The following is a 40,592-nucleotide window of genomic DNA, read 5'->3' as shown; positions in this document are numbered from 1 at the left end:
AACTGTTTTTCAACAAGTTTCTATCTGCATCACCGCCGATGGATGTGCATTATAGACCATTACATTCCCTTTGCAAGCGAAAATTAAAAATTAATGACTCGAGCGTTTGCTTTTAAACCACTATACGAATTAAGCCATTGTTTTATATTGATAATTATTTTAATTTTTTATTTTTGGCTTAAATAAGCCAGTATCATGTTCGATAATCCGCATTTAAGTTGTTGTTCTGAGATAAGAAAATTGTCCTGACTTACATATCGCATCATCGTAAAAAGCGTACTATTAATAATTACAAAGGATTTATGCTGTACTTTTCGAAGACCTTTGCCCTATCACTAACATATAAAAATTGGCTTAACGCTTTATCAGAATCAAGGTAAGGCAAAAACCTTAGCGAGTATGCGTCAATAATTTTTAAAACCTAAAAATAAAAATGGAAGCCTGTTAATTAGACTTCCATTTTCAAATATTAAGGAACTTATTGAGCTGATGAACTGTGCATTTCAGCGTGATTCATTTGCTCGTGTGACTCCATCATCTGCTTCTTTTTCTGACTTGGCATGTAGTCAGGTTCATTGTTGATTGCTAGGTAAAATACAATCATAAACAATAAGCTCAAGATAGAGGCCACAATAAGTAACTTCCATCCCCACCAAGATTGTTCAGGTGATAATTTATTAGTCATTTCATTTCTCTCTTTCAATTAATATTTTCAGTTCATTTAATTCGCTAAGCTTCTTAAAACTTCATGCTCATACGAACCCAATAATTTCTTCCGATATTGTTAAACTGCTCTTCACTCGCAAATCCAAAGCCTGCACTACCCGCTTTGTTTAAGTGTTCGGTATAGGTCTTATCTAATACGTTATCGATACCAACAGAGACATCGATATCTTTACGAAGGTTGTAACTTCCGTTTAGAGAAAGAGTCGAAAAACCTTTACTTGGTTTTAAGTCATATCCCACGATATTACCCTGATGTAGACTCACGCGGTTTTGCTCAGCAACCGCTCGCCATAATAATCCTAAATTATATTTATCAGCCACATAGCGAATATTTAGGCGACCTTCTAAAGGTGAAATTTGAGGTAGTGGTTTGTCATCTGTGGTATTTTTACCCCATGCATACATAGCACTCAAATCTGCCTGAATACGGTCAGTGAATTGGTATCCAATACCCGCTTCCGCACCCGCAATGGTTGCATCGACATTCTTGGCACCCGCAGTAATATCATGGCTCATATCATGCCCACCCATTCCAGTACTTGGGTGATGGTGATAACTCATTAAAATGTAGTCATCTACTAAACCTGCATAAGCAGAAGCCCATGTGTTTAAAGCGCCATGTTGTTGCTGAAAGCCCAGATCTAACTGTAGTGTTTTCTCAGGATTCACACCATTAAAAGTATTGGTTGAGCCCGCATTACCATGTTTAGGCGAGAAAAGTTCCCAATAATCAGGCATACGCTCTACATAACCTAAACCAATATAGCTTTTTAGGTCATGCTCAGGATGTTGATTTTCCCAACGAACAAATGCACTCGGTAAAGTCTTTTCAAGTTTAGTATTAAAGCCTTTTGCTTGAGAATCAGCACGCTCATCTTTAACCGTGACTCGATCTAAACGTGCACCTGCAACCATTTTGTTGAAGTCATTCCATTGATAGCCGAGTTCGCCAAAAGCACCATATGATTGAAAACGCATATCTTGGCGATATGGAATATTCATAGAAGGCATTGTTGGCGATGACATGCTACTGCCATGTTTATTAAATTGAGAATCAATGCCTGTGATCAAACTCCATTTGTTCCATTCAGAAGTCATTGCCAAACGTGCGTTTAATGTACGGCGTGTCACTTGCATGGCCATTGCATTTGGCATCAGCATGGTCATACCACCATGATTCATTTCAACTAATGGCGGTGTACGCAAGCTAAAGTTATCCATAATATGGTCGTTATAGCTGTAGTTCACCTGCCCTTCCATTTTCTTAATGACATCAGTGATATTTTTCTTTTCGAAACGTAGCCCTAAGCTTTCACGCGCAAACTGAGAACCATCCATTGAACGTCCAGCATAAAGCGATTCACCATCAGATTTTCCACCAGTGAGTTCGACCCACGTGTTTTCATCTGGAGTAAAGCCCAGCGCTACATCAGCATTCCACTTTTTCCATGCTGACGGCACAGTATTTCCATCACCATCTTGATAACTATTCGACTCTGAACGGTTAGCATTTAAACGGATATATTTCCTTTCATCGCCCGCTGCTGCTTCAACATTATGGTCAATACGTCCATATGAACCTAGTAAAACACTTGCTTGTCCACGATAAGGTTTTTCAGAGGTGAGTTTCTCAGGCTGACGTTCAAAAAGGACTGTTGCAGCAGAACCTGTATTGGCATATTGAACCGTTTGCGGGCCTTTAATAACAGAAATACGATCATAACTTTCTGGTGAAATATAAGAAGTTGGAGCATCCATACGGTTTGGACAAGCACCTAAGTTCTCAGTTCCATCCGTTAGAATTTTGATGCGTGAACCAAACATACCTCGGAATGTCACATCACCATTGGTTCCACCGCTTTGTATGGAGTTAAACCCCATAATACTTTGTAGGTAGTCTGCACCATCTGTAGCAGGCACTGGCTGAATGGGCTGTTTCGGGTCTGCATGTACAATCAGACCATTTGCATCGTTGCCTTGTTGTGCTGTAACAACAATAGGTGCTAATGAGTGAAGCACTTTGGTATCGGCATCATTTTTTTCTGAATCAGCAAAAACTAGACTCGAATGAGAGACAGCAAGCATCGCAACCCATAAAGGTTGTAGTAAAAATTTAGAATGTGGCATTTTTATACGCTCTAAAACATAAATAAAGTGATATCGAAGTCAGTTAAGACCCCAACAAAAAATTGCTTTTATTTATGCAAATAGAGGTGGTGCACGCCCTTGCGGGAGTAAAAAAAGTCGCTGTAGTGCAAAGTAGACATGTCTAAATGCTTGTTGATAAGCGACTAAGCGGACTTGTATGCGGACTAAAACTTCTTTTACGCCAAATTCAGGTGGCAAAACCAGATTGGCATAGACGGTACAATATTGACACTGGTGATTTGCATCATGATGATCATGTTGCTCAGAGGCTTGAGCCTGTTCAACAGGATGTTCATGATGTGAATGCATGGCATGTGACATGGTTTCCATTTGTGCTTTAGGTTTAAGCAAAGCGAGGGTAATAGTTTCACAGACCGGAGCAATTTGATACTGCTTCGGTAATAGCGGCTGTAGAAATACCGCAACCTGTAAAAATACTGCTGCACATGCAAGCAGTAAGCCACTACGAAAAACCAAAAATCACATCCACACTACATTAATGTTTCAAGAATAGAAATTTTTAACGTTTTACTGCAACTTTTTCACGCTCACGTTGACGAACAACTTTTTCGACTTTTTCTCGAGCACGCTGACGTTTAAGTGGCGACAAATAATCCACAAATAATTTGCCATTTAAGTGATCCATTTCATGTTGGATACAAACAGCGAGAAGTCCATCAGCTTCTAACTCAAATGCTTGACCTTCAAGGTTAATTGCCTCAATTTTCACACGTGACGGGCGCTCAACTTTGTCGTATATTTGTGGCACCGATAGGCAGCCTTCTTCGTACTGCTGCTTATCTTCTGTCAGTGGAGTTATTTTGGGGTTAATGAAAACCATAGGGTCATCTTTAGATTCAGACAAATCTATGACGATAAGCTGAATATGACGATCGACCTGAGAAGCTGCTAAACCAATACCCGGTGCCGCATACATGGTTTCAAGCATATCTGCTGCAAGTTGACGAATTTCATCAGTAACTTCTTCAACAGGCTTAGCAATGGTACGAAGACGGGGATCAGGAAAACTTAAAATAGGTAATAAGGCCATACTGACGTCCTCACTTATGCCATTGATTGAAAAACCAAATGAAGGAAATACTTCATCGAAAAATTGTGTGTTAGCCGCCTATTATAACGCATCTGCACGCATAATTTTTAGGAATTATCATAATGAAAAAGGTTTTTAACAGCATGGTTCAATTTCATGCTTTGGGGATAAAAAAGCATTTACTTGCTTTGGCACTTTTTACAGGGGTTGCATTCAGTACTGTAGCAGAGACTTATGCTGCTAGTCCGAACCATAATCCACCCTCTCTTAAAAGTAATGCACCACATGTCTACGTTGTAAAACGAGGAGATACGCTATGGGATATTTCCGGTCATTTTCTGAGTAAACCTTGGCGCTGGCCTGAAATTTGGGCAAACAATCAGCATGTCAAAAATCCGCACTGGATTTATCCAGGTGATCGATTACTGCTGTGTAGTTTAGATGGTCGCCCATTGGTTGGAAAAGATGAAGGAGATGGCTGTGCCGGCATTATTCGCCGTTACACAGGTCAAATGACAAATTTACAACCTCAAGTTCGTGTGGAGTCACTTAACAATAACGTACCTGTTATTCCTCTTGAACATATCAAACAGTGGTTAGAACACAGCACTATTCTACCTATCGATGCAATTCAACATACTCCTTATGTAGTCGGTACTGCCGATCAACGTGTACTGGCGGCAAAAGGTCAGACTATTTATGCGCGTGGACAAGGTTTAATTGATGGTCAACGTTATGCAGTTTATCGTGAAGGTGAACCTTATTATTTCACAGATAATAAAGGCAAAAAGCACAGTCTAGGTATTGAGTTACAACAAGTTGCCTCAGGGATTGCTATCTCTTCTGAAAAAGACATTACCACACTTGAGTTAACTGATAGCTACAATTCTGAAGTACGTCGTGGTGATCGGGTAATGCCAGAAGAAGAAGCAACATTGCCTACTTTATTTTATCCAGTAGATGCCACTCAGGTGACCGATGGCGGCAAAATTATTCGTGTAATGGGATCAATTGGTACTGCTGCCAAAAATAGTGTAGTGACTTTAGATCGAGGTATGGCACAAGGTATTCAAGTAGGACAAGTTTTTGATATTACGCAACAAGGTGAAACCATTCGAGATCCTAAAACCAAAGAACCAATACAGTTACCAGGACAACAAATTGGTAGTCTGATGGTCTTTAGAGCTTTTGATCAGTTGAGTTATGCCTACGTATTAGAAAGCGATTTACCAGTTAAAGTTGGTTCAAGCATTCAGCCACCCCGCTATAATGATTAATGCTGGATGTACCTTTTACAATGCTTACTCAACTTTCTTCACACCATTACCACACGCTTAAAGTGTGGTATTTGGTGCAACACTCTTTAGTCAGCTTTAAAAAGATTGTCGATTATTTTGGTAGCTGTGAAAAGGCGCTCCAACCTGCTGGATTATCTCAATGGCGCAATCTCGGGTTACATGCTAATCATTTAAAACGCGTAGCTGAGTTTCAAACCGCTCAAGGTCTAGCTCAGTTTGAAAAACTAATTCAACAGATCCATCAACATACTGACTTTATTTTAACGAAAGATGACTCAGGCTATCCCACTCAGTTATTACCTTATACAGACCATCCACCTATAATTTTTGGAAAAGGCCAAGCTCAAGCTTTATTGCAACCGCAAATTGCGATTGTCGGCAGTCGAAAACCAAGCCCGCATGGTCGCCAAGTTGCTTATGATTTTGCCTATTATTTAAGTGAAAAAGGTTTTTATGTGAGTAGTGGCTTAGCATATGGCATTGATGAAGCTGCTCACCAAGGAGCATCAGCACATCAACGTACGATTGCTGTGACAGGAACAGGTTTAGACAGTACCTACCCTGCTCAAAATAAAAAACTTGCAGAACATATTTTGGCTCAAAACGGCGCCATCATTACTGAGTTTTTGCCTGGAACACCTCCATTACAACAACATTTCCCACGTAGAAACCGAATTGTCAGCGGTTTGAGTTTAGGCGTGTTAGTGGTAGAAGCTACATTAAAAAGTGGTTCTCTCATCACTGCGAACAAAGCTGCCGAACAAGGTAAAACTGTATTTGCCATTCCTGGTCATATTTACAGTGAGTTTCATCAAGGTTGCCATCAACTTATTCGTGAGGGAGCAATTTTAGTCGATCATCCTGAACAAATTATTGAAGACCTTGCTTTACCCACTCAGTGGCAAAGTCAGCAACAGAACTCCACCGAGGAGGCTGTAGTTTCTAGCACTCCAGAAATTCCTGAGCATTTAATTAACCTTTATCAATCTTTAGACTGGGTCGGACAAAATATTGATCAGCTTGTTTTACATCACTCTCAGCCTGTTGCAGAACTCACCTCTTCACTGATGGAACTAGAACTACTTGGTTTATGTATGCAACAATCAGGATTGTATTTACGTTGTCGTTCTTAGTATTGGAGCGCACAATAGCAATTCTGTCTGATTGAAAGGAAGAGTATTACCATGATTACCACCTCAGTTACCGAAGCAGCCCAATGTTTACAACAAGGTCAAGTTTTGGCATATCCAACTGAGGCAGTTTGGGGGCTAGGTTGCGACCCTTTTAATGAGCAAGCTTTTCAAAAGATTCTTGAACTAAAGCAAAGGCCTATTGAAAAGGGTGTAATTTTATTAGCAGGTCATATTAACCAAGTTGAGCACCTACTAACTTCTCTACCTCAAACAACTCAACAAGAAATTATTGATTGTTGGACTAATCATCAACCTTCAGAAAGAGCAACAACTTGGCTATTACCTGCTGGTGAACATATTCCTTCATGGATTAAAGGTGAGCATCCACTTGTCGCTGTTCGAGTCACTACACATCCTTTATGTGTGGCATTATGCAATGCTTTTCATGGCTTTATTGTCTCGACTAGTGCGAACCCAAGTGGACAAGAACCTGCACACTCACTACAGGATGCCTGCCAATACTTTGGTTCACAATTAAACTATCTGAATGGTGACTTAGGCCAGAGCCAACAACCAAGCCGAATCATTAACGCTCTTACCAGAGAAATTATTCGCGCCTAATTTCAAACAAAAAAAAGCTCAGTTATATAGGGATAACTGAGCATAAAAAAGGATGGGTATATACCACATCCAGAGGGTTTGGATATCTGTGGAACGAAAGGTAATTTACAAAGAAAAGAGCGCCTTTCGTAGTGGCCGCTATTATGTGGTAAGAGGTTGAATGAGAGAAATATATTATTTCTCTAAAAAAAGCATGAAAAGTGTAGGGAATTTACGGTTTTTTGCCTATAAATTAAAATTATATTAATATTTTTACTCGGCTTTTTTAATATTTATATTACAACCTATTTCTATAAACTATTTATAAATCATATAGAAAAACTTTAACTAAGAAAAAATTGGCATATTTTTATGAGTTTTTTTCAAAATATGCCATAGTTTTTTTAGCAACTTTAGTTTTGTTCTTGCATTAATTCGCTCTTTTTAGGACTCACCTTCTTCTGAGCCATAATGATACCAATTAAAATAACAATCCCACCTAACGTATGATAAATGGTCCACTGCTCAGACAACCAGACGCTTGCAATAACTGCTGTAAAGACAGGTACCAAGTTCATAAAAATACTTGTTCTATTAGGACCGAGTTGTTGAACAGCTAACATCCAAACTAACGGCGCAATGAGTGAAGCAAATACACCTGCATAAATAGCACTTGGTGCATTTTGTACATTTAAAGCATCGAGTCCAAACCAAAGAATTAAAGGAATATGAAATATGACAGAAAATCCAATCTGAACATATAAGCTTGTCATAATTGGTAGAGGCAACTGCCATTTTTTAAGAAAGACACCATAAAATGCATAGAAGAATACGGCAATAATCATCAATGCATCACCAAGGTGTCCGCCACCACTTAAAAGCTTATTAATATTTCCTTGGGACATGACATATAACAAACCTGCAAAAGATAGAATACTGCCAAAAACTGCAAAGCGATTAGGCACATCTTTTAAAATGGCAAGCGAAACAAAGATCGTAAAGATGGGAATAAATGCATTCACAATTCCCATATTGGTTGCACTAGTATAATGGGCAGCCGTATAAGCTAAGCCTTGATAAAGCACCATCCCAAATGCACTTAACACAGCAAGCTTAGGTAAATATGGTATTACTAGTCGTCTTTGTCTCCACACAGACATAAACATAAATGGAGTCAAAATAATAAAAGCAATTAACCACCGATAAAAACTAATACTTACCGGAGAGATATAATCCGAGACATAGCGGGTGACTACAATATTTAAAGACCAAATCAATACTGCCCAAATGGGAAAAATAAACGCCCATTTGTGATATTTCATGACCTGACTCATAGTAATACACCATCTACAAAAGAGATTTTATTTTGAAGAATGTCTTAATAAATTAAAATATCGTATTTCCGACATTGATATTGAACTTAAGACATTATCTTTTTTTAGAATAATCTCCAAGCTTTCATGGCATGTTCTACAACTTTATGTAATTGATCAGTACTGGCACCGTCTCTTGCCTGAATGGTAAGACCTTGAATGACAGTGGCATAAAAATCAGTCATATCTTGTAGGGGAGCATTAGATGGCAAATCACCCTGCTCAACACCTTGTTTGAGACGCTCCAATAATTTTTCTTTGGTTTTTATGCGCTTGTCTAATAGGTTCTGCTGCACATCTTGAGTTGCATCAGAACAATTCATGGCAGCAACCACCAACATACAACCAGCTGGTTTATTGGGTTGAACCAGTCGTTTTACGTTGTCATAAAGATATAACTCAAACGCAATTTTTGCAGTTTTTGCTTCTAAAAAGATGGTCTCAATAGGACAGGCTTCATGAGCCAAATAGTAATCAATACTTTTATAAAACAGCCCCGCCTTATCACCAAAGGCACTGTATAGGCTTGGTGCTGTAATTTCCAAAGCTTGCGTTAAATCACTAATAGACGTTGCTTCATAGCCATGCTCCCAAAAGAGCAACATTGCTTTTTGCAGAACCTCTTGTTCATCAAAGCATTTAGGACGTCCGCGCTTTTTTTTCAGCGTATCTTCTGCAACAGCTAAATTCGTTTCATGCCTATTTGTCATAAAGATCACATCTATTTTTATAACAATCGTTATTAAATTAATTGACGTTCGATTTTTTATCAACTATTTTATTTTCATAATGATCGTTAGTTAATTAATAAATTGTCTTTCTTTACTCCAAATTTAGCCAAGTAAGGATTTCCTATGGACCAATCGTCTATCTCTAAAGCGCGACCCACGACCTCCACTCAAGGAAGCTGGTTTGCCATTTTGGCCGTTTCTATCGCAGCATTTGCCTTAGTTACAAGTGAATTTTTACCCGTTGGTGTTTTAAATAGTGTCGCAACAGATTTAAATATTTCTGTAGGTACAGCAGGTCTGATTATTACGGTACCCGGCATTATGGCAGCAATTGCAGCCCCTCTATTGCCTGTATCTGTAAAACAACTTGATCGGCGTTATGTACTTATCTTGCTGACAGCTATTATGGTTATTGCCAATACCATTACCGCATTTGCTGAAAACTTTCATATTTTATTGTTAAGCCGCTTAATTTTAGGTATTTCAATTGGTGGTTTCTGGGCGACCGCCATTGCTCTAAGTGGAAAATTAGCTCCCTCACACCTTCCTATTGCTAAAGCAACTGCGGTCGTGATGGCAGGTGTGACTTTTGCTACAGTTCTAGGTGTACCGATTGGAACTTGGTTAAGCGAGTTTTATGGCTGGCGTAGTGCTTTTGGAATTACAGCAGGCATTGGCTTAGTTGTTTTAATCTTACAATTAATCTTTTTACCTAAACTTGTACCAGACTCGGCAATTCATATGAAAGATTTGCCAGCACTATTACGCACTCCTAAAGCACGTAGTGGCATGTTGATTGTTTTATTGATCGGACTCGCTCATTTTTGTGCCTATAGCTATTTAGCACCTTTCTTTAAAAATGTTGCCGGTTTTAACGGGACAACCATTAGTTCATTATTATTGCTCTATGGAATTGCAGGTATTTTCGGGAATGCTTTTGCCGGATATAGTGGCAACCTAAATGTCCGTTATACATTAGCTTTTGTGGGCACATGCTTTGCAATCGTATTTTTTGGATTTCCTCTTTTTGCCGTTCATGAGTTTGGTGCTATTGTCTTAACCGCGTTATGGGGATTTGCATTTGGCGCTTTCCCTACCTCAGCAAATATCTGGATGTTTGTCCACGCACCACATGCTGTTGAAAAAGGTATGCCGCTTTTTGTAGGTATGTTTCAGGTGATGATTGCGACAGGTTCATTATTAGGGGGATATGTGGTTGATCATTTCAATGAAAATACTTTAATTTATGGTGTATTAAGCTTCGTTGCCCTAGCATTAGTAAGTACATTTACCTTAGCGAAAGGTTTAAATAATCCTAAAGCTACTTGTGAAAATTAAAATATGAGTCAGAGCATATAGATGAACAATGAGGACCAACAATTTTCATTATTAAACAGTATAGAAGTTCATGAATTTCTATACCAAAAAGAAGATATTGTTCGTCCTCATGCATCTCTTTGGGGAGATTTTAATTTCAGTTTAAATGGCATATTAGAAATGGAGATTGAAGAACAGCTATATCTTTCTCCACCTAGCTATGGTCTTTGGATTCCACCTCAAACTGTTCATCAATCTACTCATATTGACCATGAAATTCACTATATCTGTATTCGACTACACCCTCGCCTCTGTTCTATTTTAGGTGATATCTGTAAATGTTTTAGTATTCAACCTTTCTTTCGAACCTTAGTTTTACAAATTCTAGAGCAGCAAAAACAAACTGGACAATCTGAATACTTAGAACATCTTTTACAAGTTCTATTCGATCAACTTAAACAAGCTCCTGCATATTCGCATTATTTACCGCAAACACGACATCCTATTTTATTGCCTATTTTAGAAAAACTTTCAGATCCATTACTTTTTGATCAGTCTTTACAGCAGTTGCTACAAAACTTTTCGGTCAGTGATCGTCACTTATTACGTTTGAGTCAACAAGAGCTTCAGCTTTCGTTGTCCGAATGGAGAAATCGGGCCAAAATTGTTTATGCCATTCATCAGATTCGCCAAGGGACGCCTATCAAGCGTTTAGCATACGATTTAGGTTATCAACATAGCTCAAGTTTTATTGAGTTTTTTAAACGTTACACTGGGCAAACACCTATCCAAATCAGAAATAACTAGAATTCAGTTTATCTTTAAAAACTTTTCCTTTTTTGAACACGAATATTATTGCGCTGCCCCTCAATAGCAGTTAAAACAAATGCGTTACTTGATATCAATTACAATCTTTAGGAAAGACTCATGACACAATCTGTATATCACATCCCAGTAAAAGCCATTTCAGGCGAAACGGTTGACCTCGAACAATACAAAGGGAAAGTTTTACTTATCGTAAATACTGCTTCTAAATGCGGTTTAACTCCACAATACGAAGGCTTAGAAAAACTTTATCAAGCAAAAAAAGACCAAGGTCTTGAAATTTTAGGTTTCCCAGCAAACAACTTTAAAGAACAAGAACCAGGTTCTGATGAAGAAATTCAACAGTTCTGTTCATTAAATTATGATGTTCATTTCCCTTTATTTTCTAAGGTTTCTGTAGTCGGCGAAGATAAGCATCCACTTTACCAAGCTTTGACAACGGCTCAACCAGAACGCACTGGTGAAGGTCCCTTCCGTGAGCGTTTAGAAGGCTTAGGTATTCCGACCAACCCTGCTCCAGAAGTTTTATGGAACTTCGAAAAGTTTTTAATTAATAAAAATGGTGAAGTCGTAGCTCGCTTTGCTCCGAACCTAACAGCAGACGATGAACAGATCGTTAAAGCAGTTGAAGCAGAGTTAGCAAAATAATATTTTAAAATGTGAGAAAGGGCGTTTTATACGCTCTTTTTTATCCTCTCCTCGAAATGTTGTTCGTTTGCAACAATACAATTTTTCTTCATATTTTATGCCTATAGTATCTATTTGCTTTATTTGATGTTGTTTTTAGTTATGAAAAAAGTTTTACAAGGTGCATTTCTTCCTTTTGTAATTTTTGCCTCAGGCATGCTTTTACTCGGGTGCGATCAGGCACAAGACAATGCTACCGAACAAGAAAAGACTGAAATAGCTGAACAGGCATCTAACCAAAACATTGAACAACAAGAGTCAGATATTGCCCCCAACAAAACCGAACTTAAAAGTGGCAATATTTTTTATATGGTCCGCGATGCTGCTAATTTACAGCTTAAAGCTGGCGACTACGTTGAACAACTTAAAGATACTCAGCTTGATGTTGAACAAGCCATCCAAGATAAAAATCAGAATGAACTAAAAACTACTGTCACCACTTTAAAACAGCAACTAGAAGGTTTAAATCAAGCACTTCTGACTTTAGATATCAAAAGTCAGGAAATTGAGAATATTCGCCAAAGTTTATTACATGCCAATCAACAAGCTCTTAGCATGCCATTACTCAATGGGAAATTAGATCAAATCAATTTTGACCAAATTGAAAAACAGCTTAATACCATTCAAATGGATATGGTGAAGCTTGCTGCCATGATTATGGCAGGAGATGAAAAGTCAGATTCAAAAACTGAATCTTAAAAATTAACTCATAAAAAAAAGCCACCTTACGGTGGCTTTTCCAATCTCAAACCGGCAATTATAGTGCGCGGTTTTTCATCTTACGGATAGTTTCAAGCTGACCTGAAATCTCTGATAGAGATGCCAATGCAGCTGCTGAGTCCAAATCACTCTTTTGGTTCGCAAGCAATTGTTCAGCATTTTTACGTGCTTCCAAAATTGCAGCTTCATCCAAATTGTCAGCACGGATTGCAGTATCTGCAAGAACCGTTACAACATGAGGTTGAACTTCTAAAACACCGCCAGATACATAGACGATTTCTTCTGTACCATTTTCCAACTGAACACGAATCGGGCCCGGTTGAAGCAAAGTTACAAGTGGAGCATGTCCTGGCAAAATACCAAGCTCACCACCAGCACCTTTCGCGATTAACATCGTTACTGCGCCAGAGTAAATAGACTCTTTAACACTTACGACATCACATTGCATAGTCGCCATGAGATGATCTCCTTAAATTAGAGTTTCTCAGCTTTAGCAATCACTTCGTCAATACCACCAACCATATAGAACGCTTGTTCTGGGATGTGATCGTATTCACCAGCTAATAGACCTTTAAAGCCACGAATAGTTTCTTTAAGCGGTACTAATTTACCAGGAGCACCAGTAAACACTTCAGCTACGTGGAATGGTTGAGAGAAGAAACGTTGGATTTTACGCGCACGGTAAACAACCAATTTGTCTTCTTCAGCTAACTCATCCATACCCAAGATTGCGATGATGTCTTTAAGCTCTTTATAACGTTGCAATACGTTTTGTACTGCACGCGCAATTTCATAGTGCTCTTGACCAACAACTAATGGGTCTAACTGACGTGAAGTTGAGTCAAGTGGATCGATCGCTGGATAGATACCAGAAGATGCGATGTCACGACTCAATACTACTGTTGCATCTAAGTGAGCAAATGTAGTTGCAGGAGATGGATCTGTTAAGTCATCGGCAGGTACATATACTGCTTGGATCGATGTGATCGAACCAGACTTAGTAGATGTAATACGCTCTTGAAGAACACCCATTTCTTCTGCAAGTGTAGGTTGGTAACCTACTGCAGATGGCATACGACCTAACAATGCTGATACTTCAGTACCCGCAAGTGTATAACGGTAGATGTTGTCGACGAATAATAATACGTCACGACCTTTACCATTTTCGTCTTTTTGATCACGGAAGTATTCAGCCATAGTCAAACCAGTTAACGCTACGCGTAAACGGTTACCTGGTGGCTCGTTCATCTGACCGTAGACCATTGCTACTTTGTCAAGAACGTTAGAATCTTTCATTTCGTGATAGAAGTCGTTACCTTCACGAGTACGTTCACCAACACCAGCAAACACAGATAAACCTGAGTGAGCTTTAGCGATGTTGTTGATCAACTCCATCATGTTAACGGTTTTACCAACACCAGCACCACCGAATAAACCAACTTTACCACCTTTTGCAAACGGGCAAAGTAAGTCAATTACTTTAATACCAGTTTCTAGAAGGTCTGTAGAAGCTGCTTGTTCAGCATAAGAAGGTGCCTGACGGTGAATCGGCAAACGCTCTTCAGTCGCTACAGGACCTGCTTCATCAATTGGGCGACCCAAAACGTCCATGATACGACCAAGCGTAGCTGGACCTACTGGAACAGAAATCGGTGCATTTGTGCTAGTTACATTAAGGCCACGTTTAAGACCTTCTGTAGAACCCATTGCGATGGTACGAACAACACCATCGCCAAGCTGTTGCTGAACTTCTAATGTAGTTTCAGTACCGTCAACTTGGAGAGCGTCATAGATCTTAGGAACGCTATTGCGCTCAAACTCGACGTCGATAACCGCGCCGATGATCTGAATGATACGACCGCTACTCATTGCTGTCTCCTCAATTCAAACTTAATAATGTTAAACGGCAGCGGCACCGCCAACGATCTCGGAAATTTCCTGAGTAATCGCGGCTTGACGCAGCTTGTTGTAAATGAGTTGTAGGTCTTTAATCAATTGTCCTGCGTTGTCTGTCGCTGCTTTCATCGCGACCATACGAGCTGACTGCTCACATGCAACGTTTTCAATCACACCTTGATAAACCATAGACTCGATATAGCGAACCAACAAACCATTTAACAATTCTTCTGCTTCTGGTTCGTAGATATAGTCCCAACCATAAGTACGGTTGAGATCATCGCCTTCTTCTGCCGGTGCTAAAGGAACAAGTTGTTCTACTTTAGGCTGCTGAGTCATTGCATTAACGAAGCCATTTGATACGAGATAGATACGATCTAATTCGCCTTTATCAAATGCATCAAGCATAACTTGGACTGAGCCAGTTAACTGTTCCAAACTCGGCGCATCGCCAAGTTGGGTAGTTGCACCGAGCACTTTACCGCCGTAATTCTTAAAAAACGAAACCGCTTTTTGACCAATTAAAGCAAATTCAACTTCAATTGACTGCTGTTGTTGTGCTTTGACATGCTGCACAACTTTCTTGAACAAGTTAATGTTCAAGCCACCTGCCAAACCACGATCTGAAGACACTACGATATAGCCAACACGCTTAACTGGGCGGTCAACCATATAACGGTGTTTGTATTCAGGGTTTGCTTGTACCAAGTGAGCAATTACACGGCGCATATTATCGGCATACGGACGGCCCTGAGCCATGCGCTCTTGCGCACGACGCATTTTAGAAGCAGCTACCATTTGCATCGCGCGAGTAATCTTTTGCGTGCTCTTGATACTAGCTACTTTGGCGCGAATTTCTTTTAAATTTGCCATACGCTTAACCTAGTATTCGAAAGCTCTTTCGAGCTTCCGAAGGTTGATCCGTGAACCAAACTTAACTAAAACTAAACTTAGTAAGTTTGAGTCGCTTTAAAGCTTTCAATACCTGCTTTGATTGCTGCTTCGATGTCTTTGTTGTAATCACCAGTTTCATCGATTTGTTTCATCAACGGAGCATATTCTGAGCGGAAGTAAGAAATTAACGCAGCATCAAAGTCTACGATTTTCTTAACTTCTACGTCAGCCATGTAGCCTTCGTTAGATGCATAAACAGAAACAGCTTGGTCAGCAATTGAGTAAGGAGCATATTGTTTTTGCTTCATTAACTCAGTTACACGTTGACCATGTTCAAGTTGCTTACGAGTTGCTTCGTCAAGGTCAGAAGCGAACTGAGCAAACGCAGCCAATTCACGGTATTGTGCTAAAGCGGTACGGATACCACCAGACAATTTTTTGATGATCTTAGTTTGAGCAGAACCACCAACACGAGATACAGAGATACCCGCGTTCACAGCAGGACGAATACCTGCGTTGAATAATGATGTTTCTAAGAAGATCTGACCGTCAGTAATCGAAATTACGTTCGTTGGTACGAATGCAGATACGTCACCTGCTTGAGTTTCAATAATTGGCAATGCAGTTAAAGAACCAGTTTGACCAGTTACTGCGCCATTAGTGAATTTCTCAACGTAGTCAGCAGATACACGAGAAGCACGTTCAAGAAGACGTGAGTGAAGATAGAATACGTCACCTGGATACGCTTCACGACCTGGTGGACGACGTAAAAGTAATGAAATTTGACGGTAAGCAACAGCTTGCTTAGACAAATCATCATAAATAATAAGAGCGTCTTCACCGCGGTCACGGAAGTATTCACCCATTGTACAGCCAGAGTACGGAGCTAAGTACTGCATAGCAGCAGGATCAGCAGCCGCAGCAGCGACAACAGTTGTATACGCCATAGCGCCAGTTTCTTCTAGCTTACGTACAACGTTTGCAATTGTTGATTGCTTTTGACCAATCGCAACGTATACACATTTAATGCCAGAGTTTTTCTGAGCGATAATCGCATCGATCGCCATCGCTGTTTTACCAGTTTGACGGTCACCGATGATCAACTCACGTTGGCCACGGCCAACAGGAATCATTGTATCAACTGATTTATAACCAGTTTGAACAGGCTCATCTACAGATTGACGCCAAATTACGCCTGGTGCTACTTTTTCAACAGCATCAGTTAATTTCGCATCAATTGGGCCTTTACCATCAATTGGGTTACCCAAAGCGTCGACAACACGGCCAAGAAGTTCAGGACCAACTGGAACTTCTAATACACGACCTGTACAACGAGCTTTTTGACCTTCTTGAAGGCTTAGGTAGTTACCTAAAACAACGGCACCCACTGAATCCTGTTCTAGGTTCAGTGCCATACCAAATAAGCCGCCGTCGAATTCGATCATTTCACCGTACATTGCATCAGCAAGACCGTGAATGCGCACGATACCGTCGGATACCATAACAATGGTACCTTCGTTTTTAGCGGTCGCGCTGGTGTCCAGATCTCCGATACGCTGTTTAATGAGCGCACTGATCTCGGATGGATTCAGTTGTTGCATTGCGCTATTCCTCAATCTTTTATTAGTTCAGTCTTCATCATTTGCATTATGCAAGAAGACGAGTACGCATTTTTTCAAGCTTGTTAAGCGCAGAATCATCTATCACTTGATCGCCTGCACGAATTACAACACCTGCAATAAGCTCAGGTTTAACTTCAACTGAAACAGTTACTGTACTGTTAAAACGCTTTTCTAAAGCAGATTTCAACAGTTGCTCTTGTTCAGCAGTTAACGGGAAAGCCGATTCAATCACGACATCCACATTGTTGTTATTCTGTGATTTAAGCTGTTCATATTCTGCTTCAATTTCAGGTAACAGCATTAAACGATCGTTATCTGCAAGAAGTGTCAAAAAGTTAGACACTGCTTGAGATTGATCTTCACCTAAAACTTTAGCAAAAAGCTTCACTTGCTCCGCAGGAGTAAGTTCAGGGCGATTTAAATAAGCGGAAAATGCTTCGTCTTGCACCGCAGCACTGAGCACTTGTAACGCATTCGACCAATTGTCTGTTGCACCTTGCTCAGAAGCATAAGAAAATGCTGCTTTGGCATACGGACGTGCCAACGTCAAGAGTTCAGCCATAATTCGCCTCGCTTAAAGTTTAGCAGCCAGCTGAGACAGCATGGCGTTATGAGCTTCTGCATCAACTTGCTGGTTCAGGATTTTTTCTGCACCAGTTACTGCCAAAGCAGCTACTTGTTGACGTAATTCTTCGCGAGCAGAATTGATTTCTTGATCAACAGCTTCTTTAGCCTGTTGACGAATACGCTCACCTTCAGCCGCAGCTTGAGTACGAGCTTCTTCGATCAATTGCGCTGCACGACGGTTCGCTTGTTCGATCAATTGAGCCGCTTGTGCTTTAGCTGCATCAAGTTCTTGCTTAACTTGCGCTTGTGCATCGGCAAGGTCAGCTTTCGCTTTTTCTGCTGCATTTAAGCCATCAGCGATTTTACGCTGACGCTCACTAATCGCATTGATTAGTGGTGGCCAAACAAACTTCATGCAGAATGCAACAAAGAATGCAAACGCAATCGCTTGACCAATCAATGTGAGGTTGATATTCATTGCAATTCCTCAAATAGTGGATTTAGGAATTAAGATGATTAACCTACAAATGGATTAGCGAAGATGAAGAACAAGCCAATACCAACACCGATCATAGGCACAGCATCAAGAAGACCCGCGATTAAGAACATACGAGTTTGAAGTTGTGGAGCCAATTCTGGTTGACGAGCAACAGCTTCTAAAAAGCGACCACCCAAAAGACCAAAACCAATCGCAGTACCCAAAGCACCGAAAGCGATCAAGATAGCAGATGCAATTGCAACTAGACCTAAAGTGAGTTCCATGAAAAATTCCTCAGAGGTTAGGTTATTACCAAATTAAATTAAAAAAATTCAGCCCAACCATCATTTGATAGTTAGGCAATACCATTAATGTTTTTCGCTTGCCATGCTCAAGTAAACGATGGTAAGCATCATAAAGATGAATGCCTGCAACGTGATTACAAGAATGTGGAAGATCGCCCAAGGCACAGACAACGCCCATTGAATCCAGAACGGCAATAAAGCAATCAGGATAAAGATCAACTCGCCGGCATACATGTTACCGAATAGTCGGAGAGCTAATGAAATCGGACGAGCAAGGAATGTTACCAATTCCAAAATCAAGTTCACTGGAATAAGCAACGCTTTTGCAACTGGATTACTTGGGTTAAATGGGTTAAGTGCCAACTCGCCAACGAAACCACCAACACCCTTTTCGCGGATGCTGTAGAACAAGATAAGTACAAATACAGATAAAGACATACCTAAAGTAATGTTTGGATCTGTAGATGGAACGATCTTGAAGTAAACGTGGTGAGGGTCCATACCAAATACGTTTGCACCTACAAACGCTGCAACTTGAGGAATCCAGTCAACTGGAATCAAGTCCATTAAGTTCATGAGGAAAATCCACACGAAAATAGTGAGTGCAAGCGGAGCGATTAAACGTGATTTGCCATGAAAAGTATCACGGACACTTGAGTCAACAAACTCAATGATCATTTCGATTGCTGACTGGAATTTAGTTGGAACACCTGCATTTGCAGCTTTCGCAACGATCCAGAACATCAAACAGAAAATCACACCAAGGCCAATTGACCAACCCATTGAATCCAAGTGAATTGCAGTGAACCCCATCGAATGAGCTTCTTCAGCAGTCTCAGCCAATTTCCATGTACCGTCTGGCATTTTGCCATAGGTCATATTGGTCAAGTGATGCTTGATATACTCTGTCGAAGTGAGGGCATGTTCTTCAGCAGCCATAAATCACACCTGGTCAATGTCAATTACTAAAAAGAAGGGAAACGAACATCGGCGTACTGTCGATATCTCGCCACCCTCCAAAAAATCTTCAATTCTTCTTGTTTCTACACCCGTTTTTGTAGACGTGACACCCAAAATGGAGCAACCCACGACATTGCCTGAACGAGAATAAAACCAAACAGCAATGCTAACGGTGATAAAGGTTTAACATTGCTCAAAATCAAAATAAATCCAACGATCATGATTGCAAATTTGCCTAACATGCCCCTATACATGTTAGACAGCACTTGTTTTGATGCTCGTGCACCTGCTGTTCTGAAGGATTGCCACGAAAAATAACTCGTCGCAAGCCAGCAGACCAACGCACCAAGTGCCGCACTTAATGCTGCTGTCATGTCTTTTATGCTCCACGCCACAAGTGCGGAAACAGGGATCATACATGCTTGTAAGAAGACCAAAGCTTTTGCTAATCGTCGGTCAATCAAGCGACTAGTTTGGCTCATTATTTATCCACTCACAGCATAAATGCTTGACAAGTTTAGCTGATGATCGCTTTTAATCGCAGGCATTATAGAGTTACACCCCTGAACATGCAATCTTTTCCCGACTTTAGTCGGGGTTTTTCATGACAGGTGGTGCTGACGCTACAGTCAACCTTTGTTTACTTTTTATCTTACTTTTGCGTACTTAATACACATTTATCTGTTTTTATAGCCAGTTTCTTCCATGCAGTGACGAAATCATCCTCATTATTCATGCTCTCGTCTACTGGCTGAAAAGTAATGTTACCTAATTTTTGGTATTGACCCTTAGTGGTAAAACTCTCTGCCAACAAACACATCTGATTTTTTGGTCGACTATCATTAAGATACTTAATTTGAGCTGCTGTTGGTGCAACATGAGGGTCATCTGTTAAAGCACCAGCGAATTTTAAGTTTAGTGAACGCTCTAAATATTGATAGGCATCATGATATGCCCAATACGGTTTGCCATTACTTGAACTATCGTAAGCTTGTGCTGCCTGCAACATTTTACGAGCAAACACATTGGCATTATTCCAGTACTTTGCCTTATTTTCAGGATGTTGCTGAGAGCGCAAAGCCGCAATAAAGAAACCAATTCGAACCGCATTGTTAGGTTCTAACCATACATGTGTATCTACTGTATTAGGTAAAGCTACACCACGTGTACTACGCTGGGGCAAAACAGAAACGATACCAGTATCCAATAGAGCAATTGCCTTCTTATTATTACCTAATAACTTATTTAAAGGCGCTTCATGCGCTTTACCCAACCAAATCACCAAAGACGCGTCATTAATTGCTTTACGGTGTGCTGGGGTTAATTGTACGTCATGCCCAGTTTGTCCCTTTAATAAGAGTTGTGGTTCTTCAACTCCTTGAGTAACTTCTTTTGCAATCAGATAAATCGGGTGTGTAGAAACCACCAAACCCTGACTCCACCCTAACGTACTCAAAAGTGAGAACATACTGAAAACAAAAAAACGGAACATGACAGACCATCAATTTAAATTAGCTCGAAGCATGTTATAATATAACAAAGTTACAAAAATACCTAAGATTAATCGAATGAAGCATCGCTTCATGCTAATATTCCGTTAAAAATTCGAGGTTACCCCTATGAGTTCCTGCTCGCATGAACATCATGATTCTTTGCATGGTGTGCATGATCACCATAATGTCGCAAGTCGTTTAGCTGAAGCAGAAAGTTTATGTTCTGCCACTGGCGCACGTCTTACACCTCTGCGCAAAGAAGTTCTGGAACTCATTTTAAATGCATCAGGTCCAATGGGTGCCTATGATTTATTGGCGCGTATAAAAAGTCAAACTGATCGCCCTGCTGCACCTCCGACTGTATATAGAACTTTAGATTTCTTATTAGAAAAAGGCCTCATTCACCGCCTAACTTCTATTAATGCGTATATTCCTTGCTGCCACCCGCGTGAAGGCCATCAAGCAGCATTCCTGATTTGTACCGAATGCCATATGGTTAAAGAAGCTTCCTCTCAAGGCCTCACACACCAACTTGACCAGCTTGCAGCTTCAGATGACTTCGTGGCTCAACACAGCATTATTGAAATTTCGGGGAAATGCCAACAGTGCCGCACAACTCCTTAAATCCTGTATTAATTCAGCTTGAGCAGGTTTCTGTTCATCGTGATGATCGGGATATATTAAAAAAAGTTGATTTTGCCTTACATGAAAATGAAATTGTGTCTTTAATTGGCCCCAATGGCGCTGGCAAATCAACACTGATAAAGGTTCTACTCGGTATTCTCCAGCCGAGTAGTGGGCGTGTTATCAATCATAAAAAACTTAAAATGGCTTATGTGCCACAAAAGTTTAATCCTTCACACAGTCTCCCTTTACGTGTTCAGGACCTTCTTGATTTAGAGAAATGCAGCTCTGCCCTGCGTCACGAAATTATTCAAGACACAGGTATTTCAAAGTTACAACAATCAAAAGTACAACAACTTTCAGGTGGAGAACGCCAAAGAGTACTATTGGCTCGTGCACTGCTTCGTCAGCCAGATATTTTAGTTCTTGATGAACCCATGCAAGGTCTAGATATTCAGTCAGAAGCGGAACTTTATGATTATGTTCGTAGTCTGCCAGAACGATATGGTTGTGCGATCTTAATTGTCTCTCATGACTTACAATGGGTTATGCAAGGAACACACCGCGTAGTGTGTTTAAATAAACATATTTGCTGTAGTGGGCTACCCGAGAATATTCAGCAACACCCTGAATATCAGGCAATATTTGGAACTCAAAGGGTTTTCTACCAACATCATCATGACCATTGTGCTCACGGTGATGCTGCACACCCCTGCCCTCATAATGACCGTCCTCACATTCACCCAGAACCGGAAGCTTAAGCCATGATGGAATGGTTACAATTATTGTTACCCGCATGGATTATGGGAACTCTGCTGGTATTTTTGACTGCACCACTGGGGTGTCTGATGCTTTGGAGACGCATGTCTTTTTTTGCTGACACAATGGCGCACGGAACACTACTTGGGGTAGCTATTGCGGGAGCTTTAAGTCTTCCATTATGGCTTGGAGTTGCAGGTACAGCGGTTTTACTGGTAGGCGTTTTATGGGCTTTACATGACAACCGTTTACCCAATGATGCTCTGCTAGCCTTATGTTCAGCAACATTACTCTGTAGCGGTTTACTATTTATTCAACATGTTCCAAGTTTAAGACCCGAGCTTTTAAGTTATTTGTTTGGTGACTTATTGAGTATTGATTGGCCAGATCTTCCTGTTTTCACTTTAATTATTGCGATATCGCTCGTAATTCTTTATCGGTTTTGGCAGCCACAAATACAGTTTGCAATTGATCCAGATATCGCAATTAGTGAAGGGGTGAATGCAAACTGGCAACGACTTATTTTTATGCTGTTATTAGCTTTATTTACAGTTTTAGCTTTGCGTGCTGTAGGTTCTTTGCTAATGGGTGCATTACTCGTAATACCAGCCTTAAGCGCTCGCCTACTAGCAAACTCACCAAAGCAAATGGTTATTTGGGCATTCGTGTTAGCCCAGCTCGGTGTTAGTGTCGGTTTATGGTCAAGTGCAGCACTCAATATCTCTACAGGTCTTAGTATTGTTTTATGTATGGCATTAAGTTTTGCTGTTATTTTTATAACTCAAAAAGTAAAAAATCAAACACAGGCGGCTTAACTTAGGACGCCTGATGAACAGTGCTCAATAATAAAGCCGCACAGCTAAACATTACAGCAAAGCCCCGATTTAAATATTTTTGCTGTCTAGGGGATCGAAGTAATCTTAAAACCTTGGATGCCAGCCCCGTATATCCAGCCATTACAATCAAATCGATCGTAATCATAGTGGCTGCCATAATTAGATATTGTATCCATTGAGGCTTACTCAAATCTAAAAACTGCGGCAAAACTGCCAATAAAAATACGATCGCTTTAGGATTACTAATATTGACTACAAAACCATTTAATAGCAGAGCTAAAGCAGATTTATCTCTTTTTTCTTGTTGAATTTCTATATCTTTTACAGGTGCTGTCCACTGCAAATAGGCTAAATATAATAAATAGGCTACGCCAAACCACTTAACGGCCTGAAAAGCTAAAGGAGTCGTTGCAAATAAGACCCCGACACCTGCTGCCACCACCATAATTTGAAGCACCAAGGCAACTTGTAAACCAATTGCATTCCAGTAACCATGTCTAAAGCCATAATTTAGGCCACTCGACATTGAGGCAATAGCTCCCGCACCCGGAGAAACACTAATGACCCAACAGGCCAACATATAGGCAAACCAAACTTGCAAAGACATAGTAAAAATAGACAATAAAAGTGGAATTATACTGTTTTATAAAACTATATTGATGAGAATTCAAACAATAAAATCAAGAAATAGACTACTAACCGCTCTTCGCATCAGGCACAATAATTAAAGCTCATACTAAATTATAATTGAGGAGATACCTTCCAATGACTGCTCAATCTGTCATTTTGCCGTTGCCATCAGATCATGCTCGTTTTATTGTTCTTCGTTTAAAAGACTTATCAATTGATGAATTAAAAGAACAACTTGAAGCGTTGTTTGAAACACGCGACCGTCTCATTACTCAGCATTCAGACGCGCAAATTAAAACAGCAGTCGCTTTTGGTCCAGAACTTTGGAAACAACTTTACAGTCAATCTCCTGCTGGCTTTAAACAACTTGAACCAGAAAACGGCGCATTCAATATGCCAGTCGTACCAGCTGATGTCCTCATCCATATTGCTAGTATGCGTTCTGATATTTGTTTTGCATTAAGCCAAGCATTTTTTGAAGGTATTAAAGATAAAGTTGAAGTTCTTGATGAGCGTGTTTGCTTCCGCTATTTTGATGGCCGAGATATTACAGGCTTTATAGACGGTACAGAAAACCCTCAATTTCCAGATGACCGTGCAGAAACAGCTCTATTGCCAGAAAGCGCGGGAGTTTTTGCTGATGGCAGTTTCATTTTCGCGCAACGTTATGCACATGACTTAGAAAAATGGAAAAAACTAAAAGTTGATGCTCAAGAAAATGTCATGGGTCGTACTAAGCTTGAGTCAATTGAACTAGATGATGACGTTAAACCAGAAAATGCTCATGTCGCACGTACTGTTGTCGAAGATGATGAAGGCGAAGAAATGGAAATCTTGCGTCATAGTCTGCCTTATGGCGACGGCAGAGGTGATCAGGGTTTATTTTTCATTGCGTACACCAAGGACCTAAATATTATTGATGCCATGTTAAAACGTATGTTTGGTACAAGTGGAGACGGTATCCATGATCGCTTATTGCATTTCGTGACACCATTAGACGGTGCATATTACTTCGCACCTAGTGAAGAATTGCTAGAAGAAGTTTTAGAAGACTAAAATAAAAAAGAGGAGCTTAAGCTCCTCTTTTTACGTTCTCAACCTTAGAAAGGAATACGCTTATATTTGCGGTATTCAGGTTTCCAGAATGATTGATCAATTTTTTGCTGTAGCAAATCATCACTAATCGTTACTGCCACGCCATCGGCCATTGCAGCTTTGGCAACTTCAAATGCAATCACTTTAGAGACTTGCTGAATTTCACCTAAAGGTGGCAATAAATCAGCTTGCGGATCTTTCAGTAATGGCGAGCAATTCGCTAAAGCACTACTTGAAGCCATTAACATATTTTCAGTAACGCGTTTAGCACCCGATGCCACCACCCCTAAGCCAATGCCCGGGAAAATGTACGAGTTATTACACTGAGAAATATTATAAAGCTTGCCGTGATGATTCACAGGAGCAAACGGGCTACCTGTTGCAATTAATGCTCTACCTTCAGTCCATTCCACAATATCAGCCGGTACTGCTTCAACACGTGAAGTTGGGTTAGACAATGGCATGACTATTGGGCGTTCACAATTCGCTGCCATGGTCTTAATAATCTCTTCTGTGAAGAGACCTGGTTGACCAGAAACACCAATTAACACTGTAGGCTTAGCATTTTTAACAACATCAAGGAGTGAAATCACTTCTTCAATATTGCCCCATTGATCAACCACTTCAGCTTTTTGCGCCAATTTGCGTTGGAAGTCCAATAAGTTTGGCTGATTTTCGGTAATCAAACCAAAACGATCCACCATATAAACGCGTGCACGGGCTTCAGAATCAGTCAGACCTTCAGCAACCATTTGTGCAACAATTTGCTCTGCAATACCACATCCCGCAGAGCCCGCACCTAAGAAAGCAATTGTTTGATCTTTTAATTGCTTGCCTGCTGCACGACTAGCAGCAATCAAACTACCTACAGATACCGCTGCTGTTCCTTGAATATCATCGTTAAAACAACAAATTTTATCGCGATATTTTTCTAGAAGTGGCATCGCATTTTTTTGTGCGAAATCTTCAAACTGAATTAATGCTTTTGGCCAACGACGCTTTACAGCTTCAATCACCATATCGACAAATGCATAATATTCATCACCACTAATACGTGGCTGACGCCAACCCATATAGATCGGATCATTTAGTAATTGTGGATTATTCGTCCCCACATCAATTGTGATTGGTAATGTATAGGCTGGGCTAATTCCACCACAAGCGGTGTAAAGTGAAAGTTTCCCAATAGGAATACCCATACCACCAATGCCTTGGTCGCCAAGACCTAAGATACGCTCACCATCAGTAATCACGATCACTTTTACATTATTTTTATTTACGTTTTGCAAAATATCATCAATTACATCTCGATCTGGATATGAAATAAAAACACCACGATGACGACGGTAGATATCTGAGAAACGCTGACATGCTTCACCCACTGTTGGGGTATAAATAATCGGCATCATTTCTTCAAGATGATTTTCGATTAAATGATAGAACAAGGTTTCGTTGGTATCTTGGATATTACGCAAATAGATATGTCGATTGATATCATCAGTAAAAGCGCAATATTGCTGATAAGAGCGCTGGCTCTGCTCTTCAATAGTTTCAATAATATGGGGGAGTAAACCGTGTAAGTTAAAGTTACTTCTTTCTTCTTCAGTGAAAGCCGAACCTTTATTTAAAAGTGGTAACTCTAAAAGTGTAAAACCTGCATATGGGATATAAAGGGGATGTTTACTTGGGTGTCCTGATATCATTGCCTATCTCATTTTCCAGCTTAGAGTAGAGAAAAACACGTTTTGTATGGTCTCTAAAACTCTTTGTGCGTATAAGCTTAAGCCTAATTCGATCAAAATAGATATTTTAAACCGTGATGTTAAAATTGAACACTATTTAGTTAAAACATGTTTAAAAATAAATGATAAAAATCAGCGCATTAATGTTTTTATAATTTTAAAAATTTCTTTTATTTTCTCAATTTTAAAAGCAATAATTATATGATTTAGCGGCAATAGGTATTTCCTCAGAAAATAGCATTAAATTAAACACATAATTTACTCACAAAAACTGCCCAAAAGGCTTGTAATTCTTTATTTTCAGAATAATAAGGGGATTCATCAACCAACATTCATTTAAAAAATAATCATCAGTAATTTGCATAAAGAATTATTGGAATATTAAATCCCCTCCCCTAAGTCATCGGAAATTTGCTATATTTGACGTTTTTCTGCGACATCTATTTTCGATTGATATGAATACGGCAATACAAGCAGCTCTCGACCATGCAGTGCAAACTCTTCAACAAGAAGGGGTGCTTCCTTCCGACTGGAAAAACACAAGCAACTTAACACGCACCAAAGACCGAAGCCATGGCGACTTTGCTTCTAATATTGCTATGATCGGCTCGAAAGCTGCTGGTATGAAACCACGCGATTTAGCTGAGAAAGTTCTAGCTGCATTACCAGAAGTGGCAGATATCAGTAAAGCTGAAATCGCAGGACCCGGATTTATTAACTTCTTTTTAAATGCAGACCAGCGTTTTGCTATTCTTGATCAAATTCAAGCACAAAAAGAAATTTTTGGTCGTAGCCAAGCAAATGCAGCGAAAAAGATTCAAGTCGAATTTGTTTCTGCAAACCCAACGTCTAGCCTACACGTAGGTCATGGACGTGGTGCGGCATACGGTATGACTGTTGCTAATTTACTTGAAGCCACGGGTGCTAAAGTTGACCGCGAGTACTACGTGAATGATGCTGGCCGTCAAATGGATATTTTGGCGACTTCTACTTATTTACGTTATTTGGAACTACTTGGACAAAACCTTGTATTCCCTAAAAATGCTTATCAAGGCGATTACGTTAAAGAAATCGCACAAGGCATCATTGATAAAGATGGTGATGCTTACGTTCGTGAAGTTGCGAATGTTTATAAAGATGTACCAGAAGATGTACAATATGCTGAAGAGCTAGATAGCGAAGGCAACAAAGTTGTGTTATCTGGTGATAAAGAAAAGCATATTGATGGCCTTATTGCCAACTCACAACAATTATTGGGTGAAGGCTACCGCGTATTTCATCAAGCTGCCCTTCACGCCATTTTAGATGATATTAAAGATGACCTTGCTGATTTTGGTGTAACGTTCAATCAATGGTTCAGTGAAGCATCACTTAGTGCAAAAATTGATGAAGCTTTAGAAACGTTAGATCAACGTGGCTTCCTTTATGAAAAAGATGGCAACATCTGGTTCAAGTCAACTGAATTTGGTGATGAAAAAGACCGTGTTGTTAAGCGTCGTAACGGCCAAACGACTTACTTTGCATCTGACATTGCATACCACTTAAATAAACTACAACGTGGTTATACGGACTTAATCGATATTTGGGGCTCTGACCACCATGGCTATATTTCTCGCGTAAAAGCGGCGATTGATGCAATGGGTTACGACTCTAAGAAATTGACTGTTCTTTTAGTTCAGTTCGTAAGTTTATGGCGTGGTGGCGAGATGGTTCAAATGTCTTCTCGTTCTGGCCAGTTCGTAACTTTACGTGACTTGCGTAAAGAAGTGGGCAATGACGCAGCTCGTTTCTACTACGTAATGCGCAAGAGCGAACAACACATCGACTTTGACCTTGACCTTGCTGTTTCACAAAGTAAAGACAATGCTGTGTACTATATTCAATATGCACACGCACGTATTTGTCGTATGTTAGAAAAAGCAGCAAGCACAGATTTACAATTCGATGTAAACGCTGCTCGTCCACATGCAGCTCGCTTGTCTCTTGATGCAGAAACTGAGATTCTTGCTAAACTGGCAGCATACCCAGACGCGGTATTACGTGCTGCAAATGCATATGAACCTCATCAGGTTGGTAACTACTTAAAAGAGTTAGCTGCCCTGTTCCATGGTTGGTACAATGAACATAAAGTATTAAGCGATGATGCAGAGCTTACACAAGCCCGTTTATTGCTTTCAATCAATGTACAACAAGTGCTTCGTAATGGTTTAGAATTACTTGGTGTATCTGCACCAGAATCTATGTAATAAATATATTGCATGACAGCAAAACAAAGGTCATGCAATATATAGTAAGCGGTGGTTTGTATAATTAAGATAGCGAATACAGACCACTGTTTTTAGCATCGTAAGACGAGAATCAAACTCGAATTAAAAAACAATCAAAATACAGAGGAATAATCCACGTGTTTGGCAAAACGCAACGCGGTGTATCTGAAAGACCTAACAAGCCTAAAAAGCCCCTAATTCCCAAATGGTTAGGGACACTTGTCGCTATTTTGGCGGTCTTATGTATCGCTGTAATGCTTATGCTTTGGAAACCTTGGCAACCTGTTCCTGCGAAAAATCAGATTACTTCTGAACATTATCAAGAAGAAGATACTAATAAAGATTATCGCTTCTACGACCTCTTGCCTCAACAACAGGTTACCCCTATTCCTGAACAAGCGATCCCTGAAAGCAAAAATCAAGGCACTGCTATGATCGTTGAGGCACCAAGTACCACTCAACCAGCTGCCTCTGAAAGTGTAGGAATTGACCCGAATCAGTCAGCTACAACTCCTCAGCAACCTACCTATATTTTACAAGTTCGTAGTTATAACGATCCTGATCAGGCTGATGCCCGCCGTGCAGAAATCATTTTAAATGGCTTATCTGCTGATGTAGTCAAAAGTACTGAAAACGGACAAACATGGTATCGTGTTATTTCCGGACCATATGACACTCAAGACGCTGCTTTGGCTGCGCAGCAAACCTTACAACACAGCGGTATTGATTCTATTGTGATCAAACGCAAGTAAAGTGAAAATAAAAAAAGGAACAAATATTTGTTCCTTTTCTTTTAAATATCAGCACAATTCCTTTCATTGGAACCAATTCCCTTTTTTTTCGCTTTTTGAAACGCTACCCTTCGCCGAATACGATGTAAAAAAGCCTGAATATGAGGATACTTACCTTGCAAACGCGTTTGCAAAGCCTCTAAAGGGAAACTCATTTGAATATCAGCAAAGGAAAAGTCACCTGCAAAATATTCATGCTCTGCCAAATAGTTTTCTAAAAAACTAATATGATCTTTCATACGCGGGCGAACAAAATTTGCTTTCACCCCTTCTGTGATTTTTTTTGCTACTGGCTGAATTAACCATGGCACATGCTTATTTACATTATTCATGACCAAAGTCATGACCAGTAGTGGCATAAGCGAACCTTCAGCATAGTGCATCCAGTAAATATATTGCTGTAAATCTTGAGGTTGTGTAGGTTTAAATTGTTGCTTTTGATCATAATGCTGCTGCAGATATTCTAAAATCACAGCAGATTCTGCGATGACTTGCTCATCATCAGTCAAAATTGGAGCTTTACCTAATGGATGAATACATTTCAATGTTTCTGGAGCAGAGTAATTAGGTAAGCGTTGATAGTAGTGAATATCATAATCCAAGCCTAACTCTTCTAAAGCCCATAAAATTCGAAATGAACGCGAACATTCCAGGTGGTGTACACTAATCATATTATTGCCTGCTTTTATTTTTCTTTTTAAATAAAAAACAGCATGTGAACATGCTGCTTTATTCCATTTGTGGGATGGATATAAAATCATCCACCTCAACAAAATAGCATTTTTAGGCTGTAACAAGCACAGTATGAATGTCTAAACTACGTAACAAAGTTTTAGTGACTGGGGTTTTACCGCATACTGCTAAGATTTTTTGTTGAAGCTCTTCGTTTGGCAAGTCTTTAAAAACAATACGACGTTCTATGTGTTCTTCATGCTCTCTATTGGTATGAAAATCAATTTCAACCGAAAACTCACCAAAATCATAACCCTTATGCTTTGCATACATTCTTAAAGTAATGAGCGTACACGCTGCTAAACTTCCAGTAAGCAAATCATATGGTGCTGGGCCTTGATCTTGCCCTTCTAACTTCTCTGGCTCATCACAAAAATATTGGTGGCGACCACTGGTAATTTCGCCCTTCCATTGTTCAGTAAGGGGCTTTGCTTTACTGCTTGCGATTACTGCTGTCATTTTGATGCTCTCATTTGATCTGGAAGAACAGGGGCTTCTAAACGTGCACCAACATAATCTGGAATCTCACCAAAACGTGCATCATGGTTAATCCATTGCTCACGGGCTTCTTTTAAATCATCCATTGTACGTGCAACAAAATTCCACCACAGTAAAATTGGAGTTTCAAACGGTTCACCACCAACTAACAGCACACGGTTCCCTTTCTTTACTTCAATTTCGATCTCACTAAGACCCGTATCTAATACCACCATGTTGTCAGCCGTTAACTCATGGCCATTCACATGGGCAACACCATCTAATGCCATAAAACCATATTCAAACTCAGGATTTAATGGAATGCGGGTTTTAGTATCTTCAGTAGCAATTAAGTCAACACCCACTAATGGCGTATGTACCGAGACTGGAGAAGTAGTTGCCAAATATTCACCCACAAGCACGGTAAATTCTAGACCGTCTTTCTCAACCACAGGCAGTTCAGGATAATGTTCAAATTTCGGATCCATGTTGCGCTTATCATCTGGTAAAGCAATCCAGAGCTGAGCAGCATGCATTTGAGTTTCTGTATCAGGTGCAACTTCTGTATGCGAAATTCCGTGTCCCGCTGTCATCAAATTAACTTGCTTAGGACGAATTAGTTGTTTTGAGCCTAAGCTATCGGTATGCATCATGGTGCCTTCAATCATCCACGTGAAGGTTTGCAAACCAATGTGAGGATGAGGACCAACATCTAAACCATCACCCGCAGGGAAGGTCACTGGGCCGGCATGATCTAAGAAACACCACGCACCAATCATTCGTTTTTGTCGGCTAGGTAAAGCCCGCTTAATGACTGTCCCCTGTCCAATTTCAGCAGAGCGAATTGGAAACTCCTGAATAAACTGATTGGCAAATTTCTCGCAATCCTTTGAATCAGAAATATCGTAATCATTATTATTGCTCATGATATTACTCTCTTTTACCTATGCTTTTGCAATGAGTTGTTATATTGATCTTAACAATACATTCATTATTCAATATAGTCTTTTAGTAATACACAGGGTGCTATGAATGAGACAATCCATTTTTTAATTATAGAAAAATAAAAGCTGCACTGAGCAGCTTAAGTTGATTGAGTTTTAACGAGCTGTTTTAGGTTTTTCATGAATTGTCCGAATTGTGGGAGAAACTCTTGAAATAGTGGATGGTCTCGATTTTCTAACATGACTTCACTAAATAACTTCAAGCCAACACCAAAAGATTTTGTTGTTTCATCATCAAAAAAATCTGCTTTTTTTAAGCGCTCAACAATTTCAAAAATATCGTCATGATTTCCCGTATAGAATTCAAGACGTTCAGTATAGGTAGAGGCCTCTCCTTTCGCATTTTTTAAGTGTTGAACCGTGACATGATATTGATGTTGTTTCATATAAAAATTCTCTCTTAAAAATTAATAACTTTGAATAATTTCAATTTGCTTAAGGTCGACTTATAGGCGCCCAATCGCAACCGCAGCTTGGTCAATTTTTTCGGCAATTTGAAAAATCTGCTCTTGTTGAAAACCAGCAGAGTTCAACTTCAAACGTAAGGCTGTTTTTAGGTTTTCCATTGCACGATGAATTTCGATTAATTCATCATTACTGTGGATTTCTCGTCTTAAGCGTAGTTTTTCTAATAGCTCGTTCAATTTGTCTTGTTGTTCAGTTAAGTAAGCTTTCCCAAATTCCGTGATTTGATATTGCTTACGTTCTACGTCTAGCAAATTAATTAAATTCATTTCTTCAAGGCTAGTTAACGTCGGATAAATTGTTCCTGCACTTGGCGTATAGCCATCGCCTACCAAATCACTTATTTCTTTAATGATTTCATAGCCATGCTTTGGGCTTTTCTGAATGAGATGAAGTACTAAAAGTTTCATACGTCCAGCTTCAAAAAGTCTGCCACGGCGCCCCAAGCGGTGATGTTCATTGTGTTCAATATGATGATGTTCTGATTGTTGTTTCATCTTTAAAAATTCTCGAATCTGTTTAATTTATATGCATTAAGATATATCTTAATATATCTTTTATCAAGTAAAAGTAATAAGAGTTGATCTATTGCTTTGATAGTTATCAAAATTAATTTTGAGCTTTAAAAGCTAAGTAATAAAAAAGGACGCTAATGCGTCCTTTTCTTTAACAATAAACAGCAGAAAATTATTCCCACTCAATTGTTGCTGGTGGTTTAGATGACACGTCATATACAACACGTGATACATCTTTAATTTCATTCATAATACGCGTTGAGATTTTATCAACCAATTCGTATGGTAAATGTGCAAAACGAGCTGTCATAAAGTCAACCGTTTCAACTGCACGAAGCGCAATTACCCATGCATAACGACGACCGTCACCTACTACGCCAACTGACTTAACTGGTTGGAACACAGCAAATGCTTGAGCAGTTTTATCATACCAACCGCTGTCGCGAAGCTCTTGCATGAAGATGTCATCAGCAAGACGAAGAATATCTGCATATTCTTTTTTCACTTCACCCAAAATACGAACACCTAAACCAGGGCCCGGGAATGGATGACGGTAAATCATGCTATGTGGCAAGCCAAGTGTAGTACCTAATTTACGAACTTCGTCTTTGAACAAGTCGCGTAAAGGTTCTACCAATTCAAATGCTAAATCTTCTGGTAAACCACCCACGTTATGGTGTGATTTAATTACATGTGCTTTACCTTGTTTGCTTGCAGCAGATTCGATTACGTCTGGGTAAATCGTACCTTGTGCCAAGAATTTCACACCATCAAGTTTACGTGCTTCTTCAGCAAATACTTCAATAAACTCACGGCCAATGATTTTACGTTTTTTCTCTGGATCAACTTCACCAGCCAATGCAGTTAAGAAACGTTGTTCAGCATCTGCACGAATAACACGGATACCCATGTTTTCAGCAAACATTTGCATCACTTGATCGCCTTCGTTTAAGCGAAGTAAACCATTATCAACAAATACACATGTTAACTGGTCGCCAATTGCTTTATGTAAAAGAGCAGCAACGACAGATGAGTCAACACCACCAGAAAGGCCTAAAAGAACTTTTTCATTACCGATTTGTTCACGTAATTGTTCTACACGTAAATCAATGATGTGTTCAGGTGTCCAAAGACCACCGCATCCACAAATTTTATGAACGAAGTTCGCAAGTAACTCTTCACCTTTTGCCGTGTGTGTTACTTCTGGGTGGAATTGCACGCCATAGAAACGACGTGCTTCATCACTTACAGCAGCAACTGGACAACTTGGTGTGCTTGCAGTAATCGTAAAGCCTTCTGGAATTTGGCTAACTTTATCGCCATGACTCATCCAAACATGAAGTTGGTTTTCACGGTCTTGTAAGTTGCCAATCAGTTGGTCGCGTTTAACAATATCAACTTCGGCATAACCAAACTCATGCACAGTACCAGGCTCAACTTTACCGCCTAACTGTTCAGACATAGTTTGCAAGCCATAGCAAATACCCAATACTGGAACGCCTAACTCAAACACCACTTGTGGTGCACGAGGGCTGCCTTCTTCATGCACACTCTCAGGTCCACCTGACAAAATAATGCCATTTGGCTTAAAAGCGCGAATGTCTTCTTCAGACATATCAAAAGCATACATTTCAGAGTAAACACCAGCTTCACGCACACGACGTGCAATGAGCTGACTATATTGAGAGCCGAAATCCAAAATCAGGATACGATCTTCAGTAATTTGAGTATTGGTAGTCATGACAAACCACTAAATGGCAAAAGAATTAAGCGCGCCATTTTAACATTTTTCGCGCTTCGACGCACCGCAAATCATTATATATCTTATTTTTTTCATATCAGAATCATTTCTATAATTGAATTGTTTGATATAAATCAAAATTTACTTATATTTATCAACTGTATGGGTTACGCTTAAAAACTCCATGTGTATTGATAAATTCATCACATTCTATCCAACATCGTCTTGGATTTGATGTTAAGATGACCCGATAAAACAGGCATTACCATGGAAAGGTAAATACCATAAGCGATATTTGTCTGTGCTTAAACAATTATCCATTTTTATGGCTTGTTGCCCCCTATCAAAATCAATAGAAATCTAAGGAACAACAATGCTTCAAACTATGATTGCAGATTTCCAGCAACATTTTTGGTTGTATGTCTCTATTCCTTTTATGAGTGGTTTAATTGGCTATATCACCAAGGTGGTTGCCATCCAGATGATGTTTTCACCACTTGAATTTAAAGGTATTAAACCATTTTTGGGTTGGCAAGGCATTGTGCCTCGCAAAGCCGAGAAAATGGCAACCATTGCTGTTGAGCTCATGACAGCAAAGCTGATTAAACCTGAAGAAATTTTTGCACGCCTAGATCCTAAACGTATTGCCAAAGAAATAGAAAAACCTCTACTTGCAGCGGCTGAAGATATTACCCGTGACGTTGCTCAAGAGTATCAGCCCGGTTTATGGGAAGGCATGCCAGAATTTGCTCGCCAAAGACTCATCCGTCGTGTGCAATCCAAAGCACCCGAAATCGTTGAACACATCATGAGCGAAGTACAGCGTGATGTGAATCGATACTTTGATATTAAACATCTTGTTATCAGCAACTTGCTTAAAGATAAACGTTTACTCAACAATATTTTTAAACGTGTAGGGAAACAAGAATTTAAATTTTTCAGTAATGTAGGTTTTGTATTTGGTTTCGGTATCGGTGTGATTCAGATGCTGTGCTGGATTGTCACTCAAGGAAAATATCCTTGGATGCTACCTTTGTTTGGTGGTTTTGTGGGTTTCTTCAGTGACTGGATTGCACTACAAATGATGTTTAGACCACTTTATCCTAAAAAGATATTGGGTTACACATGGCAAGGTCTGTTCATTAAACGTCAAAATGAAGTTGCAGCTGACTATGCAGCTTTAATTTCTAAACAGCTTTTAACTTCACGTCACATGATGGAAGAGTTATTTTCGGGTACACATTCAGCGCGTGTTATTGATCTGGTTAACCGCCATGTCAAACAAGAAATTGATATGCAAGCTGGGGTTATTCGTCCGTTAGTTGTATATGCAATTGGCGGAGAAAAATATCAGAATATGAAATCACAAGTTGCTGAACGTATTATGCAACAGCTTCCAGAGACGATGAAATATGTAGAGTCTTATGCAGAAGATGCAATGAATATTCGTAGTACACTCATTGAACGTATGCAAAAATTAACACCTTCTGAATTTGAAGGGATGTTACGTCCTGCATTTAAAGAAGATGAGTGGGCCTTGATTGCAGTCGGCGCAGTTCTTGGATTCGTGGTTGGGGAGTTGCAAATCCAATTTATGCTTTAATTTTTTAAAATAAAGAAGTAAAAAACCGGATGAATTGCTCATCCGGGTTTATTTTGTCTTAAATCTTATTTTTCAATTGCATGATCTAAACTAATACGGCCAGCACCATGAAGCATCAAGAAGAATAAACCACCTGCCATTGCTAAGTTTTTCATAAAATGGATGCCATTATTGTATTGTGTAGCTGCATCAGCCCCACCTTGGTGGAACAAGAATGCAGTTAAAATACTAAAGATACCAAGACCAAAAGCTGCAAAGCGTGCTTGGAAACCAAACAATAAAGCTAAACCACCACCAAACTCAACCAAGATAACTAATGGAAGAATTCCACCCGGAACCCCCATTGATTCCATATATCCAGCAGTTGCTGCATAACCAGTAATTTTCCCCCAACCTGCAACAAGGAAGATATAGGCGATAAGAAGACGAGCAACAAGGCTAATAAAACTGTCCGCGCCTGATTGCGTTACGATATTTTTGACCACTACATTTGGATTAAACATTTTGCCACCTTTATTTAAATGCTTATTTATTGATGAGCTCATTCTAGGTTTGGGACATTGATAATTAAATACTCAAAATCCATATATATCGTTGCACAAACAGGATGATCAATTTGTATATTTTTGATGTTTTATACTGACTTTCTATAGGCTCACTGCTAGGATTTGAGCACGGTTTACCACTTAATCATCTCATGGAACTTATTGATTTTATTCTACACGTTGATCAGCATCTCGCCGAGTTTATTACAAACTACGGGACGTGGATTTATGGCATTTTATTTTTAATTATCTTTGTCGAAACCGGTTTAGTGGTTATGCCGTTTTTACCCGGAGATAGTTTACTATTTGCAGCTGGTGCTTTAGCAGCATCTACAGGTGCGATGGATCCATGGTTATTGGGGGCTCTACTCTTCATTGCTGCCGTTTTAGGTGACACAGTGAACTACCATATTGGACGTTTTATCGGTCCACGTGTGTTTGAAATGAATTCCCGATTCATTAATAAGCAGCATTTAATTAAAACTCAAGAATTCTTTGCTCGCCATGGTGGAAAAACAATTATTTTTGCCCGTTTCATTCCATTTGCCCGCACCTTTGCCCCTTTTGTTGCTGGCGCTGGCAGCATGAACTATAAGTTTTTCTTAACTTATAATGTGATTGGCGCATTTTGTTGGGTCGCTTCTTTTGTAGCGTTGGGCTATCTATTTGGAAATATGCCAATCGTTAAAGATAACTTCACTCATCTTATTTTTGGCATCATTATTATTAGCGTTTTACCGGGTATCATCGGCTTTATTCGTGAAAAACTAAAAAACCGAAAAGCCAAGATTTGAGATTGGTTTAAAAGAAGCGGAATACCACTGGAAGCATACATAAAATAAGCAACATAGCCGATCCTTTATATAAATGATCGGCTTTTATTTTCTGTACTGGGCCCGTCAATAATGCACGCCCAAAAAACATCCAGAAACTTGCAGCTGGAATGAGCGTCAATGTAAAAATACCAAATACAATTAGACAATTTTCAGGCGAATTCCATGTTTCGGCTGGAAAAATACCTGCGGCAAAAAGTAAGGATTTCGGATTTTTTAAGGTTGAGAAGAATAATTGACGTGGGCGAATATTACGGTGAGTTTGACTAAATTGTTGTAAATGGGTAGTTTTCCATAATCGGAATGCCATCCAGAACACATATGCCACACTTGTAATATGCAAAATGAGCAATAGAGCAGGCCAAACTGGAGCTGCCAAATGAATAAATACAGCCCAGAAGCTAATGCCATAAGCATAGCCTAACCATTCCATTGGAATAAGCCAAAAAGCTTTAGATAAACCTTGAGAATGAGCTGCGGTTGCAAGTAAAGCATTTGTCGGCCCCGGAATGAGCAAAACAGCCAACATTGCTAATACAAAAAACCAACTCTCAATCATAAAGTTTCCATAATATCCAAGATGGGGCCACCTTAAACGAAACAGGCAAAATATAGCAAGTTTATGAGGCTTATTGATTACAGAAAATACAGGATTTTTGAAGCTTAAAAACTAATAACTAATTTATTTATATTGATTTTATTATGAAACATTTTGCTAAACTTTATCCATCACAACATGCCTTAATTAGCATATTGTGATGCAAAGTTGACTATTAATTGGTCTTTTTACGAACAATAATTGGACAATTCTTAAACTGAGCAGCCTGAACAATTGCTTCTTGTTGGCCTAAAACACGTGAAAGTTCGGTGTTTTTCGTTGAAGAAGATTGCCCCATATTTACAGAAATAGATGGACCGAATCCCCAACCACCTCGTCCCCAGCCACCGCCGAGTCCAAGACCAACACCCATACCTGTACTTTTTGGAGTTTGCACTCCATTGTCGATATATTGCTGAATACGGTTATATTCACTTTGTAGCTGTTGGCAACTCAAAGATTGATATTGTGTCGGAGACACATAAGTCGGTTTTACCGTTGTAGCACAAGCGCCAAGAAGTAAAGTGGCTGCCACTAAAGGCGCAATATATAAGCCTTTCATCATTTTTCTCTTATCGTTTTGGCTCAATCTCACCAAACAATGTCTCATACGCTTGAGTCAATTTATGTTCGGGTGCCAAATGGGCCAAAGGTAAATTTTTCTGATGCGATTCTTTCATCAAAATCGAAGGGGGTAACATGCTATTGAGTACAGGCAACCCTTCATCTTTTAACTGCTGAACCACTTCCCGAGGTAATTTTGCTTGGGATTGGAATTGATTCACCACAATTCCTTCAATTTCCAAGCGATCATTATGATCATCTTGCGTTTCGAGAACATTTTCAATCAATGTTTGTAACGCACGCTTTGAAAAAACATCACAGTCGAAAGGTATAAGTACTTTATCTGCCGCAATCAGAGCAGAGAGAGTAAAAAAGTTAAATGCTGGTGGTGTGTCTATATAGATACGGTCATATCGCCCGACTAAGTTTTGGATCGAATCACGTAATTTATAAATTTTATGTTTACTTTCAAGCGCATGTTCAAGCGCACCCAGTGTCGGACTTGCTGGAAGCACATCTAATTTTGCAAAAGGAGTTGAATGAACAAAACTGTCGAGATCTTTATTTCTTGGAGCTTTTAAAATTGAACCTAATGCATTACCGATTAGACCTTTTTGTTGATTGTTGCCCAACACATCATCAAAGAAATTTTCTATATTTGGCTCTAAAGTTGATTTTTCAGCAGAATAGGTTGCTTCATCACCTAAAAGATACTGACTAGAATTGGCTTGAGGATCAAGATCGATCACCAATGTTCTTAAGCCATGTTTGGCACTAATGGCAGCCAAATTTACGGTAATACTTGATTTCCCTACACCGCCTTTTTGGTTAAACACCACACGAGTTAACATGTTTCCCTCTGCATATTATTTTACTGTACGCAGTTTAACCTAGAGCTTAATCAAAAAGGCAAAGAATGTAGAACAATTAAGCAAAAACAGGTTTCACAATCACTAAGATAATAATAGCAATAAATGCAATCGCACTAATAACTAAACCTGCACGGCGCTGTGCCAATAAAAGAGTGTCATCTTTTTTAAAGGCTTTCATCAGGGAAGATAACAACACTAAAAATAGAATAATTTTAGCGTAAAACCACGGTTGTACTTGAAAGTCTTTCATGACTAACAAAATTGCACCCGTAATGAAAACCACGGTAAACGACAAATGTTGTAAGGCAACTAATACTTTACGCCCTGCTGGATTGGGTTGTTCACCTTGAACACCTATAAACAGAGTTGAAGCGCGTAAAACAAAGACCATAAGTGCGGCAGCTACCGCAGTCATATGAATAATTTTAGTGAGTAAATGTGCATCCATGAAATTAACCCTTAGCTTTTAGGTGCATGTGCACATTCTGGGCTAGCAGGTGCTTGACCTTGCCACTCACTTGGCAAATAAGCATGAATCGCTAAAGCATGAATTTGGCCTGGATTCATTAAATCAGAAGCTAACGCGTATACTTTTTGATGACGTTGAACCAAACGCAATCCATTAAACTCTTCGCTCACTATAATCACTTTAAAATGAGATTCTTTACCTGGAAAATAACCACCGTGCCCAGCAGACTCATTAATAACTTCCAAATGGCTAGGTGCAAGTGTTTGTAACCGTTCAATCAACTGTTGTTCAAGGCTCATAGCTTTTCCTTTTACGATTATGCGTATATTTGAACCTAGTATACCTTGTCTACACACAAACAAAAGTTGCTCTTGTATGCTTTGACTTCAAACAAAATGTCTATTTATTCGGCAACTTAACAATAGAAATACCACTAAATGCTCATTTCTGTTTTTATTTTATGCAATCAGCATAATTATTTGCATAAAGTTGTTGACCCTTGTTTTGCTTAATGTATTATAAGCGGCACGCGGGAATAGCTCAGTTGGTAGAGCATAACCTTGCCAAGGTTGGGGTCGCGAGTTCGAGTCTCGTTTCCCGCTCCAA

The 40,592-nt window shown here is 39.6% G+C and carries 45 protein-coding genes, 1 tRNA gene and 1 pseudogene; 16 read left to right on the top strand and 31 right to left on the bottom strand.

The window, feature by feature from the left end:
- Nucleotides 1-167: 167 nt before the first annotated feature.
- From KTI79_RS17780 to def, 5 genes and pseudogenes are all read right to left on the bottom strand, one after another.
- A pseudogene (locus KTI79_RS17780) lies at nt 168-314 on the bottom strand (TetR/AcrR family transcriptional regulator); the annotation flags it as partial.
- A 164-nt stretch (nt 315-478) separates the two neighbouring features.
- Nucleotides 479-685 (bottom strand): hypothetical protein, encoded by a 207-nt coding sequence (locus tag KTI79_RS17775; protein ID WP_017387367.1) that lies wholly within the window; start codon nt 683-685, stop codon nt 479-481.
- Between the two features lie 53 nt (nt 686-738).
- On the bottom strand, nt 739-2,853 hold the full coding sequence (locus tag KTI79_RS17770; protein ID WP_086266216.1) for a TonB-dependent copper receptor: 2,115 nt from the start codon (nt 2,851-2,853) through the stop codon (nt 739-741).
- A 72-nt stretch (nt 2,854-2,925) separates the two neighbouring features.
- A complete protein-coding gene (locus KTI79_RS17765) occupies nt 2,926-3,351 on the bottom strand; it encodes a DUF2946 family protein (protein ID WP_005804747.1) in 426 nt (141 codons plus the stop codon).
- A gap of 43 nt (nt 3,352-3,394) precedes the next feature.
- Complete coding sequence (def, locus tag KTI79_RS17760) at nt 3,395-3,925, bottom strand: peptide deformylase (protein ID WP_002114101.1); 531 nt, start codon at nt 3,923-3,925, stop codon at nt 3,395-3,397.
- Between the two features lie 122 nt (nt 3,926-4,047).
- Here def and KTI79_RS17755 point away from each other — a divergent pair, with 122 nt between their 5' ends.
- From KTI79_RS17755 to KTI79_RS17745, 3 genes are read left to right on the top strand one after another with little or no spacing between them, the layout of a single operon-like run.
- Nucleotides 4,048-5,202 (top strand): LysM peptidoglycan-binding domain-containing protein, encoded by a 1,155-nt coding sequence (locus tag KTI79_RS17755; protein ID WP_086266217.1) that lies wholly within the window; start codon nt 4,048-4,050, stop codon nt 5,200-5,202.
- 20 nt (nt 5,203-5,222) lie between these two features.
- Complete coding sequence (gene dprA / locus KTI79_RS17750; RefSeq protein ID WP_032063701.1) at nt 5,223-6,356, top strand: DNA-processing protein DprA; 1,134 nt, start codon at nt 5,223-5,225, stop codon at nt 6,354-6,356.
- A 51-nt stretch (nt 6,357-6,407) separates the two neighbouring features.
- Nucleotides 6,408-6,977 carry an L-threonylcarbamoyladenylate synthase gene (locus KTI79_RS17745; protein ID WP_005804750.1) on the top strand — a complete coding sequence of 190 codons (570 nt, stop codon included), beginning with the start codon at nt 6,408-6,410 and terminating at the stop codon, nt 6,975-6,977.
- A gap of 392 nt (nt 6,978-7,369) precedes the next feature.
- On the opposite strand, the gene KTI79_RS17740 is transcribed toward KTI79_RS17745, so the two are convergent.
- Nucleotides 7,370-8,290 carry a DMT family transporter gene (locus KTI79_RS17740; protein WP_086266218.1) on the bottom strand — a complete coding sequence of 307 codons (921 nt, stop codon included), beginning with the start codon at nt 8,288-8,290 and terminating at the stop codon, nt 7,370-7,372.
- A gap of 104 nt (nt 8,291-8,394) precedes the next feature.
- Nucleotides 8,395-9,048, bottom strand: a complete 654-nt coding sequence (locus KTI79_RS17735) for a TetR/AcrR family transcriptional regulator (protein ID WP_086266219.1) — start codon at nt 9,046-9,048, stop codon at nt 8,395-8,397.
- Nucleotides 9,049-9,183: 135 nt separating this feature from the next.
- Here KTI79_RS17735 and KTI79_RS17730 point away from each other — a divergent pair, with 135 nt between their 5' ends.
- The 4 genes from KTI79_RS17730 (at nt 9,184) to KTI79_RS17715 (ending at nt 12,588) form a co-directional block, all read left to right on the top strand.
- The gene (locus KTI79_RS17730; protein WP_086266220.1) at nt 9,184-10,398 is read left to right on the top strand and encodes an MFS transporter; all 1,215 of its coding nucleotides are present in this window, start codon (nt 9,184-9,186) and stop codon (nt 10,396-10,398) included.
- A 21-nt stretch (nt 10,399-10,419) separates the two neighbouring features.
- On the top strand, nt 10,420-11,184 hold the full coding sequence (locus KTI79_RS17725; RefSeq protein WP_086266221.1) for an AraC family transcriptional regulator: 765 nt from the start codon (nt 10,420-10,422) through the stop codon (nt 11,182-11,184).
- Nucleotides 11,185-11,304: 120 nt separating this feature from the next.
- On the top strand, nt 11,305-11,850 hold the full coding sequence (locus KTI79_RS17720; RefSeq protein ID WP_016144051.1) for a glutathione peroxidase: 546 nt from the start codon (nt 11,305-11,307) through the stop codon (nt 11,848-11,850).
- Nucleotides 11,851-11,991: 141 nt separating this feature from the next.
- Entirely contained in the window at nt 11,992-12,588 is a 597-nt protein-coding gene (locus KTI79_RS17715) for a hypothetical protein (RefSeq protein WP_086266263.1), read from the top strand.
- Between the two features lie 58 nt (nt 12,589-12,646).
- On the opposite strand, the gene KTI79_RS17710 is transcribed toward KTI79_RS17715, so the two are convergent.
- The 10 genes from KTI79_RS17710 to KTI79_RS17665 form a co-directional block, all read right to left on the bottom strand.
- Nucleotides 12,647-13,066, bottom strand: a complete 420-nt coding sequence (locus KTI79_RS17710; RefSeq protein WP_003655525.1) for a F0F1 ATP synthase subunit epsilon — start codon at nt 13,064-13,066, stop codon at nt 12,647-12,649.
- A 17-nt stretch (nt 13,067-13,083) separates the two neighbouring features.
- Entirely contained in the window at nt 13,084-14,478 is a 1,395-nt protein-coding gene (gene atpD / locus KTI79_RS17705) for a F0F1 ATP synthase subunit beta (RefSeq protein WP_002114045.1), read from the bottom strand.
- 30 nt (nt 14,479-14,508) lie between these two features.
- On the bottom strand, nt 14,509-15,378 hold the full coding sequence (gene atpG / locus KTI79_RS17700; protein ID WP_002114131.1) for a F0F1 ATP synthase subunit gamma: 870 nt from the start codon (nt 15,376-15,378) through the stop codon (nt 14,509-14,511).
- Between the two features lie 77 nt (nt 15,379-15,455).
- The gene (atpA, locus tag KTI79_RS17695) at nt 15,456-17,000 is read right to left on the bottom strand and encodes a F0F1 ATP synthase subunit alpha (RefSeq protein WP_002114049.1); all 1,545 of its coding nucleotides are present in this window, start codon (nt 16,998-17,000) and stop codon (nt 15,456-15,458) included.
- Between the two features lie 46 nt (nt 17,001-17,046).
- Nucleotides 17,047-17,583, bottom strand: coding sequence for a F0F1 ATP synthase subunit delta (locus KTI79_RS17690; RefSeq protein ID WP_086266222.1), 537 nt, complete (start codon nt 17,581-17,583; stop codon nt 17,047-17,049).
- A 12-nt stretch (nt 17,584-17,595) separates the two neighbouring features.
- Complete coding sequence (locus KTI79_RS17685) at nt 17,596-18,066, bottom strand: F0F1 ATP synthase subunit B (protein ID WP_001024691.1); 471 nt, start codon at nt 18,064-18,066, stop codon at nt 17,596-17,598.
- Between the two features lie 38 nt (nt 18,067-18,104).
- Complete coding sequence (atpE, locus tag KTI79_RS17680) at nt 18,105-18,350, bottom strand: F0F1 ATP synthase subunit C (RefSeq protein ID WP_000424060.1); 246 nt, start codon at nt 18,348-18,350, stop codon at nt 18,105-18,107.
- Between the two features lie 84 nt (nt 18,351-18,434).
- Nucleotides 18,435-19,310: a F0F1 ATP synthase subunit A gene (gene atpB / locus KTI79_RS17675; protein WP_002114072.1), complete on the bottom strand. Its 876-nt coding sequence runs from the start codon at nt 19,308-19,310 to the stop codon at nt 18,435-18,437.
- 104 nt (nt 19,311-19,414) lie between these two features.
- Nucleotides 19,415-19,813: an ATP synthase subunit I gene (locus tag KTI79_RS17670; protein WP_002114124.1), complete on the bottom strand. Its 399-nt coding sequence runs from the start codon at nt 19,811-19,813 to the stop codon at nt 19,415-19,417.
- 170 nt (nt 19,814-19,983) lie between these two features.
- On the bottom strand, nt 19,984-20,823 hold the full coding sequence (locus tag KTI79_RS17665; protein WP_199964137.1) for a metal ABC transporter solute-binding protein, Zn/Mn family: 840 nt from the start codon (nt 20,821-20,823) through the stop codon (nt 19,984-19,986).
- 127 nt (nt 20,824-20,950) lie between these two features.
- On the opposite strand from KTI79_RS17665, the gene KTI79_RS17660 reads away from it, so the two are divergent.
- The 3 genes from KTI79_RS17660 to znuB are packed head-to-tail and all read left to right on the top strand — an operon-like array spanning nt 20,951 to nt 23,022.
- On the top strand, nt 20,951-21,448 hold the full coding sequence (locus KTI79_RS17660; protein WP_002114130.1) for a transcriptional repressor: 498 nt from the start codon (nt 20,951-20,953) through the stop codon (nt 21,446-21,448).
- Complete coding sequence (znuC, locus tag KTI79_RS17655) at nt 21,421-22,209, top strand: zinc ABC transporter ATP-binding protein ZnuC (RefSeq protein ID WP_057086147.1); 789 nt, start codon at nt 21,421-21,423, stop codon at nt 22,207-22,209. Before KTI79_RS17660 ends, znuC begins: the two co-directional genes overlap by 28 nt.
- A 3-nt stretch (nt 22,210-22,212) precedes the next feature.
- Nucleotides 22,213-23,022 carry a zinc ABC transporter permease subunit ZnuB gene (gene znuB / locus KTI79_RS17650; RefSeq protein ID WP_005804758.1) on the top strand — a complete coding sequence of 270 codons (810 nt, stop codon included), beginning with the start codon at nt 22,213-22,215 and terminating at the stop codon, nt 23,020-23,022.
- A 1-nt stretch (nt 23,023) separates the two neighbouring features.
- On the opposite strand, the gene KTI79_RS17645 is transcribed toward znuB, so the two are convergent.
- Complete coding sequence (locus KTI79_RS17645; RefSeq protein ID WP_005071994.1) at nt 23,024-23,650, bottom strand: LysE family transporter; 627 nt, start codon at nt 23,648-23,650, stop codon at nt 23,024-23,026.
- A gap of 158 nt (nt 23,651-23,808) precedes the next feature.
- On the opposite strand from KTI79_RS17645, the gene KTI79_RS17640 reads away from it, so the two are divergent.
- Nucleotides 23,809-24,729: a Dyp-type peroxidase gene (locus tag KTI79_RS17640; RefSeq protein ID WP_057086146.1), complete on the top strand. Its 921-nt coding sequence runs from the start codon at nt 23,809-23,811 to the stop codon at nt 24,727-24,729.
- A gap of 44 nt (nt 24,730-24,773) precedes the next feature.
- Here KTI79_RS17640 and KTI79_RS17635 read toward each other — a convergent pair whose 3' ends face one another.
- On the bottom strand, nt 24,774-26,471 hold the full coding sequence (locus tag KTI79_RS17635; protein WP_002114135.1) for an NAD-dependent malic enzyme: 1,698 nt from the start codon (nt 26,469-26,471) through the stop codon (nt 24,774-24,776).
- A gap of 494 nt (nt 26,472-26,965) precedes the next feature.
- Here KTI79_RS17635 and argS point away from each other — a divergent pair, with 494 nt between their 5' ends.
- Together argS and KTI79_RS17625 are read left to right on the top strand one after the other, a co-directional pair.
- Nucleotides 26,966-28,756, top strand: coding sequence for an arginine--tRNA ligase (gene argS / locus KTI79_RS17630; RefSeq protein WP_086266224.1), 1,791 nt, complete (start codon nt 26,966-26,968; stop codon nt 28,754-28,756).
- A gap of 158 nt (nt 28,757-28,914) precedes the next feature.
- On the top strand, nt 28,915-29,529 hold the full coding sequence (locus tag KTI79_RS17625) for an SPOR domain-containing protein (protein ID WP_005804763.1): 615 nt from the start codon (nt 28,915-28,917) through the stop codon (nt 29,527-29,529).
- 41 nt (nt 29,530-29,570) lie between these two features.
- On the opposite strand, the gene KTI79_RS17620 is transcribed toward KTI79_RS17625, so the two are convergent.
- The 6 genes from KTI79_RS17620 to guaA form a co-directional block, all read right to left on the bottom strand.
- Nucleotides 29,571-30,239 carry a glutathione S-transferase gene (locus KTI79_RS17620; protein WP_025466580.1) on the bottom strand — a complete coding sequence of 223 codons (669 nt, stop codon included), beginning with the start codon at nt 30,237-30,239 and terminating at the stop codon, nt 29,571-29,573.
- A gap of 112 nt (nt 30,240-30,351) precedes the next feature.
- Entirely contained in the window at nt 30,352-30,759 is a 408-nt protein-coding gene (locus KTI79_RS17615; RefSeq protein ID WP_046813010.1) for an OsmC family protein, read from the bottom strand.
- Nucleotides 30,756-31,703, bottom strand: coding sequence for a pirin family protein (locus KTI79_RS17610; protein WP_086266225.1), 948 nt, complete (start codon nt 31,701-31,703; stop codon nt 30,756-30,758). Before KTI79_RS17610 ends, KTI79_RS17615 begins: the two co-directional genes overlap by 4 nt.
- Nucleotides 31,704-31,861: 158 nt before the next feature.
- Nucleotides 31,862-32,167, bottom strand: a complete 306-nt coding sequence (locus tag KTI79_RS17605; RefSeq protein WP_086266226.1) for a DUF3861 domain-containing protein — start codon at nt 32,165-32,167, stop codon at nt 31,862-31,864.
- Between the two features lie 60 nt (nt 32,168-32,227).
- Nucleotides 32,228-32,743, bottom strand: coding sequence for a PadR family transcriptional regulator (locus tag KTI79_RS17600; protein WP_086266227.1), 516 nt, complete (start codon nt 32,741-32,743; stop codon nt 32,228-32,230).
- A 190-nt stretch (nt 32,744-32,933) separates the two neighbouring features.
- Entirely contained in the window at nt 32,934-34,502 is a 1,569-nt protein-coding gene (gene guaA, locus KTI79_RS17595) for a glutamine-hydrolyzing GMP synthase (RefSeq protein ID WP_002114136.1), read from the bottom strand.
- A 385-nt stretch (nt 34,503-34,887) separates the two neighbouring features.
- On the opposite strand from guaA, the gene KTI79_RS17590 reads away from it, so the two are divergent.
- Nucleotides 34,888-36,105 (top strand): DUF445 domain-containing protein, encoded by a 1,218-nt coding sequence (locus tag KTI79_RS17590; RefSeq protein ID WP_014208114.1) that lies wholly within the window; start codon nt 34,888-34,890, stop codon nt 36,103-36,105.
- A 65-nt stretch (nt 36,106-36,170) separates the two neighbouring features.
- Here the strand turns inward: KTI79_RS17590 and KTI79_RS17585 are convergent, their stop codons facing one another.
- Nucleotides 36,171-36,608 (bottom strand): DoxX family protein, encoded by a 438-nt coding sequence (locus KTI79_RS17585; RefSeq protein WP_199964136.1) that lies wholly within the window; start codon nt 36,606-36,608, stop codon nt 36,171-36,173.
- 194 nt (nt 36,609-36,802) lie between these two features.
- On the opposite strand from KTI79_RS17585, the gene KTI79_RS17580 reads away from it, so the two are divergent.
- Entirely contained in the window at nt 36,803-37,444 is a 642-nt protein-coding gene (locus KTI79_RS17580; protein ID WP_063097924.1) for a DedA family protein, read from the top strand.
- A gap of 7 nt (nt 37,445-37,451) precedes the next feature.
- On the opposite strand, the gene KTI79_RS17575 is transcribed toward KTI79_RS17580, so the two are convergent.
- The 5 genes from KTI79_RS17575 to KTI79_RS17555 form a co-directional block, all read right to left on the bottom strand.
- Nucleotides 37,452-38,042 (bottom strand): LysE family translocator, encoded by a 591-nt coding sequence (locus tag KTI79_RS17575; RefSeq protein WP_063097923.1) that lies wholly within the window; start codon nt 38,040-38,042, stop codon nt 37,452-37,454.
- Between the two features lie 214 nt (nt 38,043-38,256).
- Nucleotides 38,257-38,643 carry a hypothetical protein gene (locus KTI79_RS17570; protein WP_002114091.1) on the bottom strand — a complete coding sequence of 129 codons (387 nt, stop codon included), beginning with the start codon at nt 38,641-38,643 and terminating at the stop codon, nt 38,257-38,259.
- Nucleotides 38,644-38,653: 10 nt separating this feature from the next.
- Nucleotides 38,654-39,496: a ParA family protein gene (locus KTI79_RS17565; protein ID WP_086266229.1), complete on the bottom strand. Its 843-nt coding sequence runs from the start codon at nt 39,494-39,496 to the stop codon at nt 38,654-38,656.
- A gap of 76 nt (nt 39,497-39,572) precedes the next feature.
- Nucleotides 39,573-39,965 (bottom strand): SirB2 family protein, encoded by a 393-nt coding sequence (locus KTI79_RS17560; RefSeq protein WP_005071964.1) that lies wholly within the window; start codon nt 39,963-39,965, stop codon nt 39,573-39,575.
- Between the two features lie 11 nt (nt 39,966-39,976).
- Nucleotides 39,977-40,285, bottom strand: a complete 309-nt coding sequence (locus KTI79_RS17555; protein WP_063097921.1) for a BolA family protein — start codon at nt 40,283-40,285, stop codon at nt 39,977-39,979.
- Between the two features lie 230 nt (nt 40,286-40,515).
- Between KTI79_RS17555 and KTI79_RS17550 the strand changes: the two genes are divergently transcribed.
- Nucleotides 40,516-40,591, top strand: a tRNA-Gly gene (locus KTI79_RS17550).
- The last annotated feature ends 1 nt before the right edge of the window (nt 40,592 follow it).

This window comes from Acinetobacter sp. WU_MDCI_Abxd143, from assembly GCF_025514195.1.
In the GTDB taxonomy this organism is placed as follows: Bacteria; Pseudomonadota; Gammaproteobacteria; order Pseudomonadales; family Moraxellaceae; genus Acinetobacter; species Acinetobacter pittii_H.
This window is presented reverse-complemented; position numbering and strand designations above follow the sequence as displayed.

Excerpts from the sequence above, each read along its gene's own strand:
- KTI79_RS17775 (WP_017387367.1), bottom strand. The coding sequence starts at position 685 with ATGACTAATAAATTATCACCTGAACAATCTTGGTGGGGATGGAAGTTA.
- KTI79_RS17770 (WP_086266216.1), bottom strand. The coding sequence starts at position 2,853 with ATGCCACATTCTAAATTTTTACTACAACCTTTATGGGTTGCGATGCTT.
- def (WP_002114101.1), bottom strand. The coding sequence starts at position 3,925 with ATGGCCTTATTACCTATTTTAAGTTTTCCTGATCCCCGTCTTCGTACC.
- KTI79_RS17755 (WP_086266217.1), top strand. The coding sequence starts at position 4,048 with ATGAAAAAGGTTTTTAACAGCATGGTTCAATTTCATGCTTTGGGGATA.
- dprA (WP_032063701.1), top strand. The coding sequence starts at position 5,223 with ATGCTTACTCAACTTTCTTCACACCATTACCACACGCTTAAAGTGTGG.
- KTI79_RS17745 (WP_005804750.1), top strand. The coding sequence starts at position 6,408 with ATGATTACCACCTCAGTTACCGAAGCAGCCCAATGTTTACAACAAGGT.
- KTI79_RS17740 (WP_086266218.1), bottom strand. The coding sequence starts at position 8,290 with ATGAGTCAGGTCATGAAATATCACAAATGGGCGTTTATTTTTCCCATT.
- KTI79_RS17730 (WP_086266220.1), top strand. The coding sequence starts at position 9,184 with ATGGACCAATCGTCTATCTCTAAAGCGCGACCCACGACCTCCACTCAA.
- KTI79_RS17725 (WP_086266221.1), top strand. The coding sequence starts at position 10,420 with ATGAACAATGAGGACCAACAATTTTCATTATTAAACAGTATAGAAGTT.
- KTI79_RS17720 (WP_016144051.1), top strand. The coding sequence starts at position 11,305 with ATGACACAATCTGTATATCACATCCCAGTAAAAGCCATTTCAGGCGAA.
- KTI79_RS17715 (WP_086266263.1), top strand. The coding sequence starts at position 11,992 with ATGAAAAAAGTTTTACAAGGTGCATTTCTTCCTTTTGTAATTTTTGCC.
- KTI79_RS17710 (WP_003655525.1), bottom strand. The coding sequence starts at position 13,066 with ATGGCGACTATGCAATGTGATGTCGTAAGTGTTAAAGAGTCTATTTAC.
- atpD (WP_002114045.1), bottom strand. The coding sequence starts at position 14,478 with ATGAGTAGCGGTCGTATCATTCAGATCATCGGCGCGGTTATCGACGTC.
- atpG (WP_002114131.1), bottom strand. The coding sequence starts at position 15,378 with ATGGCAAATTTAAAAGAAATTCGCGCCAAAGTAGCTAGTATCAAGAGC.
- atpA (WP_002114049.1), bottom strand. The coding sequence starts at position 17,000 with ATGCAACAACTGAATCCATCCGAGATCAGTGCGCTCATTAAACAGCGT.
- KTI79_RS17690 (WP_086266222.1), bottom strand. The coding sequence starts at position 17,583 with ATGGCTGAACTCTTGACGTTGGCACGTCCGTATGCCAAAGCAGCATTT.
- KTI79_RS17685 (WP_001024691.1), bottom strand. The coding sequence starts at position 18,066 with ATGAATATCAACCTCACATTGATTGGTCAAGCGATTGCGTTTGCATTC.
- atpE (WP_000424060.1), bottom strand. The coding sequence starts at position 18,350 with ATGGAACTCACTTTAGGTCTAGTTGCAATTGCATCTGCTATCTTGATC.
- atpB (WP_002114072.1), bottom strand. The coding sequence starts at position 19,310 with ATGGCTGCTGAAGAACATGCCCTCACTTCGACAGAGTATATCAAGCAT.
- KTI79_RS17670 (WP_002114124.1), bottom strand. The coding sequence starts at position 19,813 with ATGAGCCAAACTAGTCGCTTGATTGACCGACGATTAGCAAAAGCTTTG.
- KTI79_RS17665 (WP_199964137.1), bottom strand. The coding sequence starts at position 20,823 with ATGTTCCGTTTTTTTGTTTTCAGTATGTTCTCACTTTTGAGTACGTTA.
- KTI79_RS17660 (WP_002114130.1), top strand. The coding sequence starts at position 20,951 with ATGAGTTCCTGCTCGCATGAACATCATGATTCTTTGCATGGTGTGCAT.
- znuC (WP_057086147.1), top strand. The coding sequence starts at position 21,421 with ATGCCAACAGTGCCGCACAACTCCTTAAATCCTGTATTAATTCAGCTT.
- znuB (WP_005804758.1), top strand. The coding sequence starts at position 22,213 with ATGATGGAATGGTTACAATTATTGTTACCCGCATGGATTATGGGAACT.
- KTI79_RS17645 (WP_005071994.1), bottom strand. The coding sequence starts at position 23,650 with ATGTCTTTGCAAGTTTGGTTTGCCTATATGTTGGCCTGTTGGGTCATT.
- KTI79_RS17640 (WP_057086146.1), top strand. The coding sequence starts at position 23,809 with ATGACTGCTCAATCTGTCATTTTGCCGTTGCCATCAGATCATGCTCGT.
- KTI79_RS17635 (WP_002114135.1), bottom strand. The coding sequence starts at position 26,471 with ATGATATCAGGACACCCAAGTAAACATCCCCTTTATATCCCATATGCA.
- argS (WP_086266224.1), top strand. The coding sequence starts at position 26,966 with ATGAATACGGCAATACAAGCAGCTCTCGACCATGCAGTGCAAACTCTT.
- KTI79_RS17620 (WP_025466580.1), bottom strand. The coding sequence starts at position 30,239 with ATGATTAGTGTACACCACCTGGAATGTTCGCGTTCATTTCGAATTTTA.
- KTI79_RS17615 (WP_046813010.1), bottom strand. The coding sequence starts at position 30,759 with ATGACAGCAGTAATCGCAAGCAGTAAAGCAAAGCCCCTTACTGAACAA.
- KTI79_RS17610 (WP_086266225.1), bottom strand. The coding sequence starts at position 31,703 with ATGAGCAATAATAATGATTACGATATTTCTGATTCAAAGGATTGCGAG.
- KTI79_RS17605 (WP_086266226.1), bottom strand. The coding sequence starts at position 32,167 with ATGAAACAACATCAATATCATGTCACGGTTCAACACTTAAAAAATGCG.
- KTI79_RS17600 (WP_086266227.1), bottom strand. The coding sequence starts at position 32,743 with ATGAAACAACAATCAGAACATCATCATATTGAACACAATGAACATCAC.
- guaA (WP_002114136.1), bottom strand. The coding sequence starts at position 34,502 with ATGACTACCAATACTCAAATTACTGAAGATCGTATCCTGATTTTGGAT.
- KTI79_RS17590 (WP_014208114.1), top strand. The coding sequence starts at position 34,888 with ATGATTGCAGATTTCCAGCAACATTTTTGGTTGTATGTCTCTATTCCT.
- KTI79_RS17585 (WP_199964136.1), bottom strand. The coding sequence starts at position 36,608 with ATGTTTAATCCAAATGTAGTGGTCAAAAATATCGTAACGCAATCAGGC.
- KTI79_RS17580 (WP_063097924.1), top strand. The coding sequence starts at position 36,803 with ATGGAACTTATTGATTTTATTCTACACGTTGATCAGCATCTCGCCGAG.
- KTI79_RS17575 (WP_063097923.1), bottom strand. The coding sequence starts at position 38,042 with ATGATTGAGAGTTGGTTTTTTGTATTAGCAATGTTGGCTGTTTTGCTC.
- KTI79_RS17570 (WP_002114091.1), bottom strand. The coding sequence starts at position 38,643 with ATGAAAGGCTTATATATTGCGCCTTTAGTGGCAGCCACTTTACTTCTT.
- KTI79_RS17565 (WP_086266229.1), bottom strand. The coding sequence starts at position 39,496 with ATGTTAACTCGTGTGGTGTTTAACCAAAAAGGCGGTGTAGGGAAATCA.
- KTI79_RS17560 (WP_005071964.1), bottom strand. The coding sequence starts at position 39,965 with ATGGATGCACATTTACTCACTAAAATTATTCATATGACTGCGGTAGCT.
- KTI79_RS17555 (WP_063097921.1), bottom strand. The coding sequence starts at position 40,285 with ATGAGCCTTGAACAACAGTTGATTGAACGGTTACAAACACTTGCACCT.